This is a genomic window from Paeniglutamicibacter terrestris (assembly GCF_012271785.1).
GTDB lineage: Bacteria > Actinomycetota > Actinomycetes > Actinomycetales > Micrococcaceae > Paeniglutamicibacter > Paeniglutamicibacter terrestris.
This window is the reverse complement of sequence record NZ_JAAWVT010000002.1, coordinates 171,908-228,925: the sequence shown is the minus strand read 5'-3', so window position 1 is coordinate 228,925 and position 57,018 is coordinate 171,908. Positions and strand designations below refer to the sequence as shown.

Sequence of the window (57,018 nt, the reverse complement as noted above, 5' to 3'; positions counted from 1 at the left end):
GGCTCCCTCGCACAGTTCTTCCGTAGCTTTCAGATCGGTGAGGTCTCCCTCGACGATATGTACCTGATGGCTCCAGGGGACATCGCGGAGGGCATTTTTCCGGCGTGTGAGCACTCGGACGCTGTGACCCTGTTCCAGGAGCAAGGGCACCAATCGTCCGCCGATGTACCCGGTGGCGCCGGTAACGGCGATGACGCTCATAGCATCGCTCCGTCCATGCGGTACTTAGCTATCCGTCTTACGGCTGCCACCACAACCAAGAGCAACAGTGCGGCGGCTGCGCCGAATGCCGTCATCGCGACGGCGGGAGACTCAAGTCCCCCATCACTGCGTCCAATGCCGATCCACGCGATGCCCCAGGTCATGGCCAGTGCCGTGGCGACCCTGCCGCGTGAGAAGAGCACCGTCATCGCGCCGATCAAGGCTGCGACAACCACCAGAACACAGGCCAACGCGGGGGCCCAGGCTGCCTGGTTTCCCACTCCCATGGAGGAGAGCCACGCCGCGATATTTGCGATGGTCGCCACGCTCACCCATCCGAGGTAGGGACCGAAGGTGATGGCCATGAGCCAGAGCTCGAATCTCGACGGCCGCGGGCTCAGCATGCGCTTGAACATCATGATGAGTACCACCAGAAGAACCACAATCACCACAACACTTAGCGCCAAGAAGCCCAGTTGCACGGTGAAAATCCACAGTGCGTTGAGGATCGCCGAGGCGGCGGCCAGCGAACGGATTCGCATTTGGGTGGGGCTCATGCTGGCTCGCGGGGTCATCTGCCAGATGGCGTAGACCACCAGCGCCGTATAGATGAAGCTCCAGATGGCAAATGCACCGGTTCCCGGCGCCAGCAGAGTTGCATCTGCTCCGAGCCTGCCATCGGCTGCTTCTGCTATCGGTGTACCACCGAGAGCGCCACTGCCGATAAAGGCGCCAAGGGCTGCTACGAGAATGGATAGTGCACAAACGATTCGGATGGACAGTGAAGCTTTTATTGTTTCTTGCATCGCAGGTTCTCCTTCGTCGGGTGGTTCCTGCCGAAGTGGGATGCCCCACCGGATAAACACTAACTTGCTCAATGATCTTATAGCTAGTTAGGCTAGCAATTATCGAGATGGCGCCACAATCTACTCGCGCGTGAGAACACACGAGTTTGTGACAGGCTCTAAAAACATCACCTGCTGCCATCCCCGTCTCGCTTCCCACCAGAGGGGGCATGCCGCGGAGATCCTCATGGGTCCAGGTGCGATCAGACCGGCACCGATGAGCCCTCAGGCGCCAATCGCGGTCGAAACTAAGGGAAAGGAACAACGTGGTACACCAACCAATAAGCCTGATGTGGTTCCGCGATGACTTGCGCGTCGCCGATAACCCGGCGTTGGTGTCTGCCATGGACGCGGGCCCTACCATCGCGGTCTACCTCCTCGATGAGCAGTCCCCGGGGATCCGCCCGTTGGGAGGCGCAGCTAAGTGGTGGCTTCACCACGCACTAGAGGACCTGCGAAAGAATCTCGCGACGCTCGGGATAGAGCTAATACTTCGTCGCGGTACAGCTACGCGGCAGATCCCGGAGCTTGTGGAGCTCGCCGGAGCATCATCCCTCCACTGGAATCGCCGCTACGGAGGACCGGAACGCTCCGCCGATTCTGTTGTTATGGAGCGTGTGCGGGCCGCGGGGGCAGAGGTTCACAGCCACGCTGGCTTCCTGCTGCACGAACCATGGGTTCCGGTGACTCAGGAGTCAAAGCCCTACAGGGTCTTCACCCCGTTCTATAACGCTCTGCAGCGTTTGCCATTGCGAGAGCCGGTGCCCACACCAGAGCCCCAGCAGTCCTTGGGCTCTCTCGGTCTGCACAGCGATTCCCTCGCCGACTGGTCCCTCCTGCCCTCCCGCCCTGATTGGTCTCAGGGACTGGCAGCGGTGTGGAACCCCGGTGAAGACGATGCGCAGGAGCGCTTGAAGCTCGTGCTTGATGAGATCGCTGGCGACTACCTCGATGCTAGAGACCGCCCGGATATCGACGGAACCTCGCGGCTATCCGCGGCACTGCGCTGGGGGCATCTGAGCCCTGGGCAGGTATGGCGGGCGCTGAGCATGACGATCAGCAAACATCCACAACGGGGCACCGGCGCACAGTCCATCATGCGCCAACTGGCATGGCGCGATTTCTGCTGGAACCTGCTCTACCACCAGCCGGATTTGGCGACCACGAATTTGCGCCCCGAATATGACGACTTCGACTGGTCCTGGCCCAAGGACTCCGATTCTGGCGAGGACCACGATGATCTGATTCGGCAGTATTTCATCGCTTGGTCAACCGGGGAGACCGGCTACGGGATGGTCGATGCGGGGATGAAGCAGCTGTGGGACACGGGTTGGATGCACAACCGCGTGCGCATGGTCACCGCTAGCTTTCTGATCAAAAATCTAGGGATCCATTGGCGAGTGGGAGAAGAGTGGTTCTGGGACACGCTGGTGGATGCCGATGCGGCGTCGAACCCCGCTAATTGGCAATGGGTCGCCGGATGCGGCGCAGATGCCTCACCGTTCTTCCGGGTCTTTAACCCGGAGCTCCAAGCCAAAAAGTTCGACCCTCGGGGAACTTATGTGACCCGATTCGCCCCACTCAGCGCGCCGCAGCCCATCGTGGATCTGAAATCCTCACGCGCTGCGGCGCTGGAGTCCTATGCCGAAATGAAGGATCGTGGGACGGCCCCCGAACGATGAACGAAACCGGTTGCCGGGGGCATCCGAGGAAGCGCTCGATGGCCTTGAGGAAACAACTCCTTGTTTCACCTGTGCCGGCGACGGATGTGCCGAGATCACTTGTGGCCGAGTGAATCCATGGTCCACCGAAAACACGTAGGGCGCTTAACCGATGGGGATCGGTTAAGCGCCCTACGCGCAGAACGTCGTGGTGCCGCCAAGAAGCGGGCCCCACGGCGAAACTAGTTCTTCAAAGCCGATGCACGTTCTTCGGTTTCTTGAATGGCTTGCATCTGCGGAGCAAACTTTTCGTTGAGCCGGGAATGACGCTGCCCGTAACCGAAGTAGATTACGACGCCGACGGCCAGCCAGAGCGCAAAGTAGATCCAGGTTTCCACGGCGAGGTTAAGCATCAGGTAGGTGCACAGAAGCGCGGAGGTGATCGGGATGAAAGGACCGAAGGGAACCCGAAAAGCAGGCTTAAGATCCGGGCGCTTGCGGCGCAGGACGATGATTCCCAAGCTCACCACGACGAAGGCCGAGAGTGTGCCAATGTTGATCATTTCCTCCAACACATCAACGCGGGTCACTCCGGCAACGATGGCCACCAAGGAACCGCAGATGATCTGAATGCGTGCCGGAGTGTTTCGTTTACCGGTCTTGGAGAGCCTGTATGGAAGCAATCCATCGCGACTCATGGCCAGCACCACACGCGAGAGACCCATCAGAAGCACCATGACCACTGTGGTCAGGCCGATGAGGGAGCCTACGGCAATGACCGAGGCTGCGCCTTCATTTCCCACCAGAGTGAACGCGGTGGCCAGGTTGGGGGTGTCCACGGCTGCCAGATCCTTGTAGGAAACCATGCCGGTCAGCGCCAGGGAGACTCCGATGTAAAGCAGCGTGGTCAGCGCAAGGCCAGCAAAAATGCCTCGGGGTAGCGTTTTGCTGGGATCCTTGACCTCTTCTGCACTGGTGGCCACCACGTCGAAGCCAACAAAGGCAAAGAAGACCAGTGCCGCGCCGGCGAAGACGCCCATCATTCCGTACTGGGCCGGGGCAGCGCCGGTGGCGAAGGCAAAGAGCGATTGCTTCATGACTTCGGTGGTGCCGTCCGTCGCTGATGAGGGAACAGCATCGGGGATAAACGGGGCGTAGTTTTCGGCTTTAACGTAGAAGAAGCCGACCACGATCACAAACAGCACAACGCCGATTTTGATGACCGTGAAGACGTTTGAAACCGTGGCCGACAATTTGGTGCCAAGCACTAGCAGGATCGTGAACAAGGCCACGATCAGGAAGGGCCCCCAGCTCATGGTGACGATGCCTAATTCAATGGTGGGTGAGAGGTGTACTCCCACGAGCTGGAAGACTTCGGTGAGGTAAATGCCCCAGTATTTGGCGATCACCGCAGCAGCAGTGAACAGTTCCAGAACCAGGTTCCATCCGATGATCCACGCGACAAATTCGCCCATGGTCGCGTAGCTGAAGACATACGCCGATCCGGCCACCGGGATGGCCGTGGCAAATTCCGCGTAACACATGATCGCCATGGCGCATGTGAGGGCGGCGATGACAAAGGAAAGAGTGACGGCCGGGCCGGAGAAGTTGGCTGCGGCACGGGCACCCACGGAGAAAATACCTGCGCCTACCGCTACTGCGACGCCCATGATCATCAGGTCCCAGGTGTTAAGGGTCCTTTTGAGCTGGCGACCCGGTGCCGCGGCATCGGCCAGGAAGCTCTCCACTGGCTTGGTTCGAAAAAGATTCACAGATTTCCTCAGCGGCAATGAAACGCGAAAACTAACCGAACTAGCGTAGCGCCGCTACCAAGCAACCACATATTCGCCCACCGTGGCCGTGTTGGTGTCCCTCGGTGAGATGAACATGGCACCGGATCGGAATCTTGTGCCGTTCGAGGTCCGCCAAAAGCTTGCTGACTAGGTTTTTTGACTATTTTGCGGCTCTGTCATCAGAATCATCACGCACCCGGCATCTTCACTTTGGCCTCGACGACGTCGATCACTAACGTGGCCTAGACCTCACAAAATGCCGTTGCGGATCCCGGTATTTGCCCCCATAACCAAAGAGCCCCGGTAGTTGGTGCATCGATCACTCGATGCACCAACTACCCGGGGGCTCTGAAGACGCCGTGGTGGAACTATGCCGCGGGCACCGCGGCAGCAGCTGCACGAGCCGCCGCCGGAAGGGCCGCGAAGATCTTGTTCATGGCCTCATCGTCGTGGGCAGAGGAAAGGAACCAGGCTTCAAAGACGCTGGGTGGCAGGTAGATACCTGCGTCTAGCATCGAGTGGAAGAACGGTGCATAGCGGTAGGCTTCCTGCGCCTGTGCCTGCTCATAGTTGTGCACACCGTGCTCGGAGGTCCCGAAGGCCACCGAGAACAGGTTTCCGGCTCGCTGGATGGAGTGATCCACTCCGGCCGCGGAGAGCGCCTCGGTCAGCGCACGCTGCAGCTCCAAGGACTTTGCGTCGATGTGCGCGTAGACCTCCTCGGTGGCGTGGGTCAGCTGGGCGATGCCTGCGGCCATGGCCACCGGGTTGCCCGAGAGCGTGCCAGCCTGGTAAACCGGGCCCAGCGGAGCCAAGTAGTCCATGACCTCCGCGCGACCGCCCAGTGCGGCGGTGGGTAGCCCGCCGCCGATGACCTTGCCGAAAGTGTAAAGATCTGGGGTCCAGCCCTCGGTGCGTCCGGTCAGTCCCCAGTAGCCGGCATCCGAGGCGCGGAATCCGGTGAGTACCTCATCTAAGATCAGCAGCGCGCCGTTGGCGGTGGTGGTCTCGGACAGGAACTTGTTGAAGCCGGACTCCGGGGCGACAACACCCATGTTGCAGGGAGCGGATTCGGTGATGACCGCCGCAATCTTGTCCCCGTGCTCGGCAAACGCAGCGGTGATGGCCTCGCGATCGTTGTACGGCAGCACCAGGGTCTCGGCAGCGGTGGCGGCGGTGACGCCAGCGGAACCGGGCAGTGCCAAGGTGGCCAGACCCGAACCGGCGGCCGCAAGCAGTCCATCGAGGTGGCCGTGGTAGCAACCGGCGAACTTCACAATGAGGTCACGGCCGGTGAAGCCGCGAGCCAGACGTACCGCGGTCATGGTGGCCTCGGTGCCGGTGGAGACCATGCGCATGCGCTCAACACCACCGAAACGCCCCATGACCAGCTGCGCCAGTTTGCCCTCATCCGGAGTGGAGGCACCGAAGGATAGCCCGCGGTCAACTGCCGCGTGCACGGCATCCTGAATGGCCGGGAAGGCGTGACCCAGCAGGGCCGGACCCCACGAGCAGACCAGGTCCACGTAGGAGTTGCCGTCGGCATCTGTCAAATACGCACCCTTGGCACCCACCATAAACGGGGGTACCCCGCCGACCGAGCCGAAGGCGCGCACCGGGGAGTTCACCCCGCCGGGCATGAGCTTCTGGGCGGTGGCAAAGAGTTCTGCGGAGCTGGTCATTATTTTCCTTCTTTCAGCCACTGGGCGAGTTCACTGGCCCAGTAGGTCAATACGGTGTCGGCACCGGCGCGGCGAATGCCCAAAACTGATTCGGTGATCGCAGCACGGCGATCGATCCAGCCGTTGGCGGCGGCGGCCTCAATCATCGCGTACTCGCCGCTGATTTGGTAAGCGGAGACCGGGACTGGGGACATCGCCGCGACATCGGCCAGCACGTCAAGGTAGCTCATGGCCGGCTTAACGATGAGCATGTCGGCGCCCTCGGCCAGATCCAGTTCAACCTCGATCAGCGCCTCGCGGCGGTTCGCGGCATCCATCTGGTAGGTGCGCCGATCCCCGGTGAGCTGGGAATCCACGGCTTCACGGAACGGGCCGTAGAACGCGGAGGCGTACTTGGCGGCGTAGGCAATGATCGACACATCCTGGTATCCGGCGGTATCCAGCGCCTGGCGAATGACGGCCACCTGGCCGTCCATCATGCCCGAGGGGCCAAGCATGTGAGCGCCGGCCTCGGCCTGCGCGATCGCCATCTCACCGTAGATTTGAAGCGTGGCATCGTTATCCACGGTGCCCTTAGCGTCCAGCACACCGCAGTGTCCGTGGTCGGTAAATTCGTCCAGGCAGACATCCGACATGATGACCAGCTCATCGCCGACCTCCGCCCGGACCGCGGCGATGCCACGGTTCAGGATGCCGTCGGGGTCTACCCCGGCGCTACCCATGGCGTCGCGGGTCTCCGGAATGCCAAAGAGCATGATGCCGCCCAGGCCCAACTCAACGGCCTGCGCCGCTGCGGCCTTGAGGCTGTCCATGGTGTGCTGCACGACCCCGGGCATCGAGCTGATCGGGTTGGGTTCGCTCAGTCCCTCGCGCACAAACGCCGGAAGGATCAGCTGCTGCGGGGCGATCACGAGCTCGGCGGAGAGCCGGCGCATGGCGGGGGTGGTGCGCAGACGGCGGGGCCTGCGGGCGGGGAATGACATTCTTAGCTCCTTGTGAAGCTCGTGGGTAGGTGTTTCAAAGGGTTCGGTGGGTAAGCAAAATCAACGCGGCGGGTGGAGAGCGGCGCGCAGGGATTGCTCCCAGGCGTTGATGAGTCCATCGGGTGTTGGGAACAGAGCAGTGGCGGCGGGTTCGAGGCCGCGAGCGCGCAGCCGCGCGGCGGTGCTGTCCCCGATGGCCACCAGTGCCAGGTGCGCAGGCGGTGCCGGGATGAGAGCGAGGAAGTTTTCAACGGTGCTCGGTGAGGTGAAGAAGACCGCATCAAGTCTGCTGCAGGCATCCGGCAGGTGCTCCGGCGCCAGCAGGTAGCTGCCCTCCGGCAGTTCGGGGGCAGCTGCCGGGGCCTGCAGGGCGAGGTGCGGATTCCCCGGAGCGGGGACGGTGCGGTAGGCGATCACGATGTGTGCCGCCCAGCCTCGGGCGGCAAATCCCTCGCGCAGGGTTGTTGAGGCGATGTCGGCCTGCGGCATCAAGACGCTCGCCGGCTCCCCGGCGCGCAGCTGTTCCCATTCGGCGAGCATGCCGCGCGCCGAATGATCCTGAAGCGGCATGAAGTCCACCGGCGCACCCAGCTCGCGCAGTGCTGCGGCCGTCGCCTCACCGACCACCGCCACCTGTGTGCTGGCGGGAATCATGAGGCGCAAATTCAGTGCTTCGGCCCGGGATCTCAGCGCCCGGAGGGTATTCACCGAGGTGAGCACCAGCCAGTCGAAGTCACCGGCCAGCAATCGTGCCAGCGACGCATCAAGGGCGCGAGTGTCGGCGGGCAGCTCAAAGTCGATGAGCTGGCATACCGCGGCACACGCGCCGCGCTCGGTGAGCCGGGCCACCGTCTCCGCTGCCCGCGCGGGCTCGCGCAGCAGTAGAGCGGTGCGGTGTGCCAGCACTGAATCAGCTCTCATTCGATGCGCCTAGAGTCCCGCCAGATCGGCGGCGCCCTCGCGCAGCAGCTGCTCGGCCAAGGTGATGCCCAGGGCCTGCGCACCGTCGATGGTCAGTTGCTGCGTGGTGGCCGAGCGGCGCATGGTGTCCGAACCATCGGGGCTACACGCCACCGAGTCGAGTACCAGCGTGTCCCCCTGCACCGTGGCCAGCGCACCAATGGGCGCCGCGCAGCCGGCCTCAAGCCGAGCCAACAGCGCACGTTCGGCGGTGACAGCCAGGCGCGTGTCGACATCGTCCATGGTTTCCAGCGCCGTGTCCACGGAGGGATGTCCGCTGCCGGCCGCACGGACCTCCACGGCCAGCGAGCCCTGCCCGGGGGCCGGAAGCATGATCTCCGGGTCCAGGTACTCGGTGATGTGTGAATCCAGGCCCAGACGCTCCAGACCGGCGGCGGCCAGGATGACAGCGTCCAGGTCGCCCTGCGCGGTGCGCCCGACTCCCCCATCGTCCTTTTGCGCCGGCGAGCCCTTGACCCGGCCCAGGCGGGTTCCGACGTTGCCGCGGATATCCACGATTCTCAGATCGGGGCGGAAGGCCAACAGTTGCGCCTTGCGGCGCGGGGAGCCGGTGCCCACCGTTGCCCCTTCGGGCAGCTCGGCCAGAAACAGTCCGTCGCGGGCGCACAGGGCGTCGCGCACATCGGCTCGCTGCGGGGTCGCGGCGATGAGAAGCCCGTCGGGCTGCGTGGTGGGTAAGTCCTTGAGCGAATGCACGGCCATGTCGCAGCTGCCATCCAACAACGCCTGACGCAGGGCGGCGGCAAAGACGCCGGTGCCGCCAAGCTGGGACAGTGGACCGGTGGTCACATCCCCCTCGGTCTTCACCAACACGGTGTTATACGCGACCTGGGAGATCTCGTGCAATTGCACTGCGACATGCCCGGTCTGAGTGGTCGCCAGCGCCGAGCCACGGGTACCGATGCTGAACTCGTACTGACTCATGGTGCCGGCACCCCGACCTCGGAGTCGACGGCGGCGATGGTGGGCTTGACGGTTCCGTCGCGCATCACCTTGGCACAGCAATTCGGGCGACACACATCAAACCATGGACCTAGCTCGGCCACCGAGGAGCGGCCACTCTTCAGCGCCGTGCCATCCGGACCTGCCAAACGCTCGGAGAGTAGGTCAACCATGCCGGAGACGAAGTCCGTGTGGGTTCCCGGGGTGGGCACACGATGGAAGGCCAGGCCGAGTTCGGCGCAGCTGTCCTTCGCCTCGGTATCGAGGTCCCAGAGCACCTCCATGTGATCGGAGACGAAGCCGATGGGCACCACCACGACCCCGGCGATACCCTCGTCCTTATACTGCGCGAGCGCATCGTTGATGTCCGGTTCCAGCCACGGCACGTGCGGGGCACCGGAACGCGATTGGAAGACCAAAGAATGTTCCAGGCCCGCGGCACTGGGTACGCCGGCGAGGATCGCGTCTGCGACGGCCAGGTGCTGGGCCGAATACAGGTCGGTCTCCAGATTGGCCACCAGGTCGCGCGGGCCGGCTGCCTGCGCGTCGGAGGTCGGGATGGAGTGGGTCACGAAGACAATTTTGATCTCGCCCTCGGGGTTGCCACTGCTGCGCAGCTGCTCGCGCACCTTGGCCAGCGAATCGCTCAGGCCCTCCATGAAGGGGGTCACAAAGGCGGGGGTGTCGAAGTACTGGCGTACCTTGTCAACCTCGAGTTTGCCCTCTAGTCCCGTCTCGCGCAGGGCAACACCCAGATCTTCGCGGTATTGCCGGCAGGAGGAGTACCCGGAATAGGCGCTGGTGGAGAGCATCAGCACCTTACGGTGTCCCGCGTTGTAGATCTCGGTGATGGTTTCCGGGACATAGGGCGCCCAGTTGCGGTTGCCCCAGTAGATCGGAACGCTGATGTCCCGCGCAGCCAGCTCGGCTTCCAGGGCCGCCTTCAGCGCACGGTTCTGCGCATTAATCGGGGACACGCCACCGTTTTTGCGGTAGTGCACCGCCACCTCTTCGAGGCGCTCGTCGGGGATGCCGCGCCCCTTCGTGACGTTGCGCAGGAACGGCAGGACGTCGTCCTGACCCTCCGGTCCGCCAAAGGAGGCCAACAAGATGGCGTCATAGGCCTTCGGGGCCATGACCCCGGATTCGTCGTACCCGGTGCGAGGGTCAAAAGCCTGGCTCATCGCAGGACCTCGGCGACCTCGGCGGTGGAGATGCGGCGACCGGTGTAGAACGGGGTTTCTTCGCGCACGTGGTTGCGGGCCTCGGTGTAGCGCAGGTGGCGCATCATGTCGACCAGATCAATCATTTCCGGGGCCTCGAGGCAGATCTGCCATTCGAAGTCACTGAAGGAGAAAGCGGCGACGGTATTGGCCAGCACGGTCGGGAAATCGCGACCCAGGATGCCGTGATCGCGCAGCATCTTGCCGCGCTCTTTGGGATCCAACAGGTACCAATCATTGGAGCGGACGAACGGGTATACGGTCATCCAGGTTTCCGGGGCTACACCGCGGGCGAAGGCCGGGGAGTGATCCTTGGCAAATTCTGCCTCGCGGTGCACACCCATGGTGGAGTACACGATGGAGGTTTCGGCGAAGAGGAAGGAGCGACGAATCTTGCGCACCGCTGCCTGCAAACCCTCTGCGGTCGGGCCGTGGACCCAGGTCATCACGTCGGCGTCTTCGCGCATGGCCGAGACATCGTAGGTGCCGCGCAGCGTCACGCCGTCTTGGGCCAGCTCGGCCACCAGCGCGTCAAAGGCCTCGACGCCCTCGGTGCGGTCCAGATCCGAATCACGCTTGAAGATGGTCCACAGGGTGAAATACATGGTGGCGTCGGTACCGGCTGCTTCACGGTCGCGGATGACGGGTGAGTTGGATTCCACTGCACTCATGGGGTAATTCTCCTGTTTCTTTGCTGTGCTTCGCGTTGCGGCGAGGCACTTCTCGTGGGTTTTACGACGTTGAGGTGGTTCGTGGTGTTCTTCCTGCGCAGCTCGCGTCCGTATCCCTTGCTGGGGAGCCGGAAGTGAGCTGTGCGGGCGGCGGGGTCAGCTCACGGTGATGCGCAGTTTCTTGCGTGTATCGCCCACCACCGCGGCAAGTCCGGTGCCCGAGAGCCAGGCACCAACGACATCCAGCCCCGGGTGGGTGGCGGCGATGGCACGGATCTGCGCCACACGCCGGGCATGTCCGGTGGTGGCGAAGGGCAGTGCTCCGGAGTAGCGAATCACGTCGAAGCCCAAGAGGTCTTCGGCGGAAATCACCATGCCCAGCAGCGCCGAGGCATCCTTCAGCGCCGCATCACGCAGCGTGCGGTCATCGGCATTAACCAACGCGGAGGCTCTATCGTTCAGCCGCCCGTAGGATAGCCGCAAGACGTGGGTACCGGGACCGGATTCGTCCCCCAACCACTGCCATTTGGCCGTGGCATGGGTCAGTGCCTTGGCGCCGATGTTATCCACACTGGGCGAGACCAGCAGGCCGGTGCCACGCGGTGCGTCATCCAGCTCGGGTTTATCCAGCACCAGGGTGACCAGCGAAATGCCGGCTCCGGTGCTCGGCCGATGCTCGGTGAACGCCTGATCAATCCCGCTCAGTAGCTCAACGGCCAGTTCGCCGCCGGTGGCAACCACCACGCGGTCAACCTGCAGCGCGGTGCCCGCTTCGCTGTGGGCGGCTGACTCACCGAGGGTGACCCGGAAGCCGGTGGAGTTCTCCCCCGGCGCTATGGCGGCGATTCGGCTGTTGGTTTTCAGTTCTACACCGGCGGCACGCAGGTCCGCGATGAGTGCGGTGGTGAGCCGGTTCATGCCTCCGCGGACGGAGGCAACGGCGGAACCGGCGGGTGCGGCGGCGCGCTTGGCGGCAACGGCCTTGGCCAGCGAACCGTGCTTCAACACCGCTGCGCGCAGCCCCGGGGCGATGGCATCAACGTCGAGGGTATCGGGATCTGCCGAATGCACCCCGGACACGACGGGGGTGACCAGGTTCTCCAGTACCGCCGAGCCCATCCGGGAGCGGACCAGGGCGCCGAGGGACATTTCGCCCTCAAGAATTTTCTTAGACACCGGAGTGATCAGATCCGCCGCGGCACGCAGCGCACCGCTGCGGCCCACCGCCGTGCGAACCTCATCGGCCCACGGGTCCCCGGGAATGCCCAAGATGCCGGTGGCCGGAAGTGGCTGGGCCACGTTGTCGTGCCCGCGCTTGAGGTACAGCCAGGCTCCCCCGGGTTCGGGGGTGACGATGTCCTCCCCCAGGCCGAGTTCGCCCAGCAGCTGTGCGACGGCGGTGGAGCGGGTGGCGAAGGATTCGGCGCCGGCGTCAAGACTCAGCCCGGCGACTTGGTGCTCGGTGACGCAGCCACCGAAGTGTCCCTGCGCCTCGTGGAGAGCCACCCGGTGACCGCTCATGACCAGTTCGCGGGCCGCAACCAATCCGGAGATGCCGCCGCCGATGACTAGGGCCAGTGGTCCGCTCGGTGCCGCAGGGGCCGGGGCGGTGGTTTCGGTCCCACGGGCGCGGTGCAGCAGGCGCATCGCGTGGGCAGCGGCATTTGAGGCGACGGGGCTTCGACGTGCCTTAGTTGCCGGCACCTCGGTACTCGGTGCGACCTCTGGGGTCAGTGCTGCTTCGGGGGCCGGGACAACCTCGGGGGTTGGTTCCGGGGCCACCGGCGCTGGCTCACTGGCGACGCCTGGCTCGGCGCCTCCTACTGTGGTGGTTGATGCTTCGGTGCCGCGCTGGGGCGGGTGGGTGGCACCAGTTTCTGCACCTCGGGCGCGGTTGAGCAGACGCAGGGCGTGAGCCGCGGCGTTCGAACCGACGCTCGCTACTCGACCGCGTGCCACCGAGGCAACGACGGGCTCATTTTCACCGGTGGAGGTAAGCACCGCGTCTTCTTCGGTCCCACCAGGTGCGGTGCTCGTGCCAGCTAGCGATTCGGGGTCCTTCGCGGGATCCCCCGGCACACCGGCAGGGTCGGCCGACTCGCGGTTTGGCTGACCTTGGATCTTAGGCACCATCATCTCTTTTCAGGGAAAACGAACGTGGAACGTGATTCCGGGTTTCGGTGTGCTGCTGGTGCGGCGCGTGGCACCTCCAGCAGCACACCGATTCCTGGCAATGCTTCTTCTAGCTTAACGCCCGGCCACGGGGATCGAGTGAATAAGTTCGACCAGACGGGTCAGCGTCTCGGGGTTGGTCTCCGGCGGGACACCGTGACCTAGGTTCGCCACGTGTGAGACGGCGGTATCCCCGGCGGCCAGCACCTCGCGGACGTGCGCCTCGAGGACCTCCCACGGTGCGGTGAGCAAAGCCGGGTCGATGTTGCCCTGTAGCGGGATGTTCCCGCCCAGACGACGATTGGCCTCATCCAGCGGCAACCGGTAGTCCACGCCCATGACGTCGACTCCCACATCGCGCATCGCACCGAGTAACTCGGAGGTACCGGTGCCAAAGTGCACCAGCGGGACGCCGGTGTCTCGGACGTGATCCAGCGCGCGGGCCGAGGCCGGAGCGACGAAGTTGGTGTAGTCGCCCAGCGAGAGCGAACCCGCCCAGGAGTCAAAGAGTTGCCCGGCGGAGGCTCCTGCCTCGATCTGGGCGCGCAGGAAGGCACCGGAGGCGTCGGCGGCCCAGTTGGCAAGTTCTTCCCAGACTCCCGGCTGCGCGTGCATCATGGTGCGCGGGCCCATGTGGTCGCGGGACGGACGTCCCTCCACCATGTAAGCGGCAACGGTGAACGGGGCACCGGCAAATCCAATCAGCGGGGTATTGCCCAGCTGCTCAACCGTCAAGGCGACGGCCTCACGAATCGGATCCAACGCCGCATCATCCATCTTCGGTAGTGCACGCACATCGGCGGCGGTGCGCACCGGGGAGGCGAGGACCGGGCCGACGCCCGGAACAATGTCCACGTCGATGCCGGCCAGCTTGAGCGGGATGACGATGTCGGAGAAGAAGATCCCGGCATCCACATCGTGCCGGCGGACCGGCTGCAGTGTGATTTCCGAGGCCATCTCCGGGCGCAGGCAGGATTCGAGCATCTCCGTGCCCTCGCGCAGTTTGCGGTATTCGGGCAGTGAACGGCCCGCCTGGCGCATGAACCATACGGGCCTGCGGCTGGGCTTTAGGCCGCGGTAGGCGGAAATCAACGGGGAATTGGCGGTACGACCGTCCATCAGCGGGTGGTTCTGGCTCAACGTCATGGCATTGATTCTGCCAACATGTTGGCTCGAATAGTAATCCGCACGCCGCCAGCGAACACCACAAGACCCATGTGAGGGTCTAACCGATCACATCCGCTTCTCTACAACAGGTAGTAAGGGCTACCATGGGAGACACTGTGGTTCTATTATCTCTCGTTGCCTCCCATTCAGACATCGACCTCGAGACAGTGGCAAAAATTAGTGCCGATGCCTCCCAGGTCGCCTCAGTCGTGCTCGCTTCGGCCAGCCCGGTTGCCGGCGCCATCACCCTGGCCACCTGCAATCGCTACGAAATCTATTGCGAAGTTCCGCAATCGGAGGACGTTCCGGCAGCCCGCTCGGAGGTGATTACGCAGATCGCCGCCAGCACCGGCTTGAGCGAGGAAACCATCTCCACCGCCCTCATCTCAAAGACCGAGACGGATGTCATCGAGCATCTGTTCTCCGTCGGCGCGGGCCTCGACTCCGCCGTTATTGGGGAACGTGAGATCGCCGGTCAGGTACGCCGGGCACTGAATGAGGCACAGGCCTCAGGAACTGCCACCGGGTCCCTGGTTCGCCTCTTCCAAGCCGCATCACGCACCGCCAAGGACGTCGGATCGCGTACCACCTTGGGTTCACGCGGCCTCTCGGTAGTCTCCGTTGCCTTGGAGTTGGCGACCGATTTGAGCAATGACGCCGACTGGAGCACGAAGGACATCGTCATCTTCGGCACCGGTGCCTACGCCGGAGCCACCATGGCCCTGCTGCGCGAACGTGGCGCCCACAACGTTTCCGTCTACTCCGCGTCCGGCCGTGCCGATGCCTTCGTGGCATCTCGCGGCGGCACTGCTCTTGATGAGAGCACTCTTGAGGCTGCGCTTTCACACGCCGACATCATCATCGGCTGCAGCGGCTCGGATCACCGCCTGATGTCCAGCGACATCACCTCGCTGGATCGTGCAGAGCGCCCGCTGGTCGCCATCGACTTGGCCCTAACCCACGATTTTGACCCGGAACTCGGTGCGCTGGCCGGCGTGGATTTAATCACGTTGGAATCGGTGCGCATGGCCGCGCCCGAGGAACAGGCACAGTCACTGCGAGAGGCCCGCAGCATTGTGCTTGATGCCGCAGAGACCTTCGCCACCGAACAACGTGAACGCGCAGCAGATGCCGCCATCGTGGCCCTGCGTCGACACACGCAGCAGGTCTTGGAATCAGAGGTTGAGAAGGTTCGCGCCCAGCATGGCTGCACCGCGGCAGCCGAAGAGGTCGAATTCGCGATGCGCCGCATGATGCGCCAACTCCTGCATGTGCCCACGGTCCGTGCCCGTGAGCTCGCTGCCCAGGGACGCGCCGGTGAATACATTGAAGCGCTCGAGACTCTCTACGGGCTGGCCGTGGATGCGCCCGTGGCCCCGTCGATGAAAAATGCCGCCGGTTGCCCCGTCACCGGGACTCAGTCCGCTGCAGCACATCACGATGCACCGATGCAGTCTCCGGCACTACGTCAGGTCGGCTAATCGCTGCCTGATCGTCAGCTATAAACAACACGACGCCGTGGGGAACTAACGTTCCCCACGGCGTCGTGTTGTTTATCCGGTTCCTACCGCTGGATTAGTACGCGGGCAGGCTCGGGTTAACGTCGCTGATCCAGTCCAGAATCCCACCGGAGACATGGCGGACATCGGAATAACCAGCATCCAATAGATGGCGCAGCACCTCGGAGGATCTACCCCCGGACTTACAGTGCAGGATGATCTCACGCTCACGGGGAAGCTCAATTTCCCCCGACAGGATCGCCCCGCGCGGAGCCAGTATCGCCCCGGGAATCGAGACGATCTCCGCCTCCCCACTTTCGCGCACATCGATCAGCAGGAAATCTTCGCTCCCGGCCGCCCGGGCTTTGAGCAGTTCGGCCAGTCTGCTGGCGGAAATGCTGTGTTCCTTGGTGCGGCTGATTCCCGCGGCGTCCAGCTCGGGCATCGAGCAGAAGTCGTCATAACTTTCCAACAGCTCGGTGATCGGCGGCAGGCTTGGATCCGGGCGCAAGCTCACCTCGCGCCAGCGCATATCCAGTGAATCAAGAATCAATAGTCGCCCCAGCAGGCTGCGCCCCACGCCGGTGATCAATTTGATGGCTTCGGCCACCATGACGGATCCGACCTGCGCACACAACACGCCAAACACCCCGCCCTCCGAGCAGGAGGGCACGGTTCCCGGCGGCGGCGGCGAGGGGTACAGGTCGCGGTAATTGGGCCCGTGGGCATCCCAGAACACACTCACCTGCCCGTCAAAACGCAGAATCGAACCCCAAATATAGGGTTTCCCGGCCAGCGACGCGGCGTCGTTCACCAGATAACGGGTGGCGAAGTTATCGGTCCCGTCGAGCACCAGGTCATAGTCGGAAAAAATGTCGACGGCGTTGGAGACATCAAGGCGCTGGGCGTGCACCTGCACGTTGAGCAGCGGGTTCAGGTCCTTGATGCGCCGCGCGGCCGAATCGGTCTTCAGCTCCCCCACGCTGGCGGTGCCATGAATCACCTGACGCTGCAGATTGCTCACGTCCACCACGTCGTCATCGATGATGCCGATGGTGCCGATGCCTGCGGCCGCCAGATAGAGCAACGCCGGTGAGCCAAGTCCCCCGGCCCCAATGACCAGCACGCGAGCGTTCTTCAGCCGTCGCTGCCCGAGCATACCGATCTCGGGGATGATGATTTGGCGTGAATAGCGCAGCATTTCTTCCGGTAGCAGCGCCGGCGCCGGTTCAACCAGGGCGGGCAGCGCCCCAGGCTCAGCGGGGGCTTCCGGTACGCGGGGTCCTGCGGGAAAATCCATGTCTCAACCATAGTTCGTGGCGACGCGCTAGGGAACGTGGATGGTGAGCGACGCAACTCGTTACCGAAGAGTAGACTTGTTCGCAACGTCGCCCGCTGCAGGTGGGCGCACAGCTTTCGCGAAAGGGCCGATGTGACTATTCCCCAAATCCGGGCCGCCCGAACTCAACGGATGCCACGCGAGGCACGCCGCCGCCAGCTGCTCGATGCTGCGCAACAGGTGTTTGTTGCCCATGGATTCCACGGTGCTTCGATGGACGAGATTGCGGAAGTCGCAGAGGTCTCCAAGCCCGTGCTGTACCAACATTTCCCGGGCAAGCGCGAGCTATATCTGGCCCTGTTGGATGCGCACATGCACGAGTTCAGCACCCTGTTGCAACGGGCCATCGATTCCACCAGCGATAACAAAATGCGCGTCAGCGCCACGATCCGCGCATATTACGAGTACATCGCCCGTGATTCGCAGGCCTTCCGGCTCATTTTCGAATCGGACCTGCTCAACGATGGGGAGGTCGGTGGGCGGATCGAGGAATTCAACGCAACCTTCGCCCGGCAAATCGCGGACGTGGTTGCCTCGGACACCTCATTGCCTGCTGCTCAAGCACTGGTGATGGGCCGGGCATTGGCCGGTATGGCGCAAGTTTCCGCGCGATATTGGGTGGATATGGCCGACGAGGTACCGATGGAAGAAGCCAGCGATTTGGTCTCGCGTTTAGCTTGGCGCGGAATCAGTCGCTTCCCCAAAGAATCCTGACGTAAATTCAAAGCAGATGTTAGTCGGTGCCACCGGGTCCCGACACATGCAACAAACCAGGAAGGCCACCATGGACGTTCGCATTGGAATTCAGAATGTTGCCCGCGAGATCGTAATCGAATCCGCCGAAGACGCAGAGGTTTTGGCCACGCGCGTGTCCGATGCTCTGAGCGCTGGCGGGGAATTGCGCCTCACCGACTCCAAGGGCCGGCTCATGCTGGTGCCCGTAACGGGCATCGCTTATGTTGAGATCGGTGTCGAAGAAGCTCGCCGCGTGGGCTTCGCTCACTAGTAGCAACACCCCAGAGCACAAAATGGGTGAGGGAGGGACGTTTAACGTCCCTCCCTCACCCATTTAACTCTTCAGGTCCGCCCCGAGCCGGCACCGACGCACACCGCTACTGAAATGGCGGTGGATCGAGTTGTTCATCGGTGCGTAGCGCGAAGCGGTTTCCTTCGGCGTCCAACAGGAACCCCGGGCCAGGACGTTCTGTCGGTTCTTGGTCGTGGTCCTGCTCCTGTGAGGTCGCAGACACATACTTCTCCACCACGATGCCGGCAGCGTTCTTGTCGGTGGGCGTGTTGAAGCGCAGCTGCGGATTACGACCTTGCGGATCCCGCAGTACACCATCGCGCCCGACTCGGTAGCCCAGAGCATCAATCCAGAACTGCTCCAGCGCCCCGGGATCGGCGCTCTGGATCACCAATTCAACATCCTGGTGCCGTTGCGGCACCGCCACGGCACCACAGTCTGCGGCGGCGAATTCCAACAGCGTGGCCAATGCGAGGTCCCGAAGCGTAATCTCGGATCCCACATCGTGCGAGGTCAAACTCAGGAAGATGGTGTTCCAGCGCCAATCGACGTCCGGGTGGTGGCCCTGACGCTCGGCGGCCTCGGCAACGATGGCCAAAAAGTCGATGGCTTCGCGCGAATCGGCAAATGACCACGCACACACTAGGGAACCGGAACGTTGACGCCAGGACGGCAATTCTTTCAGCGCTCGAGCGATCTCATAATCGGTCAACACCCTCGTGGGTGAGTCTTTTTCAAGGCTCATGGCTGCTACTCATTTCTTGTGGTGTTTAACGTTGCGGGTGGCGCGGCCGTCGGTGTGGCGCGTCGGGAGTGAGATTAGGCGGTCATTCCTAGTTGGCGCATCCGCCGGGAGTGGCTTTCCACCAGGGAAGCAAAGAGGGTGGTCATTTCCTGTCCACGATCCCCGCGCCCCTCGGCCTGTAGGGCACCGAAGTAGTCGTACTTCTCGCCGATCTCCCGGGCTTGGGTCAGTGCTTCGCCGAGCAGTCGACGCCCCCAGAGGGCCATTCGTGAAGCCCGCTCGGGGTGATCGGCGATGGCCAGTTGCAGGCGATCACGCAACCAGTCGGCATTGGCCTCGGTGCGCTTCACCTGGTGCACCAGATCGCGGGCTTCGGGTTCCAGCCCCGAGGCAATCAGCGAGTAAAAGTCTCCTGCCACCCCATCAATCACGTAGGCCTTGGTCAGGGATTCGTACCAATCCCCGGGCTTGGTCCGGCGATGCATCTCATCGAGGGACTCCATGAACGGTTCGATGACTTCCTGCGGATCCAGGCCACGTGCGGCAATAAGTTCACGCACCAGCTCAAAGTGACCGAATTCGGCCACGGCCAAACGTCCCAAGATTTCCCTGTCCACCAGCGTTGGAGAAAGCCGCGCATCGGAGGACAGATGCTCGAAGGAGGTCAGTTCCTGATAGGCGATCAGCCCCAAGAGGGCCAGTTCGGCGTCGTCGGCGGAGGCACTGGAACCAAAGGTCAGCGGGGTATCGGTCATGTATTTAGCGTACTAGGGGCCCAACACACGCGCGGCATCCGCCCCAGCACACCGTGGCGTGGTTATGCTGACGGTGTGAGCCACCAAAACATTGCACTGACCAAAGATGCCCGAAGCACCTCACTGGAACAGGCCCTTGAAGCCCTGGAAACAGAGTTTGAGGTGCGTGCCACCTTCCCAGCCGAAGTGCTTGCCGAGGCGGAACGCGCCATCAAGGATTTTGAACTTCCGGCGATCGACAGGCGCGACATCGAGCTGGTGACCATCGACCCAGCCAGCTCTACAGATCTGGATCAGGCCCTGCATCTTGAACGCAGTGGCCAGGGCTACGTGGTGCACTACGCCATTGCCGATGTCCCGGGGTTCGTGGCCCTGGGCGGCGCGCTGGACTCAGAAACACGGCTACGCGGGCAGACCGTCTATCTGCCGCACCGGCGCATATCTCTGCACCCCGAAGCCATCAGTGAAGATGCCGGCTCACTGCTGCCGGGCCAAGATCGCAGCGCCTACCTCTGGACGTTCACTCTGGATGCGGCGGGAGCCGTCACCGAAACCACCCTGGAACGTGCCGTGGTGAAGAGTCGAGAAAAGCTTAGCTACGTCGGCGTCCAGGAATCCCTTGATGCCGGCACCGCGAGTGAATTGCTGCAATTGCTGCGCGAAGTGGGAATCAAGCGCGTCGATTTGGAGCGCCAACGTGGTGGAGCGTCGTTGCGTATCCCGTCTCAAGAGGTTGAGTGCATCAATGGCACCTACACCATCGTGTCTGCTCCCCCGCTGGCGGTGGAGGACTGGAATGCGCAGATCTCGCTGATGACGGGCATTGAAGCAGCAAGGATCATGCTTGAGGCAAAGGTGGGACTGCTACGCACCATGCCTGCTCCTGCCGAAAAAGACATCAAGATCTTCCGTCTCGAGGCGAAGGCACTGGGCACCGTCTGGGATCCGGCCCAACCGTACGGTGAGTTCCTGCGTTCCCTGGACCTCAACGATCCGCGACAGCTTGCCCTGATGCACCGGGCCACGGGTCTCTTTCGCGGGGCGACCTATACGGCGATCGATGGCGAGGTTCCCGAGGATGTGATCCAGGCGGCGATCGCAGCACCTTACGCCCACACCACCGCACCGCTCCGCCGGCTTGTTGACCGTTTTTCGTTGCTGATCTGTTCCTATGCTTCCAGTAGGCAGGAAGTTCCGGAGGGCCTGCGCGCCGTTCTACCAACGCTCCCGAAGCTCATGGGCGACTCGAACCGACTAGTGAACACCATCGAACGTGCAGCGATTGACACCGTTGAGGCAGCATCACTGGCCCACCGCGTGGGCGAACGCTTCAGCGCGGTCACCCTGACCGGGATCGATGATGCGCGATCCAAGAATGGTTCACCGGCAACCGGTGGAACCCTGTTGGTGAAGGACCCCGCGGTGATGGCACCCTTTGAGGGCAACGCAGCGGCAGGCGTTGAGGTTGAGGTCGAACTCGTGCATGCGGATCTTGCCACACGTAAGGTGCTCTTCAAGATCATCGAGGCCTAAGGCGCTTTGCCCGCATCTGGTGGTGCGGGCAAAGCTCCGGCGTACTCTTTGCTCGCACCCGTTCGGGCGGGCAATGCCCAGAATTTACCGACGGCACGATATGCTGGAATGGTATAAGGATGCCCGGTCGCGAACCTTGAAAAGATTTTTGCGGGATTACCCAGCGACTTCCGCGCCCCACCCGCGGTCAGAACCACTTGACCGCATTGCTAAGCCTGCGATCGGCTCCGCTGGATGCACCCCGAATGTGGTGGGCCTCCGACCCTCAAGTCCCGACTGAACTCGGGACGGTCGTCGAGCACCCCAGCCCCGGTGCCTAAAAGAATGAGACCCCCGTGTCGAATACAGAACACCTGCTGACCGCCGATTCGGCGTCCGAAGCAGTGGACATCGAAGATTCTCTGTCCACCGATGAAACCCCGCACGAGCTTCCCCAGCTGACCTTCGCCGACTTTGGCGTGCGCGCCGACATCGTCGCGTCACTCACCGCTGCAGGGATCACCCACCCCTTCCCCATCCAGTCCATGACCCTGCCGGTGGCCCTTGGCGGGCACGACATCATCGGTCAGGCCAAGACCGGTACCGGCAAGACCTTCGGCTTCGGCATCCCCGCGTTGCAGCTCGTGGTGGGCCCCGAGGACGAGGGTTATGACCGGCTCCCGCAGCCCGGCGCCCCGCAGGCCCTGATTGTTGCCCCGACGCGCGAATTGGCCGTCCAGGTCGCCGCGGATATCGAAAAGGCTTCAACGCTGCGCAACGCTCGAATCGCCACGATTTACGGCGGCCGTGCCTACGAACCGCAGATCGAGCAGCTCACCAACGGCGTCGAAATCGTTGTGGGTACCCCCGGTCGCCTGATTGACCTGCACCGCCAGCGTCACCTGAACTTGAAGAACATCCGCATCGTGATCCTCGACGAGGCCGATGAGATGCTTGACCTCGGCTTCCTGCCGGACGTTGAGACGCTGCTGGCCGCCACCCCGGCGACTCGCCAGACCATGCTCTTCTCGGCCACCATGCCCGGCCCCGTCATCGCGATGGCCCGTCGTTATATGACCAAGCCGACGCACATCCGCGCTGCTGACCCGGACGATGACTCGATCACCAAGAAGGACATCCGCCAGGTTGTCTACCGTGCCCACCAGCTGGATAAGGACGAGGTGGTGGCCCGCATTCTGCAGGCCGTAGGCCGCGGCCGGACCATCATCTTCACCAAGACCAAGCGCTCGGCAGCCAAGCTGACCGACGAGCTGATTGATCGTGGCTTTGCCGCCGGCGCCATGCACGGCGACTTGGGCCAGGGAGCCCGCGAGCAAGCACTGCGTGCCTTCCGCAACAACAAGGTTGACGTGCTGGTCGCCACCGACGTTGCTGCCCGCGGTATCGACGTGGACGATGTCACCCACGTGATCAATTTGCAGTGCCCGGAAGATGAGAAGACCTACCTTCACCGTGTGGGCCGCACCGGCCGTGCCGGCAACAAGGGCACCGCCGTCACCTTCGTGGACTGGGAAGATGTTCCGCGTTGGGGCTTGATTAATAAGGCCCTGGGTCTGAACGTCACCGACCCGGTGGAAACCTACTCTTCCTCGGCACACCTCTTTACTGACCTGCACATCCCCGCTGGCACCAAGGGTCGTCTGCCGCGCAACGCGCGCAAGCTCGAGGGCTTGGCCGGCGAAAAGCTCGAAGACCTCGGCGAGACCGGTAAAAAGAACGCCACGCGTTCAACTGACCCACGCCGTTCCGAGCGCGGATCCGAACGTGGGTCCGAGCGCGGAGGCTCCACGGGTGGACGCCACGGTCATTCCCGCGGCCGATCCGACCGTCCGGCTCGCGAAGGCGAACGCCACCGCGAGACCGCAGTTGCCTCCGAGCAGGGCCCTGTGTCCGATTCAGCCGAGCAGGGCGCCGCGGCGACCGAGCGTCCGGCCCGCACTCGTCCCAACACGCGTCCGAACCGTAGCCGCACCCGACGCCGCGAGGGCGAAGTCGTGAACCGCGACGACGCCAAGTAGATCGACGCCAAGCCACTACATGACGTTGACTAGCTCTCCCGACGGGCCCATCGCCGATCCTTCAACGGACGGCGCTGGCGCTCGCCCTGCCCCCCAATGGGATCCGGCGGGACCCAACCTGATTGTCCATGCCCAAAACGCGGACTTTTTACCCACGTTGCCCGATGATTCCTTCACCCTGATCTATGTGGATCCCCCGTTTAACACCGGGCGTACGCAAAAACGTCAGGTAATGACCTCGGTCCGTGCGGCCGAGGGTGAAGGCGACCGGGTCGGATTCCAGGGCCGCAGCTACTCCACCCTGCGCGGGGACCTGCACAGCTATGACGACGCGTTTGATGACTACTGGTCATTCTTGGAGCCGCGCCTGCGCGAAGCCTGGCGCCTGTTGGCCGATGATGGCACCCTGTACGTGCACCTTGATTACCGTGAGGTGCACTATGCCAAGGTCATGCTCGATTCGATCTTCGGCCGCGAGTCGTTCCTGAACGAAATTATTTGGGCCTACGACTACGGAGCCCGAGCCAAATCGCGCTGGCCCGCCAAGCACGACAACATCTTGGTGTACGTCAAGAACCCGAAGACCTACCACTTCGATTCTGCCGAGGTCGATCGCGAGCCCTACATGGCACCGGGATTGGTCACGGCCGAAAAGCGTGAGCGCGGCAAACTGCCCACCGATGTCTGGTGGCACACGATTGTCTCCCCCACCGGTAAGGAAAAAACCGGCTATCCCACACAGAAGCCCGAGGGCATCTTGCGCCGGATCATCCATGCCAGTTCCCGTGAGGGCGATTGGGTCCTTGATTTCTTTGCCGGTTCGGGCACCACCGGTGCGGTGTCTCAAGCGCTGGGCCGGCGCTTCGTGTGCGTGGATGAGAACCCACAGTCGATCGCGGTGATGACCAAACGCATCCCCCAGGCCACCCTCGTGGAGAACCTGGATAGCGACCTCACGTAGAGGCGCTGGGGGCCAGGGCATTTAGTCCCCGCCCCACCTCATACCGAGGTTTCTCTCTTCAACGCCCTTCTCACCCCCCTACCGGAGGTGAGAAGGGCGTTGTTATTTAAGGTTCCAGCTGCCAACGGCCGTCATATGCCCGAGGGCCCGACGGGATAATCCGTCGGGCCCTCGGGGGAAGCTACATTCGTGGTCCACGGTGTTGTTTAGACCATGCCACGGCCCTCGGCGCGTGCCTCCCGCCATTCACGATAGAACGCGCGCACGATCACAAACAGAGTGCCGCCAACAATGACGGGCCAGATTAATACATATACGGTCAACCAAAAAATACTCAAGGCAGTCTCCTAATATCCTAGTCTCTACTTGCCAGCGACGTAGTGCTCGGAGCCGCTGGTCAGCGTCTCCACGGGGTCGAAGTCGCCCACACGATCCTTGATGGTGCTGAAGTCAAAGTCCTGCTTGGAACGAACCGACATGAGGTAACAAACCACTGTGGACACCGAGTAAGCGACGAGCGAACCACTAAGCACCGCATATTCATGCAGAACGCCGAAGGCGAACGGTGCGACGGCGATGATGGCCACGATGCCCACAATTCGTGCCACCTTGAGTCCGAAGAATCCGAAGCTCATCAAGGCCAGAACGACGCCAACGCCGACGATGGAAATAATATCCACCGCGTAGCCCGTCAGTCCGGTCATCGAGATCCATTCAAAGCGCACCGGAAGGAAAGCTGCCAGCGCGGCCAGCGTCGAGATGGTAAAGGCCATATTGGTCACCTTCTTCCAGTAGAAACTGGCGATGACGGGGAATACCAGAGCACCCCACAGCGCACCAACGAAGACCAGCAGCTCAAGAATATTCATCTTCCCGCTGGCGAAGAACAACCCCGCGGCAGTGGCCAGAATCATGGTGATGCGACCAACCAGAAGCATCGTCTTAGGATTCGCATTTTGCTTGCCGACAGACTGTCCGTAAATATCTGTCATTGCAATCGATGACAGCGCGGCAAGATCCGAATCCGCGGTGGACGAAAGGGATCCCAAGATCATGATGAAGAAGATGCAGAGGAGCACCGGACCCAGGTAAGTCACGGCCATCTGTGGAATCAGGTTGTTGGAATCGCCATCGATGGGGGTGATACCCGCATACAGTGCGATAACACCGAGCATGCCAAAGCCAATGATCGTGGCACCGTAACCAATGGTCGCCGTAATAAAGGTCGGCTTGATCAGGTCTTCACGAACCGCGAAGAGGCGTTGGGCGATCGTCTGGTTGCCAATCGCGTACGCCAAGACGGCAGCGATATAGGGAGCACCCTGATTCATGAAGGCTTCGGAGGAGAAGAAGTTCCCCTGCTGAGCCGAAAGGTTAGAGGCCCCTGTTTCGAAAAGCCCTGGCCCGCCAGCGGCGAAGAAGATCACCGGAATGATGATCACCACGGCGCCGAGCATCGCTACTACCTGCGCGAAGTCGGTCAGTACCGAGGCGCGGAACCCCGACCACAGGGTATAAAGCAGAATGCCGGCCGCTACGGCGATGATGCCCTGGCGGAAGCTAAACGGAGAAAGTAGAGCTATCAGCGCACCACCGGCAATGAAGTTTGAGGTCAACGATATGACGCTGCCCAAGATGTTGGACCCGGCAAGCATTAGCTGACTGGACCTACCATGGCGGGCGTACATGACCTCGGCCAGGGTGTGCGCCTTTGGAGCAACAGCACGGATTCGTCGACCGAAAGGGTAGATAAATAGAATCATCAAAGCACCCCAAAGCCCATAATGTATCGGTCCTGAAATGCCATAGGTGTAGCCCGACGTTGCCGAAGCATACATCGATGATGCCCAGATCCATGTTGCGGTCATGCTTGCAGCGGAGACTCCGAAACCAATTTTATTTCCGGCAGTCATATAACCGTCGGCATTTTCTTTCTTTTTACCGATAAAGAGAGACATGACAAACGTCCCTCCATAAAAAACAATCAACAATCCAATGACAACGGATCCCGCAAGGACTTGGTAATCCCCGTTTTGAAGATTCACATCCAACCTTTCTTCGTAGGAACGTCGCCGGCAACAATTCCACTACTTGCGCGCTGGCCATCTCGGGCACCATTGATCGATCTCGCTATCGCGAGTCGAGAGAGCATCCGGCAAGGACGCATTGTGAGCGCGCAGGCCACCGGAGATTCACACCGTGCACTTGGAAGACAGACTAATGTCGCTGGGAGGATATCCTCACGCAAACGCGATGCCGAATTACGTCCAAAATGACGGTTGAACTAACACCGCAGTGACCACCGATCGCTCCGCAAAATGTTGGAATAAGAATCAACAAAAACATTTCATACGGCGAAGCAACCTCATCGATAGTAACAGGCGCCACTCCCGAAGATGTACATGGAGTGAAGCGATCACGCCACGCCCCTCAGAAACGATTCTCCTAAAATAACGATTTCTTGCGGTACAGAACGCTATTTTTTAGTACGCAATATTCAGAATTTACGGCCATCAAAGTTTTTTATGCGCCCAGCCGCCGCTCTCCAACGGTTCCATCCGTCGACCTAGAAAACCGTGACGATTGAAGGGCCGAACGCGCTCCGCCACCGGCAACCGTGCCGCTGAAGGACAACAAAAAAGCGCACCTTCTTCAACCCTTTGCGTGCATGAAGAAGGTGCGCTTGATACGTGTGCTAGCTCAAATCCGGCAAACCAACGGGTGCCGTTCCGGTGCCTGCGGCGACGATGCGTTCCATCATTTCTTTGCTGGTGAGATTTTCCCCCAAGCGATTCGGCTTGCCAGCACCGTGGTAATCGGAAGATCCCGTGACAATCAGGTCATGCTTCCGAGCCAACTCCCGGAGGTACTGCCTGCCCTCTTCGGGGTTGTCTCGATGCTCAATTTCGATACCGAGCAACCCTGCCGCGATCATCTCGTCAAAGGTTTCCTCGCCGACCACCCGCCCGCGGGCGGAAGCCACTGGATGAGCAAACACCGGAACTCCGCCGGCTTCGCGCACCAATTTCACCGCCGTGACCGGATCCATGGCATAGTGCCCCACGTAGTACCGAGAGCGAGCCGTGAGCACCTGTGCAAAAGCCTCGGTTCGAGTGCGCACTACCCCGGCAGTCACCAGCGCATCAGCGATGTGCGGCCGACCGATGGTAGCTCCGGGGGCAGAATGATGGGCGACCATGTCCCAATCCACCGGGTAGTCCTCGGCAAGCAGCTCCACCATGCGCCTTGCGCGAGTAATACGAGCATCACGGGCCTTACCGATTTCATCGAGCAGCCCCGCGTGGGTCGGATCATGCAGATAACTCAGCAGGTGAACGCTGATCCCAGCGGCGGTCTTGCAGGAAATTTCCATTCCCGGGACCAGCCCAATACCAAGTTCGAGTGCGGTGCGTGCCGCATCGGCCCACCCGGCAGTCTGGTCGTGGTCTGTCAGCGCCACGATGTCCAGACCCGCTGTCTTGGCCGAGGCTACTAGCGCGGCGGGTGGCTCAGTCCCGTCTGAAACATGTGAATGAGCATGGAGGTCGATTCGCATACATCTCAGCGTATCCCTCTTGCTTACCAACTGGCCGCTACGCACCGCTGGCTGGGGAGCGACAAATGCCCGTACTCCCAAGGCACAGCGGGTCCACTGCTTGGGCAATCCTGTCCGCTGCAACGCTCGTCGCACCGCTTTGAGCTCAACGCCTTGGTGTTCCTGCGTTTGCTTTGAGACGATAGGTCAATGAGTACTGATGCAACCACCACCACCGGCAGCGACCAGCCCCTCGAAGAGCGCGTGAACAACCGTTCCCAGCGCCCGAGCTCCGAGGCCTTCAAAACCTTCATGGCCTCCTCATGGGCGGCCGACACCTCCGAACTTCCCAGCAACGACGCGGTGGCACCCTTTGCCGCGGCCCGCCGTGCCGCGGTCTCCGCCCGTTTCCCCGGCGAGCGCCTGGTGATCCCGGCCGGACCGCGCAAGGTCCGCTCGAATGACACCGACTACCGCTTTCGCCCACACTCGGGTTTCGCACACCTAACCGGACTAGGTCTGGACCATGAGCCCGATGCAGTACTGATCATGGAACCCACCGCCGAGGGTGCCGGTGACAACGGATCAAATCACCAAGCAACCCTTTACTTCTCCCCCATGGCCGGACGAGACTCCGAAGAATTCTATTCCAGCGCCAGCACCGGAGAATTTTGGATTGGCCCGCGGCCGACGCTGCCCCTACTTCAGGCGCGTCTGGGCCTGAAGACCGCGGATCTTAGTGGCCTCGAGGTTGCCATCACCAAAAACGCCGGCGTCGTGGAGTTCGGCGGCATGCGTCTTCGCCTGCTGCGCGAAGTTGATATGAACTGCGACGCACTGGTTGATACATCCCGCATCAATACCGGGGTCGATCTGGAGATTTCAGATAACCTCGACGGCGAACTCACCGAGGCCCTGAGTGAAATCCGCCTCGTCAAGGACGAATGGGAAATTGCCGAACTCAAAAAGTCGGTAGCTGCCACCATCAACGGCTTCCACGACGTGGTGCGCTCCCTTGACCGCGCGGTCACCCACGAGCGCGGCGAACGCGTGGTGGAGGGCGCTTTCTTCGCCCGCGCCCGTGAAGAAGGAAACGACTTGGGTTATGACACCATCGCGGCGGCCGGAAATAACGCCACGGTGCTGCACTGGATCAACAACAACGGCAAGGTCAACGAGGGCGACCTGCTCTTGCTTGACGCCGGTGTAGAGGCAGAATCCCTCTACACTGCCGATATCACCCGCACACTGCCCATCAATGGCAAGTACTCCGAGGTTCAGGCCAAGATTTACCAGGCGGTGCTTGACGCCTCGGAGGCGGCCTTCGCCGTCGCCAAGCCGGGAACCAAGTTCCGTGATCTGCACACCGCCGCGCTCACCGTCTTGGCCCAGAACCTTGATGCATGGGGCCTGCTTCCCGTCTCGCTTGAAGAGGCACTCTCCCCGGAGGGACAGCAGCACCGCCGCTGGATGCCGCACGGCACCAGCCACCACCTGGGCCTGGATGTGCATGACTGCGCGCAGGCCAAAGCGGAGCTTTACCTTGACGGTGTCCTGGAGGAGGGCATGGTCTTCACCATCGAACCGGGTCTGTACTTCAAGAACGAAGACTTGGCCGTGCCAGCGGAGTACCGCGGTATCGGTGTTCGCATCGAGGACGACATCCTGATCACCAAGGACGGGGCGGTAAACCTCTCCGCGGAACTGCCACGGACCCCTGAGGCTGTTGAAGCTTGGATGGCCGATCTCCGCAAGGCCTAAGCCCTGCGCGGGGCCTCCCGCTCATGCACCAGATGCGCCGATGGCGGTCACCTTCCGTACCGGGAAGTGACCGCCATCGGCGTTTCGTGCTGATTGTTGCGACGGCCGGAGCCGTGGAGAACTAGTTGTTCTTTTCCGCGCGGTTCTCTTCTTTCACGGAAGTGTCCGTCGGCTCATCGCTAGCCGTCGTCCGGGCCGCGGAGTCCGCTTCGTTTTCGGCGTCGTTCACGGCCTCGGGCGACTTGTCCGCTGCGGACTCGGTCTCTGGGACTGGAACGGCCGCGGGGTGCTCATCTTGGATGCGAATGCCAAATTGTGGGCGTCCGTCGGGCAAATCCGAATAGCTTCCGGTGGCCGAGGTCTCCGGTGTCGCGGCGGTAGGAGCTGCCGTTGCGGCGGGCGCTGCGGCGGGTGCCGTGGGGGGCTGCTGTGCGGCCGGAGCATGGTGCGCACCTACTCCCGCGTCGGCGGCCATCTGGCTCATCGGCAACTTGGCGGCCAGTGCACGGGCAGCATGAGCATGGCTGAAGGCGACCACCACGTCGTAGTTGGTCGCCAGCACCTGCGACTGCGAGGCAAAGTCACGCTTACCGCGACGAAATGAATAGCTCACCACGCCCACCAGCATCCAGATGGCCATGCCGATGCCTACGGAGGACAGGATCTGCGCCAGCGGGTTGGAACCGGGAGAGAAGATGGTCAGCACCAAGCCGACGAAGATGCCGAACATCGCACCCTGCGCCGCGCCGGCCAGGGCAACCTTCGGATAGCTGAGTTTGGCGGTTACGCGCTCCACCGACTTCAGATCATTTCCCACGATGGTCAGGTGGCTGACGGGGAAATCGTTGTCGGCCAGGTAGTCCACCACCTTCTGCGCGTCCAGGTACGTGCTGTAACGCCCCAAAAGTTCGCCGCGCGGCAAACCAAGCGTGTTCGAGTTGGACGGGGAAGCACCAAGTGGGGATGACATATATCCATTGTGCACGCTCCACGGCCAGAAGCTGGGCCTTGATCGCTGAAGGTGAAAGATCAACACGTTGCCCGACGTCTCACTCAACACAAGCTCCAAACTGCTCCGGGGCGCGATACAGGCAGTAGCCTAGATGACGTGAGCAGCAATTCTTCGAAGATCTTCATCGCACGTTTGTTGGGCCTGGACGTCTTTGACCCCTTGGGCGATCGTCTGGGCCGTCTGCGCGACGTCGTAGTTGTCGCGCGTCTGGTCTCCAAACCCGCCCAATGTGTCGGCGTGGTGGTTGAGGTGCCCGGAAAACGGCGCGTTTTTGTGCCCATGACGCGTATCCAAGCCATGGACGCCGGACAGATCATCTGTTCTGGTCTGGTCAACATGCGCCGCTTCCAACAACGCGGCGCCGAAATTCTTGCTGCCGCCGAACTCTTTGACCGACGGGTGATGTTCGAAGATGGCAGCGGCAATGCCGTGGTCGAAGACATTGGCCTGGCCCAAGCCCGAAACGGGGATTGGATCGTCTCGGACTACTATGTGCGCCGCGGTGCACCAACCACCGGTCTGCTGAGCTTGCGCCGCACCCGTGGGGAACGACTGCTGGTGCCGTGGGACGCGATTGAGCACACCGCGCTGCACGAACCCCAGGCCGCTAGCACCTACGTCGCAACCCACGACGAGATGAAGCCTGCCGACTTCGCCGATGCGCTGCATGAGATGAATCAGAAGCGTCGAGTTGAGGTCGCCTCCGAGCTGCAAGATGAGCGACTGGCCGACGTGCTCCAGGAGATGCCCGACGAAGAACAGGTCCAGATCATCTCCGCGCTGGACATGGAACGCGCCGCCGACGTCCTGGAGGAGATGGACCCGGACGACGCCGCGGATCTCCTCGGAGAGCTCTCCGAAGACACCAAACACGCGTTGCTTGAACTCATGGAGCCCGAGGACGCGCGCGATGTGCGCCGCCTGCTCTCCTACCCCGAGGGAACCGCCGGATCGATGATGACCCCGGTCCCGGTGATCCTCTCCCCCGAAGCCACCGTCGCCGAGGCGCTGGCCTCGGTGCGTCGCGAGGAGCTGAGCCCCGCGCTGGCCTCCACCGTCTTTGTGACCCGCCCTCCGCTGGAGACCCCCACCGGTCGCTACCTGGGTGCCGTACACATTCAGGCGCTGCTGCGCACCCCGCCGCCGGAGTCCCTCGGCAACATTCTTGACTCGGATGTTGAACCCATTGCCGATATGGCGAATGTCGCCGAGGTAGCGCGCACGCTGGCCAGCTACAACCTGACATCGTTGGCCGTGGTGAACAGTGATGGCCGATTGGTCGGTGCTGTCACGGTTGATGACGTGCTAGATCACATATTGCCCGAGGACTGGCGTACTCATGATGACATTCACGATGAGAGCACGGCCGAGCCACAACCACCAGTGAACGGAGCTTCGCATGGCTGAGAAGCGCCAAGTGTCCACCGGCCTTGACACTCCCATGTCCGCCCGCGGACGCTTCTTCCCACGCTTTTCCCCGAACCCGGACAGGTTCGGTTCAAGCACGGAGAAATTCGCGCGGTTCATGGGCACCCCGCAATTCCTTTTCTACATGACCATCTTCTGTGTGTTCTGGCTGATCTGGAACATCTTCGCCCCGGAGGCCTGGAGATTTGACTCCGCTGCCCTGGGCTTCACGGCACTGACGCTGATGCTCTCGCTGCAGGCCTCCTACGCGGCACCCTTGCTGCTGCTGGCACAGAACCGGCAGGATGACCGGGACCGGGTTTCGCTTTCCGAGGACCGCGGCCGCGCCGAGCGCAACCTCTCGGACACCGAGTACCTCACCCGTGAACTCGCCGCCCTGCGCATTGCCCTGCGCGATGTGGCAACCCGTGACTATGTGCGCTCCGAACTGCGTTCCGCCCTGGAGGATCTGCTAGAAACGTCCGACGGTGAGGAGCTGAAGCTACGCGCCAAGCCGGCCAAGCCCTCCAAACGCAAGGACCGTTCAGCGCCTAACACCGGACTGATGCCGCAGGTCTCCCCCGAATCCAAGCGCAAGCAACACCCCAAGAAGAACGAGAACCCATGACCATCGAGCCTCGGCTCCTTGAAGCTCTCTCCCGCGTCCAAGATCCAGAACTGCGCCGCCCCATCACCGAACTGGGCATGGTCGACTCCGCGACACTGAGCAATGGCACGGCCAAGGTACGCGTGCTGCTCACCATTGCCGGCTGCCCGATGCGTTCCACCATCGAGGCGGATGTTGATGCGGCGCTTCGCGCGGTGGCCGAGGTCCAGCACGTTGAACTGACCCTGGGCGTGATGAGTCCAGAGCAACGCGCCGAACTCCGCGAGTCATTGGTCAGCCGCAGCATCCCATTTTCTGACCCCGCCTCACTGACGCGCGTCATTTCCATCGCCAGCGGCAAGGGCGGAGTGGGCAAGTCATCACTGACCGCCAATCTTGCCTGCGCCATGGCCACCGACGGGCTGCGCGTGGGCCTGATCGATGCCGATGTACACGGCTTCTCCATCCCGGGCTTGCTCGGCATCCCGCATGCCTCTCCCACGAGGGTTGATGAGATGATTCTGCCGCCGGTGGCCCACGGGGTGAAGGTCATTTCGATCGGCATGTTCGTTCCGGACAACAAGCCGGTGATCTGGCGTGGGCCGATGCTGCACCGGGCATTGGAACAGTTCCTCACCGATGTCCACTTCGGCGATCTGGATGTGCTGCTGCTGGATTTGCCCCCGGGTACCGGGGATATCGCCATTTCCGTCTCCCAGCTGCTGCCGGGCTCCGAGCTGGTGGTGATCACCACGCCGCAGGCTGCTGCGGCTCAGGTCGCCGAGCGTGCTGGATCCATCGCCGTATCGACCGGGCAGAAGGTCATCGGAGTCATCGAAAACATGAGCTGGCTGCAATTGCCCGATGGTTCCACCATGGAGGTCTTCGGCTCCGGCGGCGGAATGGAACTGGCGCACCGTCTGGAGCTGGTCTTGGGAACCGAGGTACCCCTGCTGGGACAGGTGGCGCTGGACCCGATGCTGCGCGCCGGCGGGGATAAAGGCATTCCGCTGGTCATTTCTCATCCCGAGGCACCCGCAGCTCTGCAGATCACCGCCATTGCGCGTGCTCTGACGCATCGCCCTCGTGGTCTAGCGGGACGTCCCTTGGGAGTTAGTCCCCGCTAGGCCCTGGATGAGCCCTCCGGGCCTCAGGGACCCACGGGCTTGCATTTACCGGATGCCGGGTCTGCGACACAGTAATGGCGGCAACCCTCATCGGGGATGCCGCCATTATCGATTTAATAAGGCTTTCGTGCCGCCGAAGACGTGGTGAGGCTTAGGTGGCCTCGTTGTCGAAGGGAGCCGGTTCGTTCACAGCCAAGCGCGTAATCTGCTTAGTGCCCACGGCACGCTGTTGAACCGCCGTAACGGGGGTTTCTTTAATTGCGCTCACGGCATCTTCGAAGTCATCGAGCAACGCTTCCTTGATGATCTTGCGTGGGTCGTACTGCCGCGGATCAAGTTTTTTCCAGTCCAAGTCGACGATGTCATCGCCCACCTCGTCGCGCAATTTCTCCTTGGCACCGGTGGCCATGCGACGAAGCTCTTTCACGAGCCGGGCCAGCTGGGCGGCATACTCGGGAAGCTTTTCAGGTCCCAAGATTACGACGGCCAAAATGGCAAGCACCAGCAGTTCACTGCCATTAATTCCGAACAACACCCTTGAAGACTCCCTGTTTTCACACTTGGCCAGGATCTCAGCTTACTGGAAGTCCAGCACCATCAACCGCGAGAACCCCCGCAATAGGCGCTGCGAATAGTCCTCGGACGAAGAATCGAGGGACATGACCCGCGTATGCTCTCCCACCACTAGTCGCTGCAGGATTTTTTCTATGTCGGCCTTGGTTAGGCTGGTGGTGATCCGATACTTCACATCCTCGAGCTGAAGCGTCGCCGTTCCATCGTCATAGGTGACTGCGGCCCCCGCCTTGCCACCGAGTCGATGACCCAATTCGGTCAGCATGCCGGAGGTCGGGTCCAGGCTTGCTTTGGCGGCCTTGGCCGTGGGAATCACTGTTTTTGGATTCTCGGTCACGCTGCGGATTTCGGAGATCTCAACGGTGTCCTTGCCATCGCCTAGGAGCAGCGTCACTGTGGCTTGGCCCTTCTTCAGTGTTCCCGTGGCAGAGGTGAGGCCGAAGCCTGTTGCGTCGATGACGGGGCAGGTCCAGCCGGCCTGGCGCAGCGCGCTGAGCGATTGGGTGTCAAGGCTCCGCTCGGACACGCTCCACGATTCTGCGGGATCGCTCGTGGGGGCCAGCCGCGCGGCGGGCGCTCCCAAGATCCAAGAAAGCCCCGCGATGGTCCCCAGCAGGGCAAAAGTCAGCAGCAACACCGTGGTGGGAACGATGGCGTGGTATCGGCTTTTGTGGGACCGGTTGTCGACCGGCATCGCATAGTGCGTTCCCAGAAGGGTTTGTGCGCTCAGTGGCGTTTGCTCCGAATTTCGCGAACCGGTCATGGATCGGTTCCGCGCGGCGTCCAGTTCCTTGCCACACGGTTCGCAACGGAGCACGTGCCGTTCCAGCGATCGGGTACGGTGTCGGCCCAATCGACCATCAACGTACTCCCCCATCCACGCAACGTGACGATGCATACCCTAACGCACTCCCGTGATCGTCCGCCGGATCTTCGGTAGCGAAACCGTCGCTGTCGGCCGCACTGCGGGGTTGCGGTGCGCAAGCTTCTCGCGCAGCATTCCTCGACCTCGGTGAATGCGCGAGCGCACCGTTCCAAGCTTGACGTTCAAGGCCTCCGCAACTTCCTCATAAGAAAGTCCCTCGAGATCGCAGAGCACCACTGCTGCACGGAATTCTGGGCTCAGAGCCTCGAGAGCAGCCTGAATATCTACATCGAGATTGTTGTATTCGAAGCTGCGTTCCGGCCCCGGTGCCGTGCCGGGAATCTTCGCCTCAGCATCCTCGGCCAGCCCATCAAAACGAATACGGGACTTACGTCGCGCCTGATCCAAGAACAGGTTGGTGGTGATGCGGTGAAGCCATCCGCCGATCGTGCCCGGAACAAAGGTGTCGAGCGAACGGAAGACGCGTACAAAGGTTTCCTGTGCCAAATCCTCGGCATCCTGCCGGTTACCGGTCAGGCGGTAGGCCAAGCGGTAGACGCGCGGGGCATGGTCCCTGACAACTTCATCCCACGTTGGCACGGTGTGCTCAAGGATGTGGTCGGGGTCCGGCGACGCGGCGGCTGAAGACAAATGAGAAACATTCACAGTGACCAGTTTGTCGCAGGAGCCTGAGGGGAAGCTGAACGCTGCCTGTGTTTGACCCACGCATACTTCATCTCAACCGCCTCTCCCGCGAGGATAAGATGGTCCTACGGCTGATAGCCTCAAGGTTTCCGCCCCACCACCTTCAAAGGATTTGCCGTAAAGCCATGAACCTGGACATCTTTAGCAGCTTGACCTATTCACAAGCACAGGCGCAAGAAGATTCGGTACTCGAACGGGCCCGTGAACGCGGACGCGAGCTAGGTGTTGAGTCGGTCGGAGCTTCTACTGCCAACCTCCTGACGGTCCTCGCAACGATCAGCGGTGCCCGAAACATGGTGGAGATCGGAACGGGCGTCGGCGTCTCGGGAACCAGTTTTCTCCGCGGCGCCGGGAAACAAGCGGCATTAACTACCATCGACATCGATGTGGACCATTTGGCGGCGGCCCGCGAAGCATTCCGCGAGGCAGGTGTTGATGGTTCAAGGACGCGCGTGATTTCCGGTCGCGCTCAGGACGTACTACCTCGGCTGACCGATGGCGCCTACGACTTAGTGTTCATCGATGCCGATAAAGACCATCTGACCGAGTACGCAACTCAGGCCATCCGGCTGGTGCGTATTGGCGGATTGATCATCATGCACGACGCCTTTGATCAGCACCGCGTTGCCAAGCCGGCCGTGCGCCGGCCCAGCACCGTGGCCACGCGAAACGCCACCCGGTTGCTTCGTGAGGACGAGCGCTTCTCCACGACCTTGATCCCGACCGGGCTTGGCCTGCAATTGGCTGCACGTATCAGCTAGCCCACGGGCGCCTGGCTCACAGGTTCACGAAGTAGCGGTATTTTCGGCTTAAGCACTCATGGGGCGGGGACCCGGTCGTAAATGACCGAGTCTCCGCCCCATGGCGTTCAGACGCAGTAGTTCTACTCCGTGGCGCCAACCAAGCAGTCCCGCAGCTGTGCGGCTTCATCGGCATTAAGCTCAACAACCAGACGTCCGCCACCGTCAATCGGTACACGCATAATCAGGCTACGGCCTTCCTTGGTGACTTCCATCGGACCATCCCCGGTACGTGGTTTCATCGCAGCCATTAGCGCTGTTCCTTTTCATTTGAGGTGAAGGGCTTGTGGCCCCGCACCCGTGATGGGTTAATTGGCGAATCCGGAAAATCAAGATCCACTTTCAACTTGCTACTCTCTATTATTCCGAAGAATCGCTCGTGTTGCTAATCACAGCCACTTTTCCGTGTGCCGCGATGACCTCATGCAACCTGTCCAGCTCCGCCGAAAGCGCATCCAGCACCTCGTCAACTTGGTCGCAGCGGTAGCCTCGAAGTCCCAGCGAAAAGCTCACGGAATCAACGTCCGCGGCCACGGGCTCGGAAGGCAGAAGCACCGGAGGCAAGCTCGCCACGGGTTCTACGAGACCGTGGATCGGACCCATCGGTTGTTCAAATCGGCGACCGCTCGGGGATCTGTGGTTACGTTTTGTTCCAACACTCAGTAAGACGGCGCCACCCAAAACAAGAATGGCAATCACCAGCAACATGTAAACCAAAGTGAACTCCTTTAGTTCCCTCGAAAGGGGCTCAGTACTTCTTAATCTGCCGCGACAAAGCCATTGGGACGAGCAGAGTTCACCACAATGTCCACTGCCTCCTCAACGCTGTCGGTGAGGTGGATCAGCTCGAGGTCAGCAACGGAGATGGCCCCCTCTTCCGCGACGGTGTTGCGCAACCATTCCAGCAGCGGGGCCCAGTACGAGGTGCCCATCAGGACGATCGGGAAGCCAGTGACCTTTTCGGTCTGCACCAGGGTCAACGCCTCAAAGAGTTCATCGAGGGTCCCGTAACCACCGGGAAGCACAATGAACCCTTGCGAGTACTTAACGAACATGGTTTTGCGGGCAAAGAAGTAACGGAAGTTGATGCCAAGATCTACCCACTCATTAAGTCCAGTCTCGAAGGGCAGCTCGATTCCCAGACCAACGGAAATTCCACCACCGGCGACGGCACCCTTGTTGGCCGCCTCCATGGCTCCGGGACCACCTCCGGTAATCACAGCCACTCCGGCGGCAGCAATCAGTTCACCGATCTTCTCCGCCTGGGTATAGCGCTCGGATCCCCGCTTCGTCCTAGCCGATCCGAAAACGCTGATCGCCGGGCCGAGGCCAGCCAACGCTCCGAATCCTTCAACAAACTCGCTCTGGATCCTCAAGACCCTCCACGGGTCGGTATGTGTGAAATCTTGATCTTCACGCGTATCGAGTAAATAACTATCCGATTGTTCGGTATTGGCCTGCGAATGACGCAAGACCACCGAGCCCTTACGTCGGGCTGGGTCCGGCAGTGAATCGAAGTTCTTGGGGCTTGGGTTCTGGCGACGCATGCCAACCACTGTATCGGTTTTGCACGATCCGACTGGTCGGGCCGCAAATCATTTCTGCAAAGATTTGGCATCATCCCCCCAAAAGCGGGCGTGAAGGCGATCACTTCCGCTAGTGTTCTTCTCATGAGTACCGAATCCCACTCGAATAGCGCTAAGTCGGACCTGACCCCAATCGTCAAGTTGTCCGCTGTAAACAAGCACTACGGCCCTCTGCATGTTCTTCAGAACATCAACCTCGAAGTCACCAAGGGTGAAGTCGTTGTTGTCTTGGGCCCCTCCGGCTCAGGAAAGTCGACCCTGTGCCGAACCATCAATCGTCTGGAGACCATCGACACCGGTTCCATCGAGATTGACGGCAAGGTGTTGCCCGAAGAAGGCAAGATGCTGGCAAACCTCCGAGCCGATGTCGGCATGGTGTTCCAGTCATTCAACCTCTTCGCACACAAGTCAATCTTGGAAAATGTGACTCTCGGGCCGATTAAGGTCAAGGGCATGAAAAAAGCCGAAGCCGACAAGCTTGCGCTTTCCTTGTTGGAACGCGTTGGCGTTGCCAATCAGAAAGACAAGCTTCCTGCCCAGCTTTCGGGAGGTCAGCAACAGCGTGTCGCCATCGCTCGAGCCCTGGCCATGCGCCCGAAGGTCATGCTTTTTGATGAACCAACCTCGGCACTTGACCCGGAAATGATCAACGAGGTCCTTGACACCATGGTCGGTCTGGCCAAGGAAGGCATGACCATGATCGTGGTAACTCACGAGATGGGCTTCGCCCGCAAGGCAGCGGATCGCGTGATCTTTATGGCCGACGGTCAAATCGTCGAAGAAGCGACACCTCAGCAGTTCTTCACCAACCCGCAAAGTGCCCGTGCCAAGGACTTCCTCGGCAAACTCATCACTAACTGAGCGACCACCAGCTTTCTTCGCTCGATGGACGCAAACTTCACTCGCACTGATGAACATAACAAGGAGAAACGATGCGTAAGTCCCGCATTTCAGCAGTAGCAGCCATGGCGGCAGTCGCGGCATTGGCACTCACCGGTTGCGGTGGATCAGGCGGCAATGAGTCGTCGGACAAGATCAAGATCGGCATCAAGTTCGACCAGCCAGGCGTTGGCTACAAAGACGGCAACGATTACAAGGGATTCGATGTTGACGTCGCCAAATACGTCGCCAATGAGCTCGGCTTCCCGGCCGACAAGATTGAGTTCATCTCAACTCCGTCGGCCAACCGTGAAACTGCTCTGCAGAACAATCAGGTTGACATGATCTTCGCTTCCTACTCGATTACTGACAAGCGTAAGGAATCCGTCGCATTCGCCGGCCCGTACCTCGTCGCTGGCCAGGACCTTCTGGTTCCCGCCGATTCGACCATCACTGGCCCGGAAGAGCTCAACGGCAAGAACCTGTGCTCGGTCACGGGCTCGACCTCGGCGCAGAAGATCAAGGATCAATTCGCCACCGGTGTGAACCTGCAGGAGCAGGCCGGATACGCGGAATGCCTCGGCGGCATGGGCGGCGGCACCATCGACGCTGTGACCACAGATGACATCATCCTGGCTGGCCTGGCAGCGCAGCCGGCCAACGCCGGCAAGTTCAAGGTTGTTGGAAACACCTTCTCCGAAGAAAAGTACGGAGTTGGCCTGAACAAGGAATCCGACAAGTGTGAAGCCATCAACACCGCGATCACCAAGATGATCACCTCCGGTGAGTGGAAGAAGGCCATTGAGGCCAACACCGCGGGCACCGGCTTCACGCCGAATGCCAAGACCAACCCGCCCAAGATGGATGCCTGCGCCTAACCAACGCGTCAGTTACCTAGAGTGTGTGCCTCCGTCATTGATGGAGGCACACACCGTTCTACCGATTCGGTCCCTTCGACCGCTGAAATCGAGGCAGATTAATGGAGAACTATCTCTCCCTGTTCACCGAGTACAACATTCCGGCAGCTTTTTGGGTCAATATCCAGCTGACCTTCTGGGCAGCCATCGGCGCCATGGTGCTGGGCACCATTCTTGCGATGATGCGCATCTCACCGGTTCGCAGCTTTGTGACTTTCGGTGCCGGCTACGTGAACATCATCCGCAACACCCCGTTGACCATCATCTTGCTCTTCGGTGTTCTTGCCCTATACAACCAGCTGGGCTTCACGCTCGCGGCTGACTTCAACCAGAACTTCTTCAACTTGGCAGTGATGGGCCTGGCGATCTACCACGCAGCTTTCGTTTGCGAGGCAATTCGCTCGGGAGTCAACACCGTTCCCGTCGGCCAGGCCGAGGCAGCACGAGCCATTGGGCTAAGCTTCCTTCCCGCTGCGCGTGAAGTAATCTTGCCTCAGGCATTGCGTGGCTCGATTGTTCCGCTAGGCAACGTGCTGATCGCGCTGATCAAGAACTCCACCGTCGCGGCCGTGAGTTCGGTGGCCATCGAGGCGTCGTCCGTCATGAAAACGATGCTCGAGTTCCGCGGTGACATGATCATCCCGATCTTCGCAACCTTCGCGGTCGGGTTCGTCATTATCATCATCCCGGTGGGTCTGCTGACCACTTGGCTTTCTAAGAAATTGGCGGTGGCCCGATGAGCGCATCAGTTCTCTTTGATACTCCCGGCCCGAAGGCCAAACAACGCATCCTGCTGATCAACATCATTGGCACCCTACTCATCGTGGGTCTGCTTTACCTGGTGATCTCCGGTCTTGCGGCCAAGGGGCAGATGGACGGCTCATTGTGGGCCTCGCTGTTCACCTCCAACGCGTGGGTCAACTTCCTGCTCCCCGGTCTGCTGAACACCCTGAAGGCGGCCGGACTTGGCATCGTCCTCTCGGTCGCGTTCGGTCTGATCTTCGGCATGGGATTGCTGGCCGAGATCAAGGCCTTGCGCTGGTTCTCCACCGTCGTGGTGGAATTCTTCCGTGCAGTACCGGTGTTGTTGATGATCGTGTTCTTCAACATCTTGCTCTCCCGCACCGGCGTCGTTGACGGCACCGATGCACCGTACTGGGCAGTGGTCATTTCGCTGATGCTCTACAACGGTTCCGTCGTCGCCGAATTGGTACGTTCCGGTGTCCGGAACTTGCCTAAGGGTCAGCGTGAAGCCGGCATCGCGATCGGCTTGACCGGCACCCAGTCATTGCGCCTGATCGAAATTCCGCAGGCTCTGGTGGCCATGCTGCCGGCGCTGATCGGCCAGTTCGTGGTGATCTTGAAGGACTCCGCACTGGGCTACATCATCGGCTTCACGGAGTTCTTGTTCTACGCACGTACCTTCGCCTCGGCCAACGGCAACATGCTGCAGGCCCTGCTGGTTGCTGCGGCAGTGTTCATCCTGATCAACTTCGCCCTGAGCAAGTTGGCGGAATTCGTTTCACGCCGCCTCAGCAGCCGGATGCCGAACGAGAAGCCGGCAGCGCCAGAAGCTGACGCTCTGCTTCCGCTGGCAGTACCCCCGGGCGACGGAACGAAGTAAGCACGAACATCGTTCGCCGCGTTTAGCACAACGTACAAGAATGCCGCCATCCCCTTCCCGGGGATGGCGGCATTTTTATGCAGTGTGCGATTTAGTCACCGATTCCGATGACACTGGGCTAGGGGAACGGCCCGTCGCGCATATGGTCTCTAGAGCTCGGCGCTGAGCCAGCGACGCAGTGCCGCAAGGCATTCGTGGATAGCACCGCGGGTGACGTGTTCATTATCCGAATGGGCCAGCAAAGCATCGCCCGGGCCGAAGTTGACCGCGGGAATGCCCAAATCGGAGAAGCGGGCTACGTCGGTCCAACCATATTTGGGCTTTGGTGCCTGCCCAACCGCTGCCACAAAGGCAGCAGCGACGGGGTGCTGCAGCCCGGGACGTGCACCGCCGGCACCATCGGTGCGAATGATGTCGAAGCCGGCAAACAGCTCAAAAACATGGGCCTCGGCGGCTGCAACGTCCTTATCAGGCGCGAAGCGGTAGTTGACCTCAACCTCACAGGCATCGGGAATCACGTTGCCAGCAATGCCGCCGTTAATGCGGACGGCATTCATCGATTCGCGGTAGTCAAGTCCGTCCACATTCACCGTGCGGGGCTGGTAATCTGCGAGGATCTGCAGAATGGGCGCCGCGGCATGAATGGCATTTTCGCCCATCCACGCACGGGCCGAGTGCGCGGCGACTCCCTTGGTGCGGACCTTGTAGCGGCTGGTGCCGTTGCAGCCGCCCTCCACCGTCCCGTTGGTGGGTTCCAGCAGGATCGCGAAGTCTCCAACGAGCAATTCGGGGTTATTGCGTGCCAGCCGGCCCAGACCAGACTTCGATCCTTCTACTTCTTCGTGATCGTAGAAAATGAACGTGATGTCACGGTTCGGCTCGCTCAGCGTGGCCGCCAGCGCTAGCTGAACAGCCACGCCGCCCTTCATATCCGTGGCTCCACGCCCATAAAGTGTTTCCCCGTCCCACGCGGAGGGGACGGTTCCACGCGAACCTGGCGTGGTGGGAAGGGGCACGGTGTCCAAGTGCCCGGCCAAAATGACACGCTCGGCTCGACCTAACGTGGTGCGGGCCACCAGCGAATCACCGTCACGGTGCACCTGCAACGACGGGATCTTTCGCAGGGCCGACTCGATGGCATCTGCCAGGGCTCGTTCGTTTCCGGAGACCGACTCGATGTCCATCAATGTTGCGGTCAGATCGGCAACATCGCCGTTCAGGTCCAAATTCGTGGCCGAAGTGGCGGTGGGTGTGGTGGCGGGGCTGGGTTTGCTGTGCACAATCCCAGATTAGTACCTTGGCCCACGCTAAGATTGATTCATGACACCGGTAGACAACAAACTTGCGCACGCGCCCACCCAGGACCTCAGAATTGCTTCGGCCCACGGCTTGGCCACGTACGCCTCCGATGGATTGATCCTCGACGTTTGGTTCCCGCAACCAGCTCTCGGCATTCTTGAAGACACGGCACAGATCGAAGGCGATCTTGCCGCTGCGGCCAGCGACGATGCTGACCGCGGCACCACCCAGGGCGTCATCTCCCTAGAAATCAACATCGATGTAGCCCCCGCAGACACCGCGGACGTGTGGCTGCGTCTGCACCTGCTCTCACACCGCTTGGTAGAGCCGAACAACGTGAACCTTGACGGGGCCTTCGGCCTGCTGCAGAACGTGGTCTGGACCAACTTTGGTCCCTGCGCCGTGGCCGACTTCGAACGCACCCGCCTCCGGTTGCGTCACCGCGGCCCTCTGACGGTGTTCGGGGTCGACAAATTCCCGCGCATGCTCGACTACGTTGTTCCCTCCGGCGTCCGAGTTGCCGATGGTGGACGTGTACGACTCGGGGCACACCTGGCCTCGGGAACCACCGTGATGCACGAGGGTTTTGTGAACTTTAATGCCGGCACCCTGGGCGCCTCCATGGTCGAGGGCCGAATTTCGGCCTCGGTGGTAGTGGGCGATGGTTCGGATGTCGGCGGCGGCGCCTCCATCATGGGCACCCTCTCCGGTGGCGGCAAGGAAAAGATTGTCATCGGCGAGCGAGTACTGCTCGGCGCCAACTCCGGCGTCGGCATTTCCATTGGCGACGATTCGGTCGTGGAGGCCGGACTGTACGTCACGGCCGGCACCCGCGTTCAGCTGGGCGACCAGGTGGTGAAGGCCGTGGAGCTCTCCGGTGTCTCCAACCTGCTCTTCCGTCGCAACTCGATCACCGGCGCCGTCGAAGCCTTGCCGCGTGCCGGCCAGCAGGTTGAGCTCAACAGCGTCCTGCATGCCAACTGATGCACACCAGCGAGTCCTAACCATAGGCTCGCAACCACCCGCGGAGCAGCGTCACCGGCACCGCGGTAAGCGGCGTTGGGGCCGCACACTGGTTTCCGTCGTTCTGGCCATGGGGTTGATTGGTGGCGGGCTCTATGCTGCCGTCAATTTCATCGGCTTTGACACCACCGTGGTGCGCGAACAGTGCACTGCGGTGGTCGGATCCACCCAGCACACGCTCTCCCCCGAGCAGGCGTCCAATGCGGCGCTGATCACCGCAACTGCCACCAAACGCGGTATGCCTGCCCGCGCCGCCAGCATCGGCATCGCCACCGCGATGCAAGAATCCAAGTTGACCAACATCGACTACGGAGATAATGCGGGGCCAGATTCACGCGGACTGTTTCAGCAGCGCTCCAGCATGGGCTGGGGCACCGAGGAACAGATCATGAATCCGCGCTACGCCGCGAACCGGTTCTTCCAGGAGTTAGAGACGTTTGACTATACGTCGATGGAGATCACGGCCGCCGCACAGAAGGTTCAACGTTCGGCCTACCCCCTGGCCTATGCCAAGCATGAGGGGCTGGCCAAGGCCTTCGCCTCCGCGCTAACAGGCAATTCCCCTTCCACGCTTAATTGCACCCTGCGTCCCACCGAGGGTGTTGGCTCGAGTGCCACCGTCATAAAGGATTTGAAGGCGCAAACGGGAATCAGTGCTCAGGCACTGTCCGAGGATCGAGTAGGCGTCCCGGTGAAGGGCAAACAGGGTTGGGCCATCGCCCAATGGGCAGTGGCCAACGCCGAAGCACAGCGCACCGTCTCGGTTTCCTACGCGGGACTGGTCTGGAACCGTGCCGAGGGCCATTGGGTACCGGCGGCCACCACCGATGGGTACGTCGTGATCACCCTGGCCGGTTCCTAGCCTTAGCCGCCTCGCCTGCGCTTAATCGTTAGGTCAGCATGGCGATGATGGGCTCCAGATAGCTGCGGAACAACGCCACATCACGCATCAAATCTTGGCTGACGATGACCGTGTCGGGTTCAATAAACCACGCCCGTTGCTCGGCCAGCGGTAGCTCCACCAATTTCAGGTGAAGCGCTCCCACCTCTTCCCCCTCCAGCTCACGCTCGTCAAAGAGCTGCTGCACCAGCTCCAGCCGCACCGTCGTGGTGTTGCGGCAAAACTCCTGGTACTCCCCCAACCGGCGTTGCGTCCAGGTGTAAGCATTGCCGTAGTGCGCCAGCATCAGATGCTGCAGGCTGGGCGAATCGGAGAACTCGGCGAAGTCGGGTTCCGCCTGAATGTCGATGCTCGGATGAGTGTTGGAGATGATCCGTTCCCACCAGCTTTGCCACTCTTGGCGCAGTTCTCCGGCAGATTCCTGACCAAGTTCCTGAGCTGCTGCCGGTTTAACCTTGGGGCTCAGCGCCGAGAGGCCAGCCTGGCCCACCGGCTCGATGGCCGCCAAATCTCTGAAATAGAGCGCCAGCAACATTTCCTTGTGGGTGTCGGCAGACACCACCCAACCAGAACCAGAATCCTGCACCATGTGGGCACACTCGTTTCTTCGTTTCCGCTTGCTAGCTTAAGGATAAGCCCGAAACGCTCCGAACGTTCCAGCATCTTGACGGCAACCACTGCGGCGCCCGGCGCCGTGCTCTCCTGCGCGTCACGACGCGCGCGGGAACAACAAAGGGGTTGGTCGTTTCATGGACACAAGGTCCATGAAATGACCAACCCCTTGGAGTCGATCCGCGGCGCCACACCAGCGAGTCGGCATTTCTGCCTGCTCGTGCGGCACCCACCCGCACCGCGGGAGGTTACGGTTTAGCGGGTCGGGAAGCTGCGCTCGGTTTCCCCAACGTAAAGCTGGCGCGGGCGGCCAATCTTCATTTCGGGGTCCTGCAGCATTTCGCGGTACTGGGCAATCCAGCCCGGCAGACGGCCAATGGCGAAGAGCACGGTGAACATCTTTTCCGGGAAGCCCATCGCCTTGTAGATCAGGCCGGTGTAGAAGTCCACGTTCGGGTAGAGCTTGCGCGAGATGAAGTAATCATCGCTCAAGGCACGCTCTTCGAGGGACATCGCGATGTCGAGCAGCTCGTCGTTGCCGCCGAGCTTGGCCAGAATGTCGTGAGCCGTCGCCTTGATGATCTTGGCGCGCGGGTCGTAGTTCTTGTAGACACGGTGTCCGAAGCCCATGAGGCGGACGCCGTCTTCCTTGTTCTTGACCTTCTCCATGAAGTCTGCCGGCTTCAGTCCATCGGACTGGATCTGGCGCAGCATCTTGAGCACTGCCTCGTTGGCGCCGCCGTGAGCGGGGCCGGAGAGGGCGTTGATGCCTGCGGAGACCGACGCGAACATATTGGCGTTCGACGATCCGACCAGACGCACGGTGGAGGTCGAGCAGTTCTGTTCGTGATCGGCGTGCAGGACCAGCAGCTGGTCCAGGGCCTTGACGATGACCGGGTCCATTTCGTACTGCTCTGCAGCATTGCCGAAGCTCAGACGCATGAAGTTCTCCACGAGGTTCATGGAGTTATCCGGGTAGAGCAGGGCCTGGCCAACGGACTTCTTGTGGGCGTAGGCGGCGATGACCGGCATCTTGGCCAGCAAGCGGATGGTCGAGAGTTCGACCTGCTCTTCATCAAAGGGATCCAGTGAATCTTGGTACCAGGTCGAGAGCGCAGTCACTGCCGAAGACAGCACCGGCATCGGGTGCGCATCACGCGGGAAGCCGCCGAAGAAGCCCTTGAGCTCTTCGTGCAACAGGGTGTGGCGGCGGATCTTCTGGTCAAATTCCTCAAGCTCGGTGGCCGAGGGAAGGTTTCCGTAGATCAGCAGGTAGCTGGTCTCGAGGAAGCTGGACTTCTGGGCCAGCTGCTCGATCGGGTAACCGCGGTAGCGCAAGATCCCCGCGTCGCCGTCGATGTAAGTGATCGCAGACTTCGTTGCCGCGGTGTTCATGAAGCCGGGGTCGTACGTTACGCCGCCTGTCGCCTTCAACAGGGGTGCAATATTAAAGCCGTTGTTGCCTTCCACGGCGGGTACAACAGGGAGTTCGATGTTGTTGCCGCCGAAGCTGAGCTGAGCAGAATTATTTTCCGTCATTGTCTCTCCTAACCGGAATACAGATGAATCCGATGGTCAGTAATCAGTGTCACGCTACCGGTTAGTAGGGTCTGGGCACCAATCGGTTGGTCACTTATAAGTTTTTAGCGAGTAGCATTCAGTCGCTGGACGGCGCTGGCAATGCGTTCGTCAGTTGCCGTGAGCGCGATGCGCACGAAGTTGGCTCCAGCCTCGCCGTAGAAAGCTCCGGGGCCCGCAATGATGCCCAATTCGGCCAGTCGGCCCATGGTCACCCAGCAATCCTCGTCGGCGGTGCACCAGAGGTAGAGGCCTCCGACCGAATCCTCGATGCGCAGCCCGAAGTTTTTCAGGGCCGGAACCAGCGCATCGCGGCGGGCTCGGTATAGCTCTTTTTGGGCCCTGACGTGCCCATCGTCGCTCAACGCTGCAGTCATTGCCGCCTGCACCGGTGCCGGGACAATCATTCCGGCGTGCTTGCGGTTATTGACCAACGCCGGCATCAGGTTCGGTGCACCGGCGATGAAGGCCGCACGGTATCCAGCGAGATTGGATTGCTTGGACAGGGAGTACACCGCGAACAGGTCGCTGTGATCCCCTCCGGAAACCGAGTCGTGCAGGATGCTTGGCACACTCGCCTCGTGTTCGCCCCAGCCGAGCTCGGCGTAACATTCATCCGATGCCACCACGGCACCGAGCGAACGAGCGTCATCAACCAGTGCCTTGAGCTCGGCGGCGCCACGGACAATGCCGGTCGGATTACCCGGGGAATTAACCCACACGAGCTTAACGCGGGCACGATCCTCTGCCGAAAGATCCGCCAGTGAGTCTGCGGCGATCGAATCGGCGCCGGCCAACTGCGCACCAATGTCGTAGGTCGGGTAGGCAACCAGTGGGCGGACCACTAAGTCACCGGCGCCGAGACCCAGCAAGAGCGGCAACCAGGCAACAAGTTCCTTGGAGCCCACGGTCGGCATGACGTCATCGATACTCAGGCCGGTAACGTCCCGGCGGCGCTCGAACCAGGCCACGATGGCTTCGCGGACCGCTGGGGTGCCGTGAGTCGTCGGGTAACCGGGAGCATCCGCTGCATCCCGCAGGGCCTGCTTGATGATCTCTGGCGTCGGGTCAACGGGGGTGCCGATGGAAAGGTTAACCGTCCCGCCCTCGTGTGCCGCGGCACGTTCGGCATAAGGGGCGAGGGCATTCCATGGATAGTCAGGAAGCGTCAGCATCGTGTCGGCGTTCAGCTCTGGTTTTGCAGCGGAAGGACGGAAATCACCGCGTGGTCGATGCCCATGTTGCCGAGCTTTGCCGCTCCACCGGGAGAACCCACTTCGTCGAAGAATTCAACGTTGGCCTTGTAGTACTCGGCCCACTGCTCCGGTACATCGTCTTCGTAGTAAATGGCTTCCACCGGGCACACCGGTTCGCAGGCGCCACAGTCAACGCATTCGTCTGGATGGATGTACAGCGATCGTTCGCCTTCGTAGATGCAATCCACGGGGCATTCTTCAATGCACGCCTTGTCTTTGACGTCGACACATGGCTGGGCGATGATGTAAGTCACAGTACCCCGGGGCCTTCCTTCACTACGGAACATGATCAGTTTGTTCATGCTGCACGCGGCTATGCATGCTTCTCGTCAGCTTAGTACGAATGCGCTTTATTTGCCGCTTTCCGAACCCGATCGATGGCGTAATGTGTCATCACTCACGCCGGTTTTTTACTCCACGTGTCGGGTGTGTGACATCGGCCTAGAATCATGGAATGAGCACCGATATTTTCGCAACGATAGAGACTGGAATGCGCGTGGTCATTCGCTACCGTCTGCCGGTCGCAGAGCAGGGAAACGCCGGCGAACAATTCTCCGACGCCTTAGGAGTCCTCCTGACCGTCAACGAGGCGCAGATCACCGTACAGACTCGAACGGGTCAGGTTTCCATCGAGCGTAAGAGCATCACGCACGCCAAGGAAGTGCCTCCGGCACCGCAGCGACGCGGCCGCCGCTGATCCGGCCCGCTGGCACCAAACGCCGAGCGATTTGAAAGTTTCAATCAGTGGGCTAATTTCCCGTATGCTGATTTCATGGCCACTGATGAAGAGGTACAGTCCCGCGCTCGGGCACTTAGCTCCCCGCTGCGTCTGCGAATCCTGCGACTTTGCTTGCATGAATCACGTACCAACAAAGAGATCGCGGATCTGCTGGACATCAACCCGGCAACGTCGCTACACCACGTGCGCACGCTACTCTCCAACGGCTTCTTGGAGGCCGAGGAAACCCGACGCGGCAATCGCGGCGCGAAAGAAGTTCCCTACCGCAGCACGAAGCTGTCCTGGGGCACCAAACTCCCCGATGCTGCGCCCCTGCTGGTTGATACCTTCCTGCAAGAAATTGACGGACTCTCGCCACAGGAAATTAAGGTCATCCGGGTTGGGCTGAAGCTCAACGAGGAAACGCAGAAGGAAATGATGTCCCGCATACATGCCGTGATCGAAGATTACGCGATGCGCGATGCGGCTCCCGATGGGGTCGCCACCTCACTCTTTGTCGCTCATCACCTGGATTTGAGTTCCACGCCGCCGACCTCGAACCATACCGAGAGCGCCGAGAGCGCCGAGAGCGCCGAGAGCGCCACCAAAGCCTGATACACAGATAGGGCGCCAGCAGAGTTTTTCTGCTGGCGCCCTATTTGTGCAGTGCTATGGGTGGCGGCATTTCACCGCATCGTCCATCAGGATCGGATCTGTAACCTCAGTCCCGTGCCGCGGATGCGGCCCGCAAGGTCTTGGAAGCCAGCAGGATCGCCACGATCACCGGAATGATCATGCCATAGACCCACAGACCACCGGCAAGAGCCGGGCCTGGCAAGGCGCTGAAGAACTGCGTGGAAACAATCAGCTGATTGTTTCCATCGAGCGTAAACAACGCCACAATGACGTACGTAATCAGCCCGGCTAGCGCACTAACCCACAGCTTGCCTCGCACCACCGCGACCCAGTAGGTCAGCGCACCGGTGAGGATCAGTGCAAGTACCGCTCCCCAAGGAATCGGTACGTCCCCCACGTAGGCCATAGAGGCGTGCAGGACTGTGCCCACAACCGCGGCCAGCGCCCCGGCCGCAAATGCGGCCAAGACGCTGTACACGGTGGTGGCTACGGAGCCTGGTGCCTGATTAGTTCTTGGCCCGGGCACGGTTCGACTTGGCGCGGTCGCCGGCGTTCAGGATGAGCTTACGGATACGGATTGCCTCCGGGGTAACCTCAACGCACTCGTCTTCGCGAGCGAATTCGAGGGACTCTTCCAGAGTCAGGTTACGCGGCGGGGTCATGTTCTCGAAGGTGTCCGAGGAAGCTGCGCGCATGTTGGTGAGCTGCTTTTCGCGGGTGATGTTCACGTCCATGTCATCGGCGCGTGAGTTCTCGCCGACGATCATGCCCTCGTAGACCTCGGAGGTCGGTGCCACGAAGAAGGACATGCGTTCCTGCAGCTTGATCATTGCGAACGGGGTGACTACACCGGAGCGGTCAGCCACGATCGAACCGTTGGTGCGGTATTCGATCGGACCGGCCCATGGCTCGTAACCCTCGGCCAACGAAGCAGCAATGCCTGCACCGCGGGTGTCGGTGAGGAAGCGGGTACGGAAGCCGATCAGGCCACGTGCCGGAACCATGAATTCCATGCGGCACCAGCCGGTACCGTGGTTGGCCATGTTGGTCATGCGGCCCTTACGAGCTGCCATCAGCTGAGTTACGGCGCCGAGGTATTCCTCGGGTACGTCGATGGTCATGTGCTCCATCGGCTCGTGCAGCTTGCCGTCGATCTGCTTGGTAACAACCTGCGGCTTGCCGACGGTCAGTTCGAAGCCTTCGCGACGCATCTGCTCAACGAGGATGGCCAGAGCCAGCTCGCCACGACCCTGTACTTCCCAAGCATCCGGACGCTCGGTCGGGAGGATGTTCAGCGAAACGTTACCGATCAGTTCCTTGTCAAGACGGTCCTTGACCTGGCGAGCGGTAACCTTGGCGCCCTTGACCTTGCCGGCCAGCGGCGAGGTGTTGATACCGATGGTCATCGAGATGGCCGGCGGGTCAACGGTGATCAGCGGCAGCGGCTTCGGGTTTTCCAGGTCGGTGAGAGTTTCACCGATCATGATGTCTTCGATACCTGCAACTGCAACGATCTCGCCCGGTCCAGCAGACTCGGCCGGAACGCGGGTCAGGCCCTTGGTGGCCAGCAGTTCGGTGATCTTTACGGTCTTGAGCTCGCCGTCCTGACGGGCCCAGGCAACCTGCTGGCCCTTGCGCAGGGTGCCGTTGAAGATACGCAGCAGTGCCAGACGACCCAAGAACGGGGAAGCGTCAAGGTTGGTGACGTGTGCCTGAAGGACTTCGCCCTCGGTGTAGGTCGGTGCCGGAACGTGCTTGATGATGGTCTCGAACAGCGGCTCGAGGTCCTCGTTGTCCGGCATGGTGCCGTCAGCAGGCTGGTTCACCGAGGCGAAACCGGCCTTGCCCGAAGCGAAGACGATCGGGACGTTCAGAACCTTATCCAGGTCCAGGTCCGGGGCTTCATCGGCGAGGTCCGAGGCCAGGCCCAGGAGCAGGTCCATGGAGTCGGAGATGACGCCATCGATGCGAGCATCGGCACGGTCGGTCTTGTTGACCACGATGATGACGGGCAGGTTGGCTACAAGTGCCTTACGCAGCACGAAGCGGGTCTGCGGCAGCGGACCCTCGGAAGCGTCAACCAACAGAACAACGCCGTCAACCATGGACAGGCCACGCTCGACCTCGCCACCGAAGTCAGCGTGACCCGGGGTGTCAATGATGTTCATGGTCATCTTGTGACCCTTGGCAGCCGGACCTTCGTAGAACACGGTGGTGTTCTTGGCCAGGATGGTAATGCCCTTTTCGCGTTCCAGCTCGCCAGAGTCCATCACGCGGTCTTCGGTTTCACCGTGGCTGTCGAATGCACCGGTCTGCTGGAGCATTGCGTTAACCAAGGTGGTCTTGCCGTGGTCAACGTGCGCAACGATGGCTACGTTGCGCAGGTCTTCACGAGCGGTGATGGTGGTATCTGACATGCGAAAAGGCTCACTTCTTCTAGAGAATTTTGGGTCTCGGGGTTCGGGGCCACGACTGACCCAAAACACTATTCTAGTACGTCTGGAAAAACTGACGGAAATCGTGCCGAATCTCACCCGAGGTTGGGACCATCTTTTGGTCGCCCAGATCACCGCCTTGCCGGCGGATGACGCACCCTACCCCTTGAATTTACGCGGAATTCGTTCCCAAAGCTAGAGCTGAACATCACACGTGTCAGATCCCTCGAATTCATCGCGGCGAACTGTGTCAGCAGGCGAAATGCACCCATTTTGCGTCATCGAAGGCTCCATCGGGCCGCGTCGGGACACTGCGATAGCACCTCAAGAGAATGAATCTGGCACCGTACGCATCGCAAAAACTTCAATCACAGCACGCGCTTGAGCCCCACGTGCGTATTCTCGTAGCCGAGCCGAGAGTAAAACTGTTGGGCGCGGACTCGAACCTGCTCGGTGGATATCTGAGCCAGCGTCGCACCGCGGGCTCTTCCGTGTTCATGAGCCCATTCGAGCATCGCCGTCCCAACACCTCGGGAGCGTTGGCCGGCGGCAACTCTGAGCCCCTCGATCTGCAGTCGGGCGGCTCCCCCACGTGATAGCCCCGGGATGATGCTCAGCTGCATGGTGCCGATGATCCGCTCGGCCTCATCACGCACGACGGCCAGGTACTGCGATGAATCACGGGCGATGGCATCAAAGGAGGCCTCATAACTTGCGTTCTGCGCACCCTCCCGGCCGCCTCCGATCTCGTCATCGGATAACAATTGCACCATTGCCGGGATATCCACTCGGCTGGCCCGCTGAACCCGATAGATGCGTCCGCCCAACCGTAGTTTGCCTCCGACCGAAGCGCGCGCGGCGGAGCTGAGCCTCGCCACCAGCATGTCCAACCACGTTCCTACGTGATCACGAGCCTGATCGGTGTCCGGATAGCGGCAACGCAAATGCAGCCCGGAATCGTTGAGAATAAACCACAGCATCACCCCGTCGGTCTGGATTGAGGCACCGACGTATTGGGCATCGAGACCGCGCGCGTCGATCCGCACCGGCAGCCGGCGCAGATCCAGCCACGAGATGGCGAACATGCCTGGAGCTTCGGGCATTCCGCCCCACGGAGTCAGCACCTCTTGAAGAGGCCAGTTGCCCAGCTTGACGGCCTCACGCACGGCTTGGGCGCACGCCCGAGGGTCTTCATCGGCGGATTCCAAAACGGAGTTGGTGATGAACCAACCCACGGAGTCGTTCCACATGGCGTCGTAGCGACTGTGCACCGGGAACACCGCGCGCAACGGAACACCTGCCAGTTCCTTGGTCACCGCCGTCATCGCTGACACCACCAAGGACAGCGTGGATACACCGTCCTCGCGGGCCTGGGCCGAGAACGCTGCAGCATCATCAACGTCCAACACCTCACGCACCTCTACCCGCTCGGCCGTTGGAGTCGGCGGACCCAGCGAGAGAGGGAAACGCGGCATCACCTCGCCGCTAGCCGCCAAGACCTCTGCCCACCGACGATGAACTTTTTCTGGCGCGGGACCCACACGGGTGAGCGATTTGGTGTGCTCGGCGAAGGTTGGCACCGGCGTCAATTGCGGTTTCATTCCTGCTTGGACGGCAGAAAGCGCGGATAGCAGATCACGGGCCAGCACGAGCATCGACCACATATCCCCATGTGCATGATCCCCCGCAATGATCACCGTGGGACCTGCGGCAGTCTCCAACACGCAGAGGCAATGCGAGGGTTGTGAGTACGGCGAGCAGGCAACGTCGAGCACCTCACGCAGCGCGTCGTTCACTGCCTGCCCCGGGTTCAGCTGGTGCGAGATCCAGTCACCGCCGTGCACCTCGACTTCGTGAAGTTGGGGTGCACCGTCTTCACCTGGGGTGAATACCGAGCGCAGGGTCCCATGCCGACTAATTACCGCTAGCCATGCTTCGGAAAGCTGGTCGCGGGGCACCGGTGCGGGGAGACGGAAGGACAGCGCCATCCACGATCCGGCACGGTCGCCGGCCCCCACGTGGCGTCGCTGATCGAAGGACACCGGCAGCGCTGCTCCCAGCTGACCGACGGTCACCTGGTAGCTCAGCAGTCGGCCAAAAGGCAGGCGCAGATGCGCAATATTGGTCAGCCGCATGTCGGATATCCTATACCCGGGAATGGCCCGAGAGTCGAGGAGTCGCCATGTCGAAATTCAATGTTCCCGATGCCGGGCTTGACGTCGAACTGAGCGACGAGGGAGGCCACCCGGTCATCCAGCTTCACGGACTCACCTCGAGCCGTCGACGCGACCGTTTGTTGGGTCTGGATCTGGGTCGCGGACTCAGTGGGACACGCCTGCTGCGTTATGACGCACGCGGCCACGGTCTTTCTTCCGGGCGAGCCGTTGCTACCGACTACAGCTGGCAAGTTCTGGCCGATGACCTCCTGCGGCTGCTCGACCACTTCTTCCCCGGTGAAAAGGTGCACGGGGTGGGCCCCTCGATGGGAACCGGGACGCTGCTACACGCCGCGGTGCTTGACCCTCAGAGGTTCAGCAGCCTGACGCTGATGGTGCCGGCTACCGCATGGGCAACCCGGGCCGCGAAGGCGGAAGAATACCGCGGCGCCGCCGATGCGATCGATGCGCAGGGAGTCGCAGCATTTCTTGCCACAACGGCTCTGGCCACTCCTCCCCCGGCCACCGTGGGCGTGCCAGAGACCGTGCCCGATGTCCCTGATGCCGTCCTTCCAGCCCTTTTCCGCGGTGCGGCCCTGAGCGATCTCCCCACGCGCGAGCAGATCGCCGGGATCACCGTACCGACCACGGTGCTGGCGTGGATCGGTGACCCCGCCCATCCGGTGTCCACGGCAAGCACACTCGTCGAGCTGCTGGTCAACGCGACTCTCGAGGTGGCGCATACCCCCGAGGATGTTGCTCGCTGGCCCGGGATTTTGTCCCATGACGTGCAAAAAGCACGGCTGGCAGCGGGATAATTTCCCCGTGCCAGCCGTGCCTTGCGAACCTATTCGGCTACTTTCTCACCGAGCGGTTTCCGGCTAACTAACTCTTAGCCGAGCGGATCGATTGGAGCCGAGTGTGTAGCCGGTGGCTGCTTGTTCTCCACCTTCTGCAATGCCCGAGCTGCCGCATCGCGACCTCCCAGACCGAAGGCCAGAGCTGCTGCCAGTGCCCCGCCAATAACAACGGCACCGAATGCCATGTTGATGATGGAGTCGGCCAGGCCCATGTACTTCAGACCCATCGCGATGAAAAGCACGATGGTGGCCCAGCGAATGATGGTGGCCGCGGTCCCCGGACCGACGATGGACACCACGATGTTGGCGATGACAAAGCCGGCGGCAATGATCAGTCCGCCGAACAACACGTTTCCTGCTAGGGCGAGAATCTGGTTCAGGATGTTGGTGACCTCGGGGAAGTTCATCAGACGTGCTGCCATGATGCCGAAGAACAGCATGATGGCGATTTTCACCAGCGTCGCGATAATGCTCGAGGCACTCTTATCGGCAGGAACGATGCCCCACTTATGGACCACCGAGTCGGTGCCAATTCCCTCGAGCGTGCTTTGAAGGATGGTGCCAACAAACTTTGCGATCACGTAGCCGATGGCCAGCAAGATCAGGGCTGCCACGATTTGCGGAATGGCGTTCATGATCATGGTCAGCATTTGCTGAGCCGGGTCGGAGATGGCGGCAATTCCTAGAACCTGAAGGGCGCTAATACCGACAACGATGATGATGATGGCGAAGAGCAGATTGCCGATGATGCCAATGATCTTGGCGTTTTGTTCACGAGTCTCTTGAATGCTCGGTTCGACTGCCCCGCGCTTCAACTTCGAGGTTAGTTTGCCGAAGTCGACCGCTCCAAGTGCGGTGGTCACCAGCTGCCTGACGATTTTGGCAATCATGTAACCAATGAAGAAGATGATGCCTGCGCCAATGAGGTTAGGGATGAATCCCATGACCTTACCCAGCAGATCTTGCACCGGTGCTAGTACCTCGGAGAGGGCAAACACCTGAAGAATAGCTACCAGCCCGAAGAGCCAGATGATCAGTGCTGCAACCTTCCCCAATGATTCCCCCACTTGTGCCCCGTCGTTCCCCTGACGTTGCAATCCTTTAACTCGCCCAACGAGTTTTCCAATAGCCCATTTGACGATCTTGGCCAGTAGCCAAGTCACCAGCAAGATAATTACAGCAATGACAACTTTTTGCGCCATGCCGGCCCAATCGAAACTTTCCATATTCATGAGAAATCCTTCAGTTGGTGGAAACGTGCCTTAAACCGCCGACCATCCTTTCCTAAAATCGATCTGACTATAGACAACATCTTCCACAGCTCTATGACAAGCACTGCTGGCGCCAACGGCATGTGGTTCCGCCTGCGGTTGAGTCGCACGCACTACTGTTTCGGCACCATTTGCAGATGAAACATGCGGATTTGCTCGATGATGCATCGTTTTCATGTCTAATCGAGTTTTATTGGTCGAATTTTCGGTTTGGGCAATTCGCACATCGCCCCAAGTCATTACCGAACATTGCTCCGCTTTTGGGTCCCCCGGCGATTAAACGACGAAACCCCCTACAGTTCACTAAACATGCCGTGAACTGAAGGGGGCTTAGCTATCCACCGTCGGAGCGCTCCCTCAGGACGGTGAAACCCAAGCGATGTGGCCTATCTGGACCACGGAACGTAGTGGGAGCGGCCTTCCCATGAACCGTGCTCGGAGAGCGGTCTAAAGCGCAACGTCGTAAATTCGTGGTGGAAGTCGCGGCGCTCGCGTTCGGTCATCGCTTCGGTATGACGGCGGGCGGCCTCACCATCGTCACGACCAAAAACCATCCCTGTCATCGCGCGGGTGCTAGTCCAGATCGAAAACGTTGAAACGCTCCGTGGCGGTCGAATGGCGGCCATGGCAAGGGTGGCTTCGGGGTGGTCCCGGATCTGACGTTCGACGGGGCGCCC

General features: G+C 61.1%; 55 protein-coding genes (2 of these 55 only partly in view). 21 read left to right on the top strand and 34 right to left on the bottom strand.

The window, feature by feature from the left end:
* Both HED64_RS06800 and HED64_RS06795 read right to left on the bottom strand, forming a co-directional pair.
* A protein-coding gene (locus HED64_RS06800; RefSeq protein WP_168151314.1) for an SDR family oxidoreductase crosses the window boundary here: on the bottom strand, positions 1-201 show its start. It extends 1,275 nt beyond the left edge of the window; the window shows 201 of its 1,476 coding nt (coding positions 1-201); it begins with the start codon at positions 199-201; the stop codon falls past the left edge of the window.
* The gene (locus HED64_RS06795) at positions 198-1,007 is read right to left on the bottom strand and encodes a tryptophan-rich sensory protein (protein ID WP_168151313.1); all 810 of its coding nucleotides are present in this window, start codon (positions 1,005-1,007) and stop codon (positions 198-200) included. Before HED64_RS06795 ends, HED64_RS06800 begins: the two co-directional genes overlap by 4 nt.
* A 329-nt stretch (positions 1,008-1,336) precedes the next feature.
* On the opposite strand from HED64_RS06795, the gene HED64_RS06790 reads away from it, so the two are divergent.
* Positions 1,337-2,728, top strand: a complete 1,392-nt coding sequence (locus HED64_RS06790; protein ID WP_168151465.1) for a cryptochrome/photolyase family protein — start codon at positions 1,337-1,339, stop codon at positions 2,726-2,728.
* 221 nt (positions 2,729-2,949) lie between these two features.
* On the opposite strand, the gene HED64_RS06785 is transcribed toward HED64_RS06790, so the two are convergent.
* The 9 genes from HED64_RS06785 to hemE all read right to left on the bottom strand — a co-directional run bounded on the left by HED64_RS06785 (position 2,950) and on the right by hemE (position 14,300).
* Positions 2,950-4,479: an amino acid permease gene (locus HED64_RS06785; protein ID WP_168151312.1), complete on the bottom strand. Its 1,530-nt coding sequence runs from the start codon at positions 4,477-4,479 to the stop codon at positions 2,950-2,952.
* Positions 4,480-4,868: 389 nt separating this feature from the next.
* On the bottom strand, positions 4,869-6,182 hold the full coding sequence (gene hemL, locus HED64_RS06780) for a glutamate-1-semialdehyde 2,1-aminomutase (protein ID WP_168151311.1): 1,314 nt from the start codon (positions 6,180-6,182) through the stop codon (positions 4,869-4,871).
* On the bottom strand, positions 6,182-7,165 hold the full coding sequence (gene hemB, locus HED64_RS06775; RefSeq protein ID WP_168151310.1) for a porphobilinogen synthase: 984 nt from the start codon (positions 7,163-7,165) through the stop codon (positions 6,182-6,184). Before hemB ends, hemL begins: the two co-directional genes overlap by 1 nt.
* A 60-nt stretch (positions 7,166-7,225) precedes the next feature.
* Complete coding sequence (locus tag HED64_RS06770) at positions 7,226-8,086, bottom strand: uroporphyrinogen-III synthase (RefSeq protein ID WP_168151309.1); 861 nt, start codon at positions 8,084-8,086, stop codon at positions 7,226-7,228.
* A gap of 9 nt (positions 8,087-8,095) precedes the next feature.
* Entirely contained in the window at positions 8,096-9,070 is a 975-nt protein-coding gene (hemC, locus tag HED64_RS06765; protein WP_168151308.1) for a hydroxymethylbilane synthase, read from the bottom strand.
* Positions 9,067-10,272, bottom strand: coding sequence for a ferrochelatase (locus HED64_RS06760; RefSeq protein ID WP_168151307.1), 1,206 nt, complete (start codon positions 10,270-10,272; stop codon positions 9,067-9,069). Before HED64_RS06760 ends, hemC begins: the two co-directional genes overlap by 4 nt.
* Positions 10,269-10,982 carry a hydrogen peroxide-dependent heme synthase gene (gene hemQ, locus HED64_RS06755; RefSeq protein WP_425351788.1) on the bottom strand — a complete coding sequence of 238 codons (714 nt, stop codon included), beginning with the start codon at positions 10,980-10,982 and terminating at the stop codon, positions 10,269-10,271. Before hemQ ends, HED64_RS06760 begins: the two co-directional genes overlap by 4 nt.
* A 156-nt stretch (positions 10,983-11,138) precedes the next feature.
* Complete coding sequence (hemG, locus tag HED64_RS06750; protein ID WP_342590663.1) at positions 11,139-13,112, bottom strand: protoporphyrinogen oxidase; 1,974 nt, start codon at positions 13,110-13,112, stop codon at positions 11,139-11,141.
* 117 nt (positions 13,113-13,229) lie between these two features.
* Positions 13,230-14,300: a uroporphyrinogen decarboxylase gene (hemE, locus tag HED64_RS06745; RefSeq protein WP_168151306.1), complete on the bottom strand. Its 1,071-nt coding sequence runs from the start codon at positions 14,298-14,300 to the stop codon at positions 13,230-13,232.
* A gap of 137 nt (positions 14,301-14,437) precedes the next feature.
* On the opposite strand from hemE, the gene HED64_RS06740 reads away from it, so the two are divergent.
* Positions 14,438-15,802 (top strand): glutamyl-tRNA reductase, encoded by a 1,365-nt coding sequence (locus tag HED64_RS06740; RefSeq protein ID WP_168151305.1) that lies wholly within the window; start codon positions 14,438-14,440, stop codon positions 15,800-15,802.
* 94 nt (positions 15,803-15,896) lie between these two features.
* Here HED64_RS06740 and moeB read toward each other — a convergent pair whose 3' ends face one another.
* Positions 15,897-17,120 carry a molybdopterin-synthase adenylyltransferase MoeB gene (gene moeB, locus HED64_RS06735; RefSeq protein ID WP_168151304.1) on the bottom strand — a complete coding sequence of 408 codons (1,224 nt, stop codon included), beginning with the start codon at positions 17,118-17,120 and terminating at the stop codon, positions 15,897-15,899.
* Positions 17,121-17,291: 171 nt separating this feature from the next.
* Between moeB and HED64_RS06730 the strand changes: the two genes are divergently transcribed.
* Together HED64_RS06730 and HED64_RS06725 are read left to right on the top strand one after the other, a co-directional pair.
* Positions 17,292-17,873 carry a TetR/AcrR family transcriptional regulator gene (locus HED64_RS06730; RefSeq protein ID WP_168151462.1) on the top strand — a complete coding sequence of 194 codons (582 nt, stop codon included), beginning with the start codon at positions 17,292-17,294 and terminating at the stop codon, positions 17,871-17,873.
* Between the two features lie 70 nt (positions 17,874-17,943).
* Positions 17,944-18,165 (top strand): DUF3107 domain-containing protein, encoded by a 222-nt coding sequence (locus HED64_RS06725; protein WP_168151303.1) that lies wholly within the window; start codon positions 17,944-17,946, stop codon positions 18,163-18,165.
* A 106-nt stretch (positions 18,166-18,271) separates the two neighbouring features.
* Here HED64_RS06725 and HED64_RS06720 read toward each other — a convergent pair whose 3' ends face one another.
* Entirely contained in the window at positions 18,272-18,931 is a 660-nt protein-coding gene (locus HED64_RS06720; protein WP_168151302.1) for a 4a-hydroxytetrahydrobiopterin dehydratase, read from the bottom strand.
* A gap of 74 nt (positions 18,932-19,005) precedes the next feature.
* Positions 19,006-19,686 carry a ferritin-like fold-containing protein gene (locus tag HED64_RS06715; protein ID WP_132358460.1) on the bottom strand — a complete coding sequence of 227 codons (681 nt, stop codon included), beginning with the start codon at positions 19,684-19,686 and terminating at the stop codon, positions 19,006-19,008.
* A 75-nt stretch (positions 19,687-19,761) separates the two neighbouring features.
* Between HED64_RS06715 and HED64_RS06710 the strand changes: the two genes are divergently transcribed.
* From HED64_RS06710 to HED64_RS06700, 3 genes are all read left to right on the top strand, one after another.
* Complete coding sequence (locus tag HED64_RS06710) at positions 19,762-21,219, top strand: RNB domain-containing ribonuclease (protein WP_168151301.1); 1,458 nt, start codon at positions 19,762-19,764, stop codon at positions 21,217-21,219.
* Between the two features lie 335 nt (positions 21,220-21,554).
* Complete coding sequence (locus HED64_RS06705) at positions 21,555-23,237, top strand: DEAD/DEAH box helicase (RefSeq protein WP_168151300.1); 1,683 nt, start codon at positions 21,555-21,557, stop codon at positions 23,235-23,237.
* Between the two features lie 19 nt (positions 23,238-23,256).
* A complete protein-coding gene (locus tag HED64_RS06700; RefSeq protein ID WP_245325787.1) occupies positions 23,257-24,198 on the top strand; it encodes a DNA-methyltransferase in 942 nt (313 codons plus the stop codon).
* A 206-nt stretch (positions 24,199-24,404) separates the two neighbouring features.
* On the opposite strand, the gene HED64_RS19645 is transcribed toward HED64_RS06700, so the two are convergent.
* The 3 genes from HED64_RS19645 to HED64_RS06690 form a co-directional block, all read right to left on the bottom strand.
* Entirely contained in the window at positions 24,405-24,536 is a 132-nt protein-coding gene (locus tag HED64_RS19645) for a putative transporter small subunit (protein WP_210149342.1), read from the bottom strand.
* A gap of 24 nt (positions 24,537-24,560) precedes the next feature.
* Entirely contained in the window at positions 24,561-26,156 is a 1,596-nt protein-coding gene (locus HED64_RS06695) for a sodium:solute symporter family protein (RefSeq protein ID WP_210149340.1), read from the bottom strand.
* Positions 26,157-26,893: 737 nt separating this feature from the next.
* The gene (locus HED64_RS06690; protein ID WP_168151298.1) at positions 26,894-27,754 is read right to left on the bottom strand and encodes a PHP domain-containing protein; all 861 of its coding nucleotides are present in this window, start codon (positions 27,752-27,754) and stop codon (positions 26,894-26,896) included.
* Positions 27,755-27,943: 189 nt separating this feature from the next.
* Between HED64_RS06690 and HED64_RS06685 the strand changes: the two genes are divergently transcribed.
* The gene (locus tag HED64_RS06685; RefSeq protein WP_168151297.1) at positions 27,944-29,494 is read left to right on the top strand and encodes an aminopeptidase P family protein; all 1,551 of its coding nucleotides are present in this window, start codon (positions 27,944-27,946) and stop codon (positions 29,492-29,494) included.
* A gap of 121 nt (positions 29,495-29,615) precedes the next feature.
* Here the strand turns inward: HED64_RS06685 and HED64_RS06680 are convergent, their stop codons facing one another.
* A complete protein-coding gene (locus HED64_RS06680) occupies positions 29,616-30,464 on the bottom strand; it encodes a YflT domain-containing protein (protein WP_210149338.1) in 849 nt (282 codons plus the stop codon).
* 138 nt (positions 30,465-30,602) lie between these two features.
* Here HED64_RS06680 and HED64_RS06675 point away from each other — a divergent pair, with 138 nt between their 5' ends.
* The 3 genes from HED64_RS06675 to HED64_RS06665 are packed head-to-tail and all read left to right on the top strand — an operon-like array spanning position 30,603 to position 33,647.
* Positions 30,603-31,913, top strand: a complete 1,311-nt coding sequence (locus HED64_RS06675) for a magnesium transporter MgtE N-terminal domain-containing protein (protein ID WP_168151296.1) — start codon at positions 30,603-30,605, stop codon at positions 31,911-31,913.
* Positions 31,906-32,541, top strand: a complete 636-nt coding sequence (locus tag HED64_RS06670; protein WP_168151295.1) for a DUF1003 domain-containing protein — start codon at positions 31,906-31,908, stop codon at positions 32,539-32,541. The genes HED64_RS06675 and HED64_RS06670 overlap by 8 nt, the downstream gene beginning before the upstream one ends.
* A complete protein-coding gene (locus HED64_RS06665) occupies positions 32,538-33,647 on the top strand; it encodes a P-loop NTPase (protein WP_168151294.1) in 1,110 nt (369 codons plus the stop codon). The genes HED64_RS06670 and HED64_RS06665 overlap by 4 nt, the downstream gene beginning before the upstream one ends.
* 151 nt (positions 33,648-33,798) lie before the next feature.
* Here HED64_RS06665 and HED64_RS06660 read toward each other — a convergent pair whose 3' ends face one another.
* The 3 genes from HED64_RS06660 to sigE all read right to left on the bottom strand — a co-directional run bounded on the left by HED64_RS06660 (position 33,799) and on the right by sigE (position 35,736).
* On the bottom strand, positions 33,799-34,179 hold the full coding sequence (locus tag HED64_RS06660) for a sec-independent translocase (protein WP_168151460.1): 381 nt from the start codon (positions 34,177-34,179) through the stop codon (positions 33,799-33,801).
* Positions 34,180-34,224: 45 nt separating this feature from the next.
* Positions 34,225-34,983 (bottom strand): hypothetical protein, encoded by a 759-nt coding sequence (locus tag HED64_RS06655; RefSeq protein WP_168151293.1) that lies wholly within the window; start codon positions 34,981-34,983, stop codon positions 34,225-34,227.
* 138 nt (positions 34,984-35,121) lie between these two features.
* Positions 35,122-35,736, bottom strand: a complete 615-nt coding sequence (gene sigE / locus HED64_RS06650) for an RNA polymerase sigma factor SigE (RefSeq protein WP_168151292.1) — start codon at positions 35,734-35,736, stop codon at positions 35,122-35,124.
* A gap of 179 nt (positions 35,737-35,915) precedes the next feature.
* Here sigE and HED64_RS06645 point away from each other — a divergent pair, with 179 nt between their 5' ends.
* Entirely contained in the window at positions 35,916-36,551 is a 636-nt protein-coding gene (locus HED64_RS06645) for an O-methyltransferase (RefSeq protein WP_168151291.1), read from the top strand.
* Between the two features lie 122 nt (positions 36,552-36,673).
* Here the strand turns inward: HED64_RS06645 and HED64_RS06640 are convergent, their stop codons facing one another.
* The 3 genes from HED64_RS06640 to HED64_RS06630 form a co-directional block, all read right to left on the bottom strand.
* Positions 36,674-36,841 carry a DUF3117 domain-containing protein gene (locus HED64_RS06640; RefSeq protein ID WP_132358477.1) on the bottom strand — a complete coding sequence of 56 codons (168 nt, stop codon included), beginning with the start codon at positions 36,839-36,841 and terminating at the stop codon, positions 36,674-36,676.
* A gap of 109 nt (positions 36,842-36,950) precedes the next feature.
* Positions 36,951-37,193: a DivIVA domain-containing protein gene (locus tag HED64_RS06635; RefSeq protein ID WP_245325786.1), complete on the bottom strand. Its 243-nt coding sequence runs from the start codon at positions 37,191-37,193 to the stop codon at positions 36,951-36,953.
* Between the two features lie 155 nt (positions 37,194-37,348).
* Positions 37,349-38,137, bottom strand: coding sequence for an LOG family protein (locus tag HED64_RS06630; RefSeq protein ID WP_168151290.1), 789 nt, complete (start codon positions 38,135-38,137; stop codon positions 37,349-37,351).
* A gap of 123 nt (positions 38,138-38,260) precedes the next feature.
* Here HED64_RS06630 and HED64_RS06625 point away from each other — a divergent pair, with 123 nt between their 5' ends.
* From HED64_RS06625 to HED64_RS06610, 4 genes are all read left to right on the top strand, one after another.
* Positions 38,261-39,037 (top strand): amino acid ABC transporter ATP-binding protein, encoded by a 777-nt coding sequence (locus tag HED64_RS06625; protein WP_168151289.1) that lies wholly within the window; start codon positions 38,261-38,263, stop codon positions 39,035-39,037.
* Positions 39,038-39,108: 71 nt separating this feature from the next.
* On the top strand, positions 39,109-39,933 hold the full coding sequence (locus HED64_RS06620) for a glutamate ABC transporter substrate-binding protein (RefSeq protein WP_168151288.1): 825 nt from the start codon (positions 39,109-39,111) through the stop codon (positions 39,931-39,933).
* Between the two features lie 101 nt (positions 39,934-40,034).
* Positions 40,035-40,712 (top strand): amino acid ABC transporter permease, encoded by a 678-nt coding sequence (locus HED64_RS06615; RefSeq protein WP_168151287.1) that lies wholly within the window; start codon positions 40,035-40,037, stop codon positions 40,710-40,712.
* Entirely contained in the window at positions 40,709-41,596 is an 888-nt protein-coding gene (locus HED64_RS06610) for an amino acid ABC transporter permease (RefSeq protein ID WP_168151286.1), read from the top strand. The genes HED64_RS06615 and HED64_RS06610 overlap by 4 nt, the downstream gene beginning before the upstream one ends.
* 149 nt (positions 41,597-41,745) lie before the next feature.
* Here HED64_RS06610 and dapE read toward each other — a convergent pair whose 3' ends face one another.
* Positions 41,746-42,879: a succinyl-diaminopimelate desuccinylase gene (dapE, locus tag HED64_RS06605; protein WP_168151458.1), complete on the bottom strand. Its 1,134-nt coding sequence runs from the start codon at positions 42,877-42,879 to the stop codon at positions 41,746-41,748.
* Positions 42,880-42,916: 37 nt separating this feature from the next.
* Here dapE and dapD point away from each other — a divergent pair, with 37 nt between their 5' ends.
* Positions 42,917-43,879, top strand: a complete 963-nt coding sequence (gene dapD, locus HED64_RS06600; protein WP_168151285.1) for a 2,3,4,5-tetrahydropyridine-2,6-dicarboxylate N-succinyltransferase — start codon at positions 42,917-42,919, stop codon at positions 43,877-43,879.
* Between the two features lie 109 nt (positions 43,880-43,988).
* Positions 43,989-44,780, top strand: coding sequence for a hypothetical protein (locus HED64_RS06595; RefSeq protein WP_168151457.1), 792 nt, complete (start codon positions 43,989-43,991; stop codon positions 44,778-44,780).
* Between the two features lie 28 nt (positions 44,781-44,808).
* On the opposite strand, the gene HED64_RS06590 is transcribed toward HED64_RS06595, so the two are convergent.
* The 4 genes from HED64_RS06590 to fdxA all read right to left on the bottom strand — a co-directional run bounded on the left by HED64_RS06590 (position 44,809) and on the right by fdxA (position 48,519).
* On the bottom strand, positions 44,809-45,408 hold the full coding sequence (locus HED64_RS06590; protein ID WP_168151284.1) for a hypothetical protein: 600 nt from the start codon (positions 45,406-45,408) through the stop codon (positions 44,809-44,811).
* Positions 45,409-45,686: 278 nt separating this feature from the next.
* A complete protein-coding gene (locus tag HED64_RS06585; RefSeq protein WP_132358497.1) occupies positions 45,687-46,970 on the bottom strand; it encodes a citrate synthase in 1,284 nt (427 codons plus the stop codon).
* A gap of 104 nt (positions 46,971-47,074) precedes the next feature.
* Positions 47,075-48,184 (bottom strand): succinyldiaminopimelate transaminase, encoded by a 1,110-nt coding sequence (dapC, locus tag HED64_RS06580; RefSeq protein ID WP_168151283.1) that lies wholly within the window; start codon positions 48,182-48,184, stop codon positions 47,075-47,077.
* Positions 48,185-48,195: 11 nt separating this feature from the next.
* On the bottom strand, positions 48,196-48,519 hold the full coding sequence (gene fdxA / locus HED64_RS06575; RefSeq protein WP_132358500.1) for a ferredoxin: 324 nt from the start codon (positions 48,517-48,519) through the stop codon (positions 48,196-48,198).
* A 200-nt stretch (positions 48,520-48,719) separates the two neighbouring features.
* Between fdxA and HED64_RS06570 the strand changes: the two genes are divergently transcribed.
* Entirely contained in the window at positions 48,720-48,962 is a 243-nt protein-coding gene (locus tag HED64_RS06570; RefSeq protein ID WP_168151282.1) for a putative acetyltransferase, read from the top strand.
* A gap of 75 nt (positions 48,963-49,037) precedes the next feature.
* Complete coding sequence (locus tag HED64_RS06565) at positions 49,038-49,598, top strand: winged helix-turn-helix domain-containing protein (RefSeq protein ID WP_245325783.1); 561 nt, start codon at positions 49,038-49,040, stop codon at positions 49,596-49,598.
* Between the two features lie 106 nt (positions 49,599-49,704).
* Here HED64_RS06565 and HED64_RS06560 read toward each other — a convergent pair whose 3' ends face one another.
* The 3 genes from HED64_RS06560 to HED64_RS06550 all read right to left on the bottom strand — a co-directional run bounded on the left by HED64_RS06560 (position 49,705) and on the right by HED64_RS06550 (position 54,189).
* Complete coding sequence (locus HED64_RS06560; RefSeq protein ID WP_168151281.1) at positions 49,705-50,097, bottom strand: hypothetical protein; 393 nt, start codon at positions 50,095-50,097, stop codon at positions 49,705-49,707.
* A gap of 28 nt (positions 50,098-50,125) precedes the next feature.
* Positions 50,126-52,036, bottom strand: coding sequence for a translational GTPase TypA (typA, locus tag HED64_RS06555; RefSeq protein ID WP_132358508.1), 1,911 nt, complete (start codon positions 52,034-52,036; stop codon positions 50,126-50,128).
* A gap of 386 nt (positions 52,037-52,422) precedes the next feature.
* The gene (locus HED64_RS06550) at positions 52,423-54,189 is read right to left on the bottom strand and encodes a GNAT family N-acetyltransferase (protein WP_168151280.1); all 1,767 of its coding nucleotides are present in this window, start codon (positions 54,187-54,189) and stop codon (positions 52,423-52,425) included.
* A 47-nt stretch (positions 54,190-54,236) separates the two neighbouring features.
* Between HED64_RS06550 and HED64_RS06545 the strand changes: the two genes are divergently transcribed.
* Positions 54,237-55,028 (top strand): alpha/beta fold hydrolase, encoded by a 792-nt coding sequence (locus HED64_RS06545; protein WP_168151279.1) that lies wholly within the window; start codon positions 54,237-54,239, stop codon positions 55,026-55,028.
* Positions 55,029-55,102: 74 nt separating this feature from the next.
* Here the strand turns inward: HED64_RS06545 and HED64_RS06540 are convergent, their stop codons facing one another.
* The gene (locus HED64_RS06540; RefSeq protein WP_168151278.1) at positions 55,103-56,302 is read right to left on the bottom strand and encodes a mechanosensitive ion channel; all 1,200 of its coding nucleotides are present in this window, start codon (positions 56,300-56,302) and stop codon (positions 55,103-55,105) included.
* A 425-nt stretch (positions 56,303-56,727) separates the two neighbouring features.
* Positions 56,728-57,018: the 3' portion of a hypothetical protein gene (locus tag HED64_RS06535; protein WP_168151277.1), read on the bottom strand. The gene runs 405 nt beyond the window's last position; the window shows 291 of its 696 coding nt (coding positions 406-696); the start codon falls outside the window, past its right edge — the gene reads right to left on this strand; it ends in the stop codon at positions 56,728-56,730.

What these genes read in the sequence shown, in the direction of transcription:
- hemE (WP_168151306.1), bottom strand. Translation starts at nt 14,300, where the DNA reads ATGACGTTGAGCCAGAACCACCCGCTGATGGACGGTCGTACCGCCAAT.
- dapD (WP_168151285.1), top strand. Translation starts at nt 42,917, where the DNA reads ATGACACCGGTAGACAACAAACTTGCGCACGCGCCCACCCAGGACCTC.
- moeB (WP_168151304.1), bottom strand. Translation starts at nt 17,120, where the DNA reads ATGGATTTTCCCGCAGGACCCCGCGTACCGGAAGCCCCCGCTGAGCCT.
- HED64_RS06690 (WP_168151298.1), bottom strand. Translation starts at nt 27,754, where the DNA reads ATGCGAATCGACCTCCATGCTCATTCACATGTTTCAGACGGGACTGAG.
- HED64_RS06590 (WP_168151284.1), bottom strand. Translation starts at nt 45,408, where the DNA reads ATGGTGCAGGATTCTGGTTCTGGTTGGGTGGTGTCTGCCGACACCCAC.
- HED64_RS06685 (WP_168151297.1), top strand. Translation starts at nt 27,944, where the DNA reads ATGAGTACTGATGCAACCACCACCACCGGCAGCGACCAGCCCCTCGAA.
- HED64_RS06550 (WP_168151280.1), bottom strand. Translation starts at nt 54,189, where the DNA reads ATGCGGCTGACCAATATTGCGCATCTGCGCCTGCCTTTTGGCCGACTG.
- HED64_RS06770 (WP_168151309.1), bottom strand. Translation starts at nt 8,086, where the DNA reads ATGAGAGCTGATTCAGTGCTGGCACACCGCACCGCTCTACTGCTGCGC.
- HED64_RS06540 (WP_168151278.1), bottom strand. Translation starts at nt 56,302, where the DNA reads ATGAATATGGAAAGTTTCGATTGGGCCGGCATGGCGCAAAAAGTTGTC.
- HED64_RS06595 (WP_168151457.1), top strand. Translation starts at nt 43,989, where the DNA reads ATGGGGTTGATTGGTGGCGGGCTCTATGCTGCCGTCAATTTCATCGGC.
- hemQ (WP_425351788.1), bottom strand. Translation starts at nt 10,982, where the DNA reads ATGAGTGCAGTGGAATCCAACTCACCCGTCATCCGCGACCGTGAAGCA.
- HED64_RS06615 (WP_168151287.1), top strand. Translation starts at nt 40,035, where the DNA reads ATGGAGAACTATCTCTCCCTGTTCACCGAGTACAACATTCCGGCAGCT.
- HED64_RS06670 (WP_168151295.1), top strand. Translation starts at nt 31,906, where the DNA reads ATGGCTGAGAAGCGCCAAGTGTCCACCGGCCTTGACACTCCCATGTCC.
- HED64_RS06730 (WP_168151462.1), top strand. Translation starts at nt 17,292, where the DNA reads ATGCCACGCGAGGCACGCCGCCGCCAGCTGCTCGATGCTGCGCAACAG.
- HED64_RS06610 (WP_168151286.1), top strand. Translation starts at nt 40,709, where the DNA reads ATGAGCGCATCAGTTCTCTTTGATACTCCCGGCCCGAAGGCCAAACAA.
- HED64_RS06655 (WP_168151293.1), bottom strand. Translation starts at nt 34,983, where the DNA reads ATGACCGGTTCGCGAAATTCGGAGCAAACGCCACTGAGCGCACAAACC.
- typA (WP_132358508.1), bottom strand. Translation starts at nt 52,036, where the DNA reads ATGTCAGATACCACCATCACCGCTCGTGAAGACCTGCGCAACGTAGCC.
- HED64_RS06640 (WP_132358477.1), bottom strand. Translation starts at nt 36,841, where the DNA reads ATGGCTGCGATGAAACCACGTACCGGGGATGGTCCGATGGAAGTCACC.
- HED64_RS06545 (WP_168151279.1), top strand. Translation starts at nt 54,237, where the DNA reads ATGTCGAAATTCAATGTTCCCGATGCCGGGCTTGACGTCGAACTGAGC.
- HED64_RS06625 (WP_168151289.1), top strand. Translation starts at nt 38,261, where the DNA reads ATGAGTACCGAATCCCACTCGAATAGCGCTAAGTCGGACCTGACCCCA.
- HED64_RS06570 (WP_168151282.1), top strand. Translation starts at nt 48,720, where the DNA reads ATGAGCACCGATATTTTCGCAACGATAGAGACTGGAATGCGCGTGGTC.
- hemB (WP_168151310.1), bottom strand. Translation starts at nt 7,165, where the DNA reads ATGTCATTCCCCGCCCGCAGGCCCCGCCGTCTGCGCACCACCCCCGCC.
- HED64_RS06620 (WP_168151288.1), top strand. Translation starts at nt 39,109, where the DNA reads ATGCGTAAGTCCCGCATTTCAGCAGTAGCAGCCATGGCGGCAGTCGCG.
- hemL (WP_168151311.1), bottom strand. Translation starts at nt 6,182, where the DNA reads ATGACCAGCTCCGCAGAACTCTTTGCCACCGCCCAGAAGCTCATGCCC.
- HED64_RS06720 (WP_168151302.1), bottom strand. Translation starts at nt 18,931, where the DNA reads ATGAGCCTTGAAAAAGACTCACCCACGAGGGTGTTGACCGATTATGAG.
- hemC (WP_168151308.1), bottom strand. Translation starts at nt 9,070, where the DNA reads ATGAGTCAGTACGAGTTCAGCATCGGTACCCGTGGCTCGGCGCTGGCG.
- HED64_RS06700 (WP_245325787.1), top strand. Translation starts at nt 23,257, where the DNA reads ATGACGTTGACTAGCTCTCCCGACGGGCCCATCGCCGATCCTTCAACG.
- dapC (WP_168151283.1), bottom strand. Translation starts at nt 48,184, where the DNA reads ATGCTGACGCTTCCTGACTATCCATGGAATGCCCTCGCCCCTTATGCC.
- HED64_RS06665 (WP_168151294.1), top strand. Translation starts at nt 32,538, where the DNA reads ATGACCATCGAGCCTCGGCTCCTTGAAGCTCTCTCCCGCGTCCAAGAT.
- HED64_RS06760 (WP_168151307.1), bottom strand. Translation starts at nt 10,272, where the DNA reads ATGAGCCAGGCTTTTGACCCTCGCACCGGGTACGACGAATCCGGGGTC.
- HED64_RS06695 (WP_210149340.1), bottom strand. Translation starts at nt 26,156, where the DNA reads ATGTCTCTCTTTATCGGTAAAAAGAAAGAAAATGCCGACGGTTATATG.
- HED64_RS06725 (WP_168151303.1), top strand. Translation starts at nt 17,944, where the DNA reads ATGGACGTTCGCATTGGAATTCAGAATGTTGCCCGCGAGATCGTAATC.
- HED64_RS06715 (WP_132358460.1), bottom strand. Translation starts at nt 19,686, where the DNA reads ATGACCGATACCCCGCTGACCTTTGGTTCCAGTGCCTCCGCCGACGAC.
- HED64_RS06635 (WP_245325786.1), bottom strand. Translation starts at nt 37,193, where the DNA reads ATGGGTCCGATCCACGGTCTCGTAGAACCCGTGGCGAGCTTGCCTCCG.
- HED64_RS06630 (WP_168151290.1), bottom strand. Translation starts at nt 38,137, where the DNA reads ATGCGTCGCCAGAACCCAAGCCCCAAGAACTTCGATTCACTGCCGGAC.
- HED64_RS06645 (WP_168151291.1), top strand. Translation starts at nt 35,916, where the DNA reads ATGAACCTGGACATCTTTAGCAGCTTGACCTATTCACAAGCACAGGCG.
- HED64_RS06680 (WP_210149338.1), bottom strand. Translation starts at nt 30,464, where the DNA reads ATGTCATCCCCACTTGGTGCTTCCCCGTCCAACTCGAACACGCTTGGT.
- HED64_RS06565 (WP_245325783.1), top strand. Translation starts at nt 49,038, where the DNA reads ATGGCCACTGATGAAGAGGTACAGTCCCGCGCTCGGGCACTTAGCTCC.
- HED64_RS06585 (WP_132358497.1), bottom strand. Translation starts at nt 46,970, where the DNA reads ATGACGGAAAATAATTCTGCTCAGCTCAGCTTCGGCGGCAACAACATC.
- HED64_RS06795 (WP_168151313.1), bottom strand. Translation starts at nt 1,007, where the DNA reads ATGCAAGAAACAATAAAAGCTTCACTGTCCATCCGAATCGTTTGTGCA.
- HED64_RS06790 (WP_168151465.1), top strand. Translation starts at nt 1,337, where the DNA reads ATGTGGTTCCGCGATGACTTGCGCGTCGCCGATAACCCGGCGTTGGTG.